Annotated in this window: 43 protein-coding genes; 19 read left to right on the top strand and 24 right to left on the bottom strand. The window is 48.2% G+C overall.

What is annotated here, in order from left to right; all coding sequences use genetic code 11:
- Positions 1-161: 161 nt before the first annotated feature.
- Both HWI92_RS04410 and HWI92_RS04405 read left to right on the top strand, forming a co-directional pair.
- On the top strand, positions 162-530 hold the full coding sequence (locus tag HWI92_RS04410; RefSeq protein ID WP_204660959.1) for a response regulator: 369 nt from the start codon (positions 162-164) through the stop codon (positions 528-530).
- Between the two features lie 276 nt (positions 531-806).
- A complete protein-coding gene (locus HWI92_RS04405) occupies positions 807-1184 on the top strand; it encodes a RidA family protein (RefSeq protein WP_204660958.1) in 378 nt (125 codons plus the stop codon).
- A 90-nt stretch (positions 1185-1274) separates the two neighbouring features.
- On the opposite strand, the gene HWI92_RS04400 is transcribed toward HWI92_RS04405, so the two are convergent.
- Positions 1275-1709, bottom strand: a complete 435-nt coding sequence (locus tag HWI92_RS04400; RefSeq protein ID WP_204660957.1) for a VOC family protein — start codon at positions 1707-1709, stop codon at positions 1275-1277.
- A gap of 227 nt (positions 1710-1936) precedes the next feature.
- Between HWI92_RS04400 and HWI92_RS04395 the strand changes: the two genes are divergently transcribed.
- Entirely contained in the window at positions 1937-2074 is a 138-nt protein-coding gene (locus HWI92_RS04395; RefSeq protein WP_204660956.1) for a hypothetical protein, read from the top strand.
- Positions 2075-2090: 16 nt separating this feature from the next.
- Here the strand turns inward: HWI92_RS04395 and HWI92_RS04390 are convergent, their stop codons facing one another.
- Positions 2091-3461 carry a TlpA family protein disulfide reductase gene (locus tag HWI92_RS04390; RefSeq protein WP_229248877.1) on the bottom strand — a complete coding sequence of 457 codons (1371 nt, stop codon included), beginning with the start codon at positions 3459-3461 and terminating at the stop codon, positions 2091-2093.
- Between the two features lie 746 nt (positions 3462-4207).
- On the opposite strand from HWI92_RS04390, the gene HWI92_RS04385 reads away from it, so the two are divergent.
- On the top strand, positions 4208-8194 hold the full coding sequence (locus HWI92_RS04385) for an Ig-like domain-containing protein (RefSeq protein WP_204660954.1): 3987 nt from the start codon (positions 4208-4210) through the stop codon (positions 8192-8194).
- Between the two features lie 337 nt (positions 8195-8531).
- Positions 8532-11801: a CBM96 family carbohydrate-binding protein gene (locus HWI92_RS04380; RefSeq protein WP_204660953.1), complete on the top strand. Its 3270-nt coding sequence runs from the start codon at positions 8532-8534 to the stop codon at positions 11799-11801.
- Positions 11802-11879: 78 nt separating this feature from the next.
- Here HWI92_RS04380 and HWI92_RS04375 read toward each other — a convergent pair whose 3' ends face one another.
- The 13 genes from HWI92_RS04375 to HWI92_RS04315 all read right to left on the bottom strand — a co-directional run bounded on the left by HWI92_RS04375 (position 11880) and on the right by HWI92_RS04315 (position 30615).
- Positions 11880-14507 (bottom strand): CBM96 family carbohydrate-binding protein, encoded by a 2628-nt coding sequence (locus tag HWI92_RS04375; RefSeq protein ID WP_204660952.1) that lies wholly within the window; start codon positions 14505-14507, stop codon positions 11880-11882.
- A gap of 165 nt (positions 14508-14672) precedes the next feature.
- Entirely contained in the window at positions 14673-17291 is a 2619-nt protein-coding gene (locus HWI92_RS04370) for a CBM96 family carbohydrate-binding protein (RefSeq protein ID WP_204660951.1), read from the bottom strand.
- 430 nt (positions 17292-17721) lie between these two features.
- Complete coding sequence (locus HWI92_RS04365) at positions 17722-18453, bottom strand: 3-keto-disaccharide hydrolase (protein ID WP_204660950.1); 732 nt, start codon at positions 18451-18453, stop codon at positions 17722-17724.
- A 54-nt stretch (positions 18454-18507) separates the two neighbouring features.
- On the bottom strand, positions 18508-19878 hold the full coding sequence (locus tag HWI92_RS04360; protein ID WP_204660949.1) for a Gfo/Idh/MocA family protein: 1371 nt from the start codon (positions 19876-19878) through the stop codon (positions 18508-18510).
- A 46-nt stretch (positions 19879-19924) separates the two neighbouring features.
- Positions 19925-21469, bottom strand: coding sequence for a RagB/SusD family nutrient uptake outer membrane protein (locus HWI92_RS04355; RefSeq protein WP_204660948.1), 1545 nt, complete (start codon positions 21467-21469; stop codon positions 19925-19927).
- A gap of 18 nt (positions 21470-21487) precedes the next feature.
- Positions 21488-24622, bottom strand: a complete 3135-nt coding sequence (locus HWI92_RS04350) for a SusC/RagA family TonB-linked outer membrane protein (protein ID WP_262897701.1) — start codon at positions 24620-24622, stop codon at positions 21488-21490.
- Entirely contained in the window at positions 24613-25023 is a 411-nt protein-coding gene (locus HWI92_RS04345) for a hypothetical protein (RefSeq protein WP_204660946.1), read from the bottom strand. Before HWI92_RS04345 ends, HWI92_RS04350 begins: the two co-directional genes overlap by 10 nt.
- Before the next feature lie 189 nt (positions 25024-25212).
- Complete coding sequence (locus HWI92_RS04340; protein WP_204660945.1) at positions 25213-26250, bottom strand: FecR family protein; 1038 nt, start codon at positions 26248-26250, stop codon at positions 25213-25215.
- On the bottom strand, positions 26243-26860 hold the full coding sequence (locus HWI92_RS04335) for an RNA polymerase sigma-70 factor (protein ID WP_204660944.1): 618 nt from the start codon (positions 26858-26860) through the stop codon (positions 26243-26245). The genes HWI92_RS04340 and HWI92_RS04335 overlap by 8 nt, the downstream gene beginning before the upstream one ends.
- Positions 26861-27103: 243 nt before the next feature.
- The gene (locus tag HWI92_RS04330) at positions 27104-28261 is read right to left on the bottom strand and encodes a hypothetical protein (RefSeq protein WP_204660943.1); all 1158 of its coding nucleotides are present in this window, start codon (positions 28259-28261) and stop codon (positions 27104-27106) included.
- A 65-nt stretch (positions 28262-28326) separates the two neighbouring features.
- Complete coding sequence (locus tag HWI92_RS04325; protein ID WP_204660942.1) at positions 28327-28818, bottom strand: hypothetical protein; 492 nt, start codon at positions 28816-28818, stop codon at positions 28327-28329.
- Between the two features lie 417 nt (positions 28819-29235).
- Positions 29236-29589 (bottom strand): SdpI family protein, encoded by a 354-nt coding sequence (locus HWI92_RS04320; protein ID WP_204660941.1) that lies wholly within the window; start codon positions 29587-29589, stop codon positions 29236-29238.
- Between the two features lie 42 nt (positions 29590-29631).
- On the bottom strand, positions 29632-30615 hold the full coding sequence (locus tag HWI92_RS04315) for an OmpA family protein (protein WP_204660940.1): 984 nt from the start codon (positions 30613-30615) through the stop codon (positions 29632-29634).
- 420 nt (positions 30616-31035) lie between these two features.
- On the opposite strand from HWI92_RS04315, the gene HWI92_RS04310 reads away from it, so the two are divergent.
- The 5 genes from HWI92_RS04310 to HWI92_RS04290 all read left to right on the top strand — a co-directional run bounded on the left by HWI92_RS04310 (position 31036) and on the right by HWI92_RS04290 (position 34963).
- Complete coding sequence (locus tag HWI92_RS04310; RefSeq protein WP_204660939.1) at positions 31036-31824, top strand: SDR family oxidoreductase; 789 nt, start codon at positions 31036-31038, stop codon at positions 31822-31824.
- Between the two features lie 158 nt (positions 31825-31982).
- A complete protein-coding gene (locus HWI92_RS04305) occupies positions 31983-32234 on the top strand; it encodes a hypothetical protein (RefSeq protein WP_374757890.1) in 252 nt (83 codons plus the stop codon).
- A 13-nt stretch (positions 32235-32247) separates the two neighbouring features.
- Positions 32248-33147, top strand: coding sequence for a helix-turn-helix domain-containing protein (locus HWI92_RS04300; protein ID WP_374757883.1), 900 nt, complete (start codon positions 32248-32250; stop codon positions 33145-33147).
- A 94-nt stretch (positions 33148-33241) separates the two neighbouring features.
- Positions 33242-34045 (top strand): SDR family oxidoreductase, encoded by an 804-nt coding sequence (locus HWI92_RS04295; protein WP_204660938.1) that lies wholly within the window; start codon positions 33242-33244, stop codon positions 34043-34045.
- Positions 34046-34051: 6 nt separating this feature from the next.
- Positions 34052-34963 (top strand): helix-turn-helix domain-containing protein, encoded by a 912-nt coding sequence (locus HWI92_RS04290; protein WP_204660937.1) that lies wholly within the window; start codon positions 34052-34054, stop codon positions 34961-34963.
- Between the two features lie 132 nt (positions 34964-35095).
- On the opposite strand, the gene HWI92_RS04285 is transcribed toward HWI92_RS04290, so the two are convergent.
- The gene (locus HWI92_RS04285) at positions 35096-36520 is read right to left on the bottom strand and encodes a TlpA family protein disulfide reductase (protein ID WP_204660936.1); all 1425 of its coding nucleotides are present in this window, start codon (positions 36518-36520) and stop codon (positions 35096-35098) included.
- Positions 36521-36558: 38 nt separating this feature from the next.
- Positions 36559-36684 carry a hypothetical protein gene (locus HWI92_RS25425; protein ID WP_262897692.1) on the bottom strand — a complete coding sequence of 42 codons (126 nt, stop codon included), beginning with the start codon at positions 36682-36684 and terminating at the stop codon, positions 36559-36561.
- 285 nt (positions 36685-36969) lie between these two features.
- Between HWI92_RS25425 and HWI92_RS04280 the strand changes: the two genes are divergently transcribed.
- The 5 genes from HWI92_RS04280 (at position 36970) to HWI92_RS04265 (ending at position 43327) form a co-directional block, all read left to right on the top strand.
- Positions 36970-37596 carry a hypothetical protein gene (locus HWI92_RS04280; RefSeq protein ID WP_204660935.1) on the top strand — a complete coding sequence of 209 codons (627 nt, stop codon included), beginning with the start codon at positions 36970-36972 and terminating at the stop codon, positions 37594-37596.
- Positions 37593-38519 (top strand): alpha/beta hydrolase, encoded by a 927-nt coding sequence (locus HWI92_RS04275; protein WP_204660934.1) that lies wholly within the window; start codon positions 37593-37595, stop codon positions 38517-38519. The genes HWI92_RS04280 and HWI92_RS04275 overlap by 4 nt, the downstream gene beginning before the upstream one ends.
- A 107-nt stretch (positions 38520-38626) precedes the next feature.
- The gene (locus HWI92_RS25420) at positions 38627-38758 is read left to right on the top strand and encodes a hypothetical protein (protein ID WP_262897691.1); all 132 of its coding nucleotides are present in this window, start codon (positions 38627-38629) and stop codon (positions 38756-38758) included.
- Positions 38759-39194: 436 nt separating this feature from the next.
- Positions 39195-40400 carry a glycoside hydrolase family 2 TIM barrel-domain containing protein gene (locus HWI92_RS04270; RefSeq protein WP_229248875.1) on the top strand — a complete coding sequence of 402 codons (1206 nt, stop codon included), beginning with the start codon at positions 39195-39197 and terminating at the stop codon, positions 40398-40400.
- Complete coding sequence (locus tag HWI92_RS04265) at positions 40397-43327, top strand: glycosyltransferase family 2 protein (protein WP_204660933.1); 2931 nt, start codon at positions 40397-40399, stop codon at positions 43325-43327. The genes HWI92_RS04270 and HWI92_RS04265 overlap by 4 nt, the downstream gene beginning before the upstream one ends.
- On the opposite strand, the gene HWI92_RS04260 is transcribed toward HWI92_RS04265, so the two are convergent.
- Positions 43301-45130, bottom strand: a complete 1830-nt coding sequence (locus HWI92_RS04260; protein WP_204660932.1) for a glycoside hydrolase family 26 protein — start codon at positions 45128-45130, stop codon at positions 43301-43303. The genes HWI92_RS04265 and HWI92_RS04260 overlap by 27 nt on opposite strands.
- A gap of 75 nt (positions 45131-45205) precedes the next feature.
- Here HWI92_RS04260 and HWI92_RS04255 point away from each other — a divergent pair, with 75 nt between their 5' ends.
- The 3 genes from HWI92_RS04255 (at position 45206) to HWI92_RS04245 (ending at position 48137) form a co-directional block, all read left to right on the top strand.
- The gene (locus HWI92_RS04255; protein ID WP_204660931.1) at positions 45206-46207 is read left to right on the top strand and encodes a DUF6268 family outer membrane beta-barrel protein; all 1002 of its coding nucleotides are present in this window, start codon (positions 45206-45208) and stop codon (positions 46205-46207) included.
- Positions 46208-46229: 22 nt separating this feature from the next.
- Positions 46230-47456, top strand: coding sequence for a fumarylacetoacetate hydrolase family protein (locus HWI92_RS04250; protein ID WP_204660930.1), 1227 nt, complete (start codon positions 46230-46232; stop codon positions 47454-47456).
- 96 nt (positions 47457-47552) lie between these two features.
- Positions 47553-48137: a Crp/Fnr family transcriptional regulator gene (locus tag HWI92_RS04245; RefSeq protein WP_204660929.1), complete on the top strand. Its 585-nt coding sequence runs from the start codon at positions 47553-47555 to the stop codon at positions 48135-48137.
- A 118-nt stretch (positions 48138-48255) separates the two neighbouring features.
- On the opposite strand, the gene HWI92_RS04240 is transcribed toward HWI92_RS04245, so the two are convergent.
- Both HWI92_RS04240 and HWI92_RS04235 read right to left on the bottom strand, forming a co-directional pair.
- The gene (locus HWI92_RS04240) at positions 48256-49470 is read right to left on the bottom strand and encodes an MFS transporter (protein WP_229248873.1); all 1215 of its coding nucleotides are present in this window, start codon (positions 49468-49470) and stop codon (positions 48256-48258) included.
- Between the two features lie 196 nt (positions 49471-49666).
- Positions 49667-50416, bottom strand: coding sequence for a DeoR/GlpR family DNA-binding transcription regulator (locus HWI92_RS04235; protein WP_204660928.1), 750 nt, complete (start codon positions 50414-50416; stop codon positions 49667-49669).
- A gap of 151 nt (positions 50417-50567) precedes the next feature.
- Between HWI92_RS04235 and HWI92_RS04230 the strand changes: the two genes are divergently transcribed.
- On the top strand, positions 50568-51083 hold the full coding sequence (locus tag HWI92_RS04230) for a cupin (protein ID WP_229248871.1): 516 nt from the start codon (positions 50568-50570) through the stop codon (positions 51081-51083).
- 914 nt (positions 51084-51997) lie between these two features.
- Here the strand turns inward: HWI92_RS04230 and HWI92_RS04225 are convergent.
- The 4 genes from HWI92_RS04225 to HWI92_RS04210 form a co-directional block, all read right to left on the bottom strand.
- The gene (locus HWI92_RS04225) at positions 51998-52585 is read right to left on the bottom strand and encodes a hypothetical protein (RefSeq protein ID WP_204660927.1); all 588 of its coding nucleotides are present in this window, start codon (positions 52583-52585) and stop codon (positions 51998-52000) included.
- Between the two features lie 465 nt (positions 52586-53050).
- Complete coding sequence (locus HWI92_RS04220) at positions 53051-55354, bottom strand: xanthine dehydrogenase family protein molybdopterin-binding subunit (protein ID WP_204660926.1); 2304 nt, start codon at positions 55352-55354, stop codon at positions 53051-53053.
- 4 nt (positions 55355-55358) lie between these two features.
- Positions 55359-56390, bottom strand: a complete 1032-nt coding sequence (locus HWI92_RS04215; RefSeq protein ID WP_204660925.1) for an FAD binding domain-containing protein — start codon at positions 56388-56390, stop codon at positions 55359-55361.
- Between the two features lie 63 nt (positions 56391-56453).
- Positions 56454-57242 (bottom strand): 2Fe-2S iron-sulfur cluster-binding protein, encoded by a 789-nt coding sequence (locus HWI92_RS04210; RefSeq protein WP_204660924.1) that lies wholly within the window; start codon positions 57240-57242, stop codon positions 56454-56456.
- Positions 57243-57671: the final 429 nt, after the last annotated feature.

Genomic DNA, 57671 nt, shown 5'->3' with positions numbered 1-57671 from the left:
CGCATGTTTCCGGGCACGATTGTGAATGATGCAGGAGGGACTGTGAATCTGGCATTCGTGACCGGCTCGGAGTGCTGAGCGGCTGGTCCGACCTGGCATGCATTTTATGCCTGAACGGGCACTGAAAACCGGGAGACATGGGAGATAAACGAATATTTGTTATGATAGATGATGACCTGGATGATCAGGAGATTCTGAGCATTGCCCTGCTGGAACTGGATCCAGACCTGAGCTGCAACTTTTTTCCTGATTGCGAATCCGCGGTTGCCTATTTCGATCAGGCATCTGCCATTACGCCCAGCTATGTTTTCCTGGATTTGAATCTGCCCAGGGTAGATAGCGATCAATGCCTCAAACACCTGGCAAGACTGAAAGAATTTGACAATCCCACGATCATTATTTATTCCAGCTTCCTCCCGGACCATGTGCATATGAAATATGAGCAGATGGGCGTCAATACTTTTATAAAAAAGACGGGGTCGATCCAGGCATTGGTTGATGAAATCAAGCCGCTGCTTGTGAATTCGTGAAGTCGAGCCGGGTTGTATACATGTTGGGTGATCCTGCTTTTCTTCCTGCCCGTCTCTGTTGATCACCTTCGGGTAAGTTGGCGGAGGTCACACAGCTGTTACGCGGTACATATTTTAAAATACAAACGCATTGACCAAACCAGCCTGTACGATTACTTATTTGTAGGGGCATTCCGGTTATCAATCCTCCGGTTTAAGCAATATCCGGTGCAATCTTTCGCATAAAGGGCATAACTTGGCGCGGAGATGCAACCAAATCAATAACAATTTTATCAGATGAGTACAATTGAAAATGCAGCTGCACCGGCAGTACCGATTTCAAAAGCATTGGTCTCCAACGGATTCCTGTTTATTTCGGGTCAGATAGGCTCGGCAGGCGGACAGCTGGTGAGCACATCCTTTCAGGACGAGGTGAGGCAGGTTTTTGCAAACATTGAAGCCATACTGAATGAGCACAGTCTGACTTTTAGTCACATTGTCAGTGTTACCGTATACCTCACCGATATGCGGTATTTCGACGAGCTGAACGCAGTGTACCAGACCTATTTTAGTGATCGTTTTCCGACCCGCACATGCATTGCCGTAGCCGGTTTGCCAAAGCAGGCACGGGTGGAGCTGACCACGATGACCAATCTCGAACTCCCAGCGAGCTAGCATAAAAAAAGCGCCTGAGGCGCTTTTTTTATGCTGTAACAGGTGGCCGGTCAGCGTAGGAGCTGCCGCCGCATTTCAGCGCTGTGAAATTTACGCGCCGAAGTTCGGGTCGAATTCCACGATCCACTCGATGCCATATTTGTCCCGAAACATACCGGCGTACGTGCCCCAGGGACTGTCGCCCATGGGTCCTTCAATGCTTCCGCCAGCCGACAATCCGCTAAAAAGTTGGTCCGCTTCTTCCCGGCTTTCAGCACTGATTGCAATTTTAGATCTGTTTTCATTTTCATTCACGCTTCCCATAAATGCCGGGACATCATTGGCCACCAGCACATTGTGTTTTCCGATAGGCAAAACAATGGTCATGATTTTGTCGGCTTCATCTTCCGGTATCGGAAAATCGTCGCTTGCCAGCTCCCTGAAGCGTACGATTTTCGTAAAATCCCCGCCAAAAACCAATTTGTAGAAAGTAAATGCTTCTTCTGCATTTCCATTGAAGTTGATCCACGGATTGATTGTTCTCATAATTTCCTTTACGTTATTTTAGGTCTTCGGTTTAAACGGATGAGTGCATTTCTGCTGGTGCCGGTGGCAACAGGGATGTCACCATACAAAGGTGAAGTTTAGTCGGGCAAGTGAACCTGTGTGAATGCGACAAATTAGGGGGGAGATATTGCCAAAATGAGTTTGTCGGACAGGCTGCCAACGATCCTTTCACTGCGCCTTACGTTTCCAAAATCATCATCCTTAAAATGCCTGCACCGACCCACCACATCCTCATGGACAATCCCACGACGTACCGGGAAACGTGGAGCTTTTATCTGGTTTTCGACTCACCCAAATTTGGCAATGTATTTTTTACAAAAGGAGATTGGGAGCCACTTCGCTAGCCTTGTGAAAATGACATCACCATGCTGAATTTTTTGCCGTCGCCGGCATTCCCTTAATCCTCCGCATACGAGGCTGGTTTTCGGACCTGGCGACTGCTGCTGCCAACAGGCTTTGCAGTTCTTCCGCGGTATGGCTGGCCGATGGATGCGGCGCATGCGTGGCTACCATGCGGCCAAGATCGTCGATGAGGAGGTAGTGCGGAACGCCCCGGAGGTGGTAAAGATTCCAGACAGACCCAGCCTCATCGGGACCATTGAGCATATGGTGACCAGCAGGCACTTTGCCGCTGACCACCATTTTTTGCCAGGCCAGCGTATCGCGGTCTATCGACACGTACAAAAATGCGATGCGGTTGTTGCCTTTAAACTTTGCCTGTAATTTCCTGGAATCAGGGAAGGCGCCCACACAAGGCCCGCACCATGTTGCCCAAACGTCGACATACACCACTTTCCCACGCAGGTCGGACAGCGCCAGCCGCTTGCTGTCGGGGGTCATACCCGAGAAGTCCGGAGCGGGTTTGCCCGGACCTAGTTTTTCCCAGCGTGCTACATCTTCGCGGATCACACTTTTAGCACCCGCGGAAGAAATTTCCTGTTCGAGTTTTTTGGTGAGTTTGCGAAGTTCGGGTGTAAGACCACTCCATCCAATCTGAATATGCGCACTTTTTACACGAAGAAAATTTTCAATGATTTTCGGATAATGTGCCGCTTTGATCTTTTCTTCTACCAATAATGGAAAGTTTGCCTGCAATGTATCTTCGTCCAATCCATTATTCTCTTCATAAATAGCATTATTGATTTTATTATTGTAATAAAAAGAAGCAATCATACCATAGTCAAATATCCCGGCTTTCAGCGCAATGGTATCCACCGGAAATTGATTGACTACGTGCCATACCGACTGCGGAATTTCTGATGAATCTTTTCCTAGGGCAAAATTATATTGATAAAAGATTATGTGCATAGCAGCATGACGTTTCAGCAGATCCAGCTTTTCGGCAGTCACGTCATTACTGACTTTCAATTTGCCGATTAATTGATCATAACTTTTCTGCAATGAATCTCTTGCCTGCAGAAAAACATTGCCTTCCAGCTGGAAAGAATAAGTCCCATTCCATTTGTCAAACGCAGACCTTAATTGCTGACATTCATTGAGTGCCTGATTGACGGCTGCTCCATCGCCCGCAAAATGCAGGGGAAACCCTGCACCGGGCTCCGCAGCGAGGATCTCACAGTCATCGCCCGGTGCGATCAACAGGCTTGCGGCCATGTTTTTGCCATTGTTAATATAGGTAAAGACAGGCTCGTTCACCTCTACTTCCAGCACTCCTTTTCCTGCACTATCCAACCGCACTTTCGCCAGTTCGGTCCCTTCCAGACTGATCATATTTGTGCTTCCAATGATCACTGTATCTCCGGCTGCCTCCGGAAAATGAATAAATATTCTAGCAGATTTTTCCAGCTTATTTTTACAACTTGTTAATCCGGTAAGCATTGCAGAAAAGAGCAGGAAACAATAAAAACAATCGCGCATCCGGCTTTATTTAAAGTAAAAATTAGCTTATATTTATTTACGCCGCCCGGATCTGTTTTGTGGAGTTAAATGCCTTCTATTTTTTTCGACTGGTACGATTATTATCGGAACAGTTTCAATAAAATACTGCCAATAAGTAGCTGGAAATACCAGGAAAAGTGATGATATATTACGGGTATAATTATAAAAATGGTGAAAATACCTGAAAAACAGTCCGGCACTACGGGCAAGGCCTTGTTCAGCTTCCCACACTTAGCACAAGCCCCAAACTTTTTGCAACAGCAAATTTGGAAAAACAGGCCTGGTTGGTTGTCATAACATCTTTTTTATTACAACAATAACCAAAATTTTACACGATAAGCAACAACGATCTGGAAGGAAAAATCTAAATTACAGCCCTCTCCTACTACACTGCACATCCTGGGCCAGGTATACGAGGCAGGTATCATAATTCGACCGCAAATGAGGTCAGTCCGCTGATTTCAGATATTAAACTAATACGCTACACTGCACTTCCGATCATTTACCCTTGCATAAACTTACATTTGCTTAACGCCAGTTACAGCCTCAAATCTCATACACCTTAAACTGATTGAATCATGAAAAGAATGTTTACTGCCCTGCGAAAACAAGGAAAGCCATCACCTTTTAAATGGTGGGTCATGCTGATCAGCAGTTTGCTCATCAGCAGTCACGGACAAGCTTCCAGTCCGGGTCCGGATGTCAGCAAAGCTGCCAGCGAAAAGCATGTATCCACAACCCGCCTGCGTCATCTTCGTGCCGGCGAGCAGATCACGAGCTTTACTTTAATTAACTCCGCCACAAAGGAAACCATTCAGACACTTACCAACGGCAGCACACTCAATTTAGCTACCTTGCCCACCAAAAATCTTAACATCAGGGCCAATACCAACCCTGGTACTGTCGGAAGTGTCATATTCAATCTGAGCGGTACACTAACCCGGACACAAATTGAGTCGCAGGGTCCCTACGATCTGTTCGGGGATGGCCTTGACTGGACACCGGACGCAGGAAGTTACACCTTAAAAGCCACGCCCTACTCGGAGGCGAAAGGCGCAGGTACAGCCGGAACATCCAGCTCCATCACTTTCAAGGTTGTCAGTCCGCAGACGGTTCAGGTCAATTTTCAGGATCCGGCCACAGTTCCTCCCGCAGGCTGGGTGCGGGATTATGGGCAGGCTTTCGGTTTTAGAACGGAGACTTACCAGGGAAAAAACCTTCGCTACGGCTGGAAAAAGCGCCTGGACGGCAGCTTGCTGAACATGGCTATCGGTGGCGACACGCCCGGCAATGGTCGCAACCGGAACTGGGCGGCCAACGTAGTGCAAGGCACGCTGATACATATGCAGTCTGATGATATTGTGGGCGACTTTAACGGTACCAAAGCAGAAGGTTACTGGGAAATGGAAGTACCTGTCGGCTTCTACGATGTAACGGTTTCAGCAGGCGACGCCAATGTTTATCCTTTTCCCGAAAGCCATAGCCTGAATGTAGAGGGCGCCGAGGCGATCAGTAACTTCGTGCCTACCGGACCGGTAAACACTGCCTCCCGCGTCCAGTCAGCGACTGTGCGGGTTATGGTTTCGGATGGTAACCTGACCATTGATGCGGACGGTGGTTTTAATACGAAAATCAACTCTGTCCGCATTGTACCGGTTGCGAGTGGGCCTTATGCCTACTGGTCTGTGAATGAGCAGCAGCTGACCATTGAGAAAGGCGCATCTACCGTCAACAAGACCTTTTCCCTGGAACTCGGTAATTCGGGCGACAAAAACGTTCAATATACATTATCGGCAGTATACGATGCAGGCGGGAGCGGCTGGCTGAGCTTCAATGCCACCCATGATGGCACGGAGCCCAATGTGACTTTCAATTATGCTGCTGCCGAAAAGTTGCCGGTAGGCACGTATAAAGCCACGGTCAAAGCTGTGGCTCCCGGTTTCAGCGGCGGAAGCTTTGTTGTACAGGTAAAAGTAAGTGCCCCCCACCCCTACGTAGTTTCTTCCACGCCGGTAAATGCCGCTACCAATGTGAGCGTCAACACGGCCAGCATTGCAGCCAATAACATTTATGTGCCGGAAGTAGACGGATATACCGGCGGCGTAGACAACAGCACAATTACAAGCAGCACGGTAAAACTGTTAAAGGTAGTCGGCAACACGACCACCCAGATCCAGGGCGTGGTGCAGGGAACCGGTGGCGGCGATGCGATCAGCTTTTCGCCGACATTTGCGCTGGAAGCTAATACAACGTACAAGTTTGTAGTGACAGATGGGGTGAAATCGTACAGTAAAGCTTCATTTCTACCTTATACGGCTACATTTACTACGGGTGACGCCATTGAATCAACGGATCCTTTATCGGTTGAATTTACCAAAGTGACCATTGCCGAGACCCAGCATAAAGCCTATTCTTCTTTGGTGATTGGTCCGGACGACAAGCTTTATGCCTTACGGCTGGATGGTGTGATTGAAAGGTACACCATTACCCGGCCGGCCGGAACACTCAGCAATCCGCAGTCCATTGCGACCCTGATGACCAAATACGGGGCACGTTCGGCAATCGGATTGGTCTTTGATCCTGCCTCTACTGCCACCAACCTGATCGCCTACGTTTCTCATTGCTCCTCCGGCCTGAAAGGTGCGCCTGAGTTTGACGGTAAGGTATCTAAACTGACGGGAGCAGGTCTGGCTACCGAGCAGCTCCTGGTAACCAATCTGCCCCGCTCGACCAAAGATCACCTCGTGAACAGTTTGGCCTTCGGTCCTGATAAAGCTTTATATTTCAATCTGGGCAGCAACAGTTCCATGGGTGCCTATGATGGTTCCTGGCAGCGTACCGAGAGCCTGCTTTCCAGCTCAGTCCTGCGTCTGGATCTGACAAAACTGAATGGTACCACACTGGATGTGAAAACCACGACGAACCAGGCGCTGATCAATCAGGCCGGTGCCGACCAGCTGCGTCTTTCCGATAATACTTACAACCCGTATGCTACGAATGCCCCGCTTAAAATCTACGCTTCCGGCATCCGGAATGCTTACGACCTGGTATGGCACTCCAATGGTCAGTTGTATGCGCCGGCTAACGGTTCTGCGGCCGGGGGTAACACACCGGCTTCCGTGCCAGGAACCCGTCGGTTGGATGGCACCCTGTACAATGGTCCGGCCATCCCGGCTACTTCCGGGGTGCAGGTCCAGAATGACTGGCTGTTCCGTATCAAGCCGAATGGCTACTATGGCCACCCCAATCCTTTCCGCGGAGAATACGTTTCCAACCGCGGAAGCAAAGACAATATTGAATATCCTGCTACCGTAACCGCTGACGCCAATTACCGGGGTGCAGCCTTTGACTTTGAACTAAACCGGTCGCCCAATGGTGTAATTGAGTACAAGAGCAATGCATTCAACGGCGCATTGAAGGGCAAATTACTGGTGTGCCGTTTCAGCGGCGGGGGTGATATCATTGTTTTGGAACCAGGGTCGCTGGTAAAAGGCAGTGCCGATAACCTTTACGATATTAAAAAATCCTACACCGGTGCCGGCACCAACGGATTGGTGGGTATGTCCGGTTTCATTAATCCGCTGGATATTGTGGAAGATGTGAAAACAGGAAACTTGTACGTGATTGAGTTCAACTGGAATAACATACCCGATAAAACTTCCCAGATTACCTTGCTGCAGGTGAGCAGCTTATCGGATACCGAAGGATTTGCTACTGCTTTTCCAAGTAAAATCTCGGCAGTGGAAGTAGTTGGAGTCACAGCGACTGCCGGTACGCTCACCACCACCGGTTCTACGGTTAACTTCGCCGGCGGTACGTCTCAGAGTGCCGGCCTGGGTAAAGCGGAAGATGATAGTCGTGGCAAAGGTAAGGGTAAGGGTAAAAAAGATGATCAATATGATGACGGCGTACGTGATTACTCTGAAGTAGCGCTGCACACCGTGACGATCTCCAACACCGGCCGGGGTAACTTGGTTTTAAAGGGACTCGGTATCACCGGGGCAGATGCCGGCGAATTCAAAATGTTTGGTGACCCGGGTGTTAACCCCAACAAACCCGTGAAAATCCGGAAGAACAGTTCGGTGACTTTTAACATTGCTTTTTTCCCCACATCCAAGGGGGAGAAAAAGGCAAAGCTGGAAGCTGTCGGCAAGAAAAAGAAAAATGATCAGGTGGTATCCGTCGAGCTGTCCGGCATAGGTATTTCCTACGAAGACGATTCTTCCGCGATCAGCGGACCGCCTGCAGATACCGAAGAGCAGGTTAATACGAGGATAGCCGGTCAGACAACAGCGAAAGTACCCGGGCTTAAAATTTATCCCAATCCAATCCAGAACCGCGAAAAGATCTCCATCGACCTGAGTGACTTTGCTGGCCGTGAGCCCGTAACGATCACCATGCATGATCGCTACGGACAGCTGTATCAGGCGAAAACAGTGAACACTGACGCGCAGGGAGGCACTTCTGTGGAGCTGCCGATTACCAGGGCTATGAAACCGGGTATTTACATTATCAAAGCGCATACTGCCACCGGTATCGAGCAATCCAAATTCATCATGGAGTGATGTACTGAATTGCAGTATCTGTAAAAAAGGAACGTGTACTACGTTCCTTTTTTGCGTTTTATCCCGGACTGGCGCAGGTTTACATTTGAAAATGATCTGTTAAAAAGCAATATATCATGGCCGGTATCAGTGACCAGCATTGCTTACTTGTGGGTTGATGTATTTGGTCAGTGCACAATTCCTTGGTCATTTTTCCATTCACTTTGGCCGCAACGCAGGATCAAGTCTGCCAGGATTAAAAATTATTCTTGCTGCCGGCAGTATCTGCCCTTCCATTATGTCTAATACTTACCAGTGAAACAATCAAAAATCTACCTGATATCTTTATTTCCCGTTTATGAAAATACATGCTCTACAAGCGTTTCAAAGTACTGTGCTGTACTTTTTTCTGTTGTTTTTAGGCCCCGGCGCCCTGCTGCATGCCCAGCCGGGCATTGAATGGGACCAATGTTATGGTTCAGGTAGTATTCGGGCAGCGCAAGCCACACCCGACGGTGGGTATATTCTGGCTGGCTCTACCACCGGATCCGTAGATCAAACCGAACCAGCAATAGGACAAGGCGATTATTGGATCGTCAAAATTGCGGCTGACGGCACCAAACAATGGGACCGGACCCTTGGCAGCAACAGAACAGATGATGTTGCCAGTGTAATCGCTACTTCTGACGGAGGATACCTGGTAGGTGGAAAATCGAAGTCCAATGCAGGCGGCAATAAAACTACCAATGACTTCGCTACCGAACTAAGTAAAAGAGGCGACTACTGGATCGTTAAACTAAGTGCCGACGGAACTATACAGTGGGACAAGAGTTACGGGGGAACGGTAAACGATGAACTTACTTCCATGGCCCAGACCGCTGACGGAGGCTACATACTGGGCGGCAACTCCCCATCCAGTATCGGTGGCAACAAGTCGCAGCGGAACAAAGGCGGTAACGACTACTGGGTTGTCAAAATTACCGCCGACGGAACCATCCAGTGGGACAACGCTTATGGAGGTCCGCAGACAGAAAACCTGGCCTCGGTAAAACAAACCAGTGACGGCGGGTACATACTCGCCGGGTCGTCGGCCTCGATCGTCGGTGGGGACAAAACCGAACCTGCCAGAGGGAATCTTGACTACTGGCTCGTCAAAATTTCTGCTTCCGGAGCAAGGGAATGGGATAAAACGTTTGGAGGAAACCGCAATGATGAATGCACCTCCCTGGTGATCGCCCCGGATGGCGGCTACCTGCTGGGCGGCTCGTCCAACTCAGACCAATCTGGTGAAAAATCTGAAAATACCGTTGGTCGTGAATATAACGGTACTGGCGATTATTGGGTTGTAAAAGTTTCGGCTAACGGTACCCAGGAATGGGATCAAACCATTGGTGGCAGCGGAAATGATAAGATGACATCCCTCTTGGCCACGCCTGATGGTGGCTACATCCTCGGCGGAACTTCGATATCGGGCAGGAGCGGAGACAAAACCACAGCCAACAAAGGAAGCAACGATTTCTGGCTGGTCAAACTATCCGCCTCTGGTGCAAAGATATGGGATAAGACGATCGGCACATCGGAAGACGATGGTCTGGCCGGCATTTGTACGGCTGCCGATGGCGGGTACCTGCTTGCCGGCTATACGACTCATGGATTATATGACGGGGACAAACTGACGAGTAACCTGGGTGAAAGATCAAAATCAGGTTACTGGGTTGTAAAATGCACTTCGGAAAATGGTAATAAGCTCGCATTTTCAGCTGATTCGCTCTACTTCGAAACAATCCAGGGCGCTCCGATTGCTCCTCCGCAAACCGTTACACTCTCGCCCAGTGCAGGCACTCCGAATGTTCGCTTCTCAACAGGTCGCTCCGGGCAGTGGCTTGCCTTGCCGCCTCCCGCAGCTGGTCAGCTTTCATTCGGACTGAACGAGGCTGAAATCGACTGGGGATATGAGCAACAAACATTTGTTGTCGCTGTGGCTCCCGGGTATGCGCGGGCTGTTTTGAACGTAAACCTGAATGCACGGCCGGCAACTGCCAGATTGGAAATTAGAAATATTGGAAATCGGATGGTTAAAACTGGCCAGGATGGGGGATTCCAGGTTTTCGCAAGCGCGGATCCCGGCCAAACTGTGACCTACTCGCTCGTCAATGCCCCTTTCGGTGCCTTCATCGATCCTGTAACCGGAATTGTCGAATGGATTCCGAACCTGCCGGGCGTATACAATTTTTCTGTAAAAGCCACGACCAATGGTCCTCCTGCGTTATCCAAAGAAGCGTCTGTTTCCATCACGGTCACTGAAAGTATTGCTTCCGGGACATTCAGGATCAATGCGGGCGGACCTTATTTCAGCGCTTCCAACGGACGCAACTTCAAGGCTGATGCTTATTTCAGCGGCGTTGATCGTGTCAGTACCGAACCGCAGGGTGATATTGCCAATACCACGGACGACGACCTTTACCGCACAGGCCGCTGCTCGCCCCGGTTCAATTATAACATACCTGTCCGGAATGGTCATTACAATGTCGTGCTGCATTTTGCAGAAACATGGTTCGGAGCGCCTGGAAGAGGGCCGGCGGGCGTCGGCAAGCGGCGTTTTCATGTCGATATCGAAGGTGAGCGCAAGCTGACCAACTATGATATTTTTGCCGAAGCGGGCGGCGCCATGCGCGCCATTCAGGATACGATTCCCGTGGCCGTCACTGATAATTTTATGAACATCGAATTCCTAACCGGGGCAGCTGATATGCCCAGGATTGCAGCGATTGAGGTGATCATGGTCGAGCGGCTGGCTACCGTATTACAGCAGCTGATTGCCGATGCTTATGTGAACGATGGTATCTTTGCCGATACCAATTTCGGAAGTGATCCGACTTTGATTGTCAAAACGGGAACTGGTAATGAAATTTCGAGAAATGCGTATCTCAAATTTGGTCTGGCGGAATTGACTGAGATTACCAAAGCCATCATCGTCATCAATGGTGAAAATGTGGAACCCGGAAAGGTGGATTTCGTCCCGCTCACTGTTTTCGGCTTATCCAATGATGACTGGACGGAAAAAGGAATTACCTGGAATAATGCCCCAGCCCAATCAGGCGTGCCGGTTGGTTCCACTAAAATCTTATCGGATATTGGTCCCAGCAATTATTACCAAATCGACGTTACTGACTTTGTGCGTGCTGAACTGGCCGGTGATAGAGTAGCCACTTTCCTGCTCAGGGATGTAAAAGGTACAAACCAAAAGCTTTCATTTAGCAGCAGAGAAGGCAGCCCACGCCCCGCATTGCTGATCTATACCAGTACCGTTTATGCATCGGCTGCCCGCACCGGTCAGGAGGTTTTTACGCCATCCCCTGAATCTGACGTACAAAAAACTCTGGTATACCCTAACCCGGCCCGGCAGAGCTTCATGCTGGAAGTTTCCGGCAGGCACGATGCCAATATATGGGCCGAGCTCACAGACCTGGCCGGTAACAGTGTGAAGCTTAATCTTCCGAAGGATACCAAACCCGGATCCAAAACCGAGATCGAGCTGACAACACTTCCGGTAAAGCCCGGCATTTACCTGATCCATGTATGGTCGAATGCTTTCACAGAATCGCACAAGCTGGTAATCGTCCCGTAAGCGTTGCAGAGGATGCAGCCGCCTGTCTAAACCCGACAGGCGGCTTTTTTGCATTGATTGTTCTACATACCTAGCCTGTCACTCGGCTACAACCATTTTGAGCACCTCAGTACATGCATCCGATTTTATTTTCAATAAATAAATGCCTGTCCTGAACGATTGTCCGGCAATGTTCAGGGGCACCTTTTCGCCTGGCCTGACATTTTCCGGCGCCAGAAGGATGTGACCTTTTCCTGCTGCATTGATCATTTCAAAGGTAACTGTTCCGGCATGTTCCGGCGAAAGTGAAACAGTGAACCCGTCTTTTACCGGATTGGGAAAAACAGTTGATGGCTGCTTTTCCGCTACTTCCGGGAATACAGCTCCCCCGCCCAATCGTGCACCGGGGTTGACAGCCTGAATCACCAGCTGAGCGGGATTGCTGCCTGTTTCTCTGCTGTTGAAGGTCAGCCTGGTATTACGGTTGTAGGGATCTTTCAGAACGAAACTTATAATTGGTTTACCGGATTGCTGCGCCGCACTAACATAGCTGGTTACATCAATTTCATAATACTTGTAATCAGCATTGACAGCCACAAATCCCAGCGATGGCGTAGATGCGGCCGGGGCGTTCAGTTTCGTAATGCTACGTTCCTCCCAACTAACATTGTCGACACCATAGGCATGCAGTGAAATGTTATTATTGTTTTCATGATTGTGCCCGTAAACGCGCAGCTTTGCAGAACCCACGGGCACACCTGCCGGTAACTTGAATTTCAGGTACGAAGCGCGGCTGTTATTGGCGTCATTAAGGCCGTCTTTGACATTCAGCGTAGCGTCTGCTCCATACATCACCGGACTATACACCCCTCCCCGTACGGATGCATCTTCCAGCAGCGTTGCTACTCCCATATTGTTATCCGATTCGATTTCAATGGCGGAAACCCTGGGCTGGTCAGCCGCTCCTGTGAGGAAGTCGATGTTGAGCACGCCGTCTGTGACGATCACCGGAAAAGTAATCTGATTGGCACGCAGGGCTCCTCCTGCCTGAGCGAAGATGTCGTAGTTGGTCAGCTTGCGGCTGCCTTCCATGTTGACGTGGAACTGGCGGCTGCCCGCACCTCCCTTTTTGCCCGGCGCACCAAAGTACGTCTCGGCAAAGTGCAGGGTGACATTTACCAGTCCAATCTGTACCGGAATATTGTAGCTGAAAGAAGGTGAACTCCGGCCCGAGCGATAAAGTACATCATTGCTCGTGTTCAAAATATCACCCGAGGCGATGGAGCTGGTGCGGTCGATGCCGGCGTAATATTTATCCGCAATGAAAAGCTTCTTGGTAGCGGTGGTAAAGTCCGGCCCGCCGGCATTGATGCGGAGGGTGGCTTGCGGAACCGGCGGCTTTTCGGGGGCTAATTTAACGATCCAGTAGTCACCCTCACCTCGCGAAGGTTCGGTCTGATCAATGCTGTTAAAAACTTCCCCAACGAAGGCGAGTGTTCCGTCGGCGGCCTCTACCAGGTTGCCATAGGTGAATCCATCCCAAACTTTGTCCCATATTTTAGTACCGGCTGCATTGAACTTGATCAGCCAGATCCCCTCATTTTCTTCCGATTTGTCACCTCCGGCTGACGATCGCGTGATCCCAAATGCGATGTAATTACCATCACGGGTTTGAATCACATTCGTGCACCAGCTCAGATCACTTTCGCCTCCCCTTGCCCTGTCCCATTCCTTTGCTCCATCTGCTGAAAGTTTTACAATCCAGTAATCGTCAGCAGGACGGTCTTCGGTTTTATCCCCGCTTATTGCAGAAGAAGAATAACCTCCAACAACATAACCGCCGTCTGAGGTTTGTTCAACGGATCCAAAATGCTCTTCCCAATTGCCACCTAACACCCGATCCCATTGTTTGTTTCCGGCATTGTCAAGCTTTACAATCCAGTAATCAAAGTCGCCATTCCCGGCACTGGTTTTGTCGCCGGTGGGTTTAGTGTAGGTTTCAGAGTTACCGCCCAGTATGTATCCACCATCCGCCGTTTGTCTGACCGAAAACAACCGGTCTGTAAAAATGCTCCCGATGGTTTTGTCCCATTGAATCGCTCCATTCGCCGTTATTTTTACAATCCAGTAATCAATCCCCCGGCTCGGCTGAGACTTGTTAAAGCTCGCATCGGAATCCGAAAATCCGCCAAGTATGTATCCGCCGTCAGACGTATTGTCCATGCTGGTGATTACGTCAGTATACTGACCGCCTATTGCCTTGTCCCATTGTTTGTTTCCGTTTTTATCCAACTTCACAATCCAGAAATCTCCGGTATCCTCGGTATTTCCCAGAACTCCGGATGTTTTTTCACCACTGATGTCTGAGGATGAACCTCCTCCAAGAAGGTATCCCCCATCGTTCGTAACCAGGAGAGCCCTCAGATCGTCCAAACCATTGCCGCCAATCGTTTTGTCCCATTCTTTCTGACCGTCTTTCTTTAGCTTGACAATCCAAAAGTCATAATAACCTCTTGAAGCTTCCGACTTGTCTCCGCCTATGCCTGCTCTTGCAGAAGCTGCAAGGATATAGCCGCCATCAGGTGTTGGGGTAATCTTATAAATGGGAAATTCGTCAAGCGTGGTACCAATGGTTTTCTCCCACTGGATAGCAGGCTGAGCACAGAGACTTGCAGACAAGCCAAGGCAAAGCAGTAAACATTGTAAGTGAAGCAAAAATCGTTTCATAGGTGAATTGTTTGTGAGTAACATTTTATGACTACTAGTCAATCCATCATACCGGATACTGCCTGGACAGGAATTATATTTTACCGCAGCATACAATGGTCGACTGATAACCAGGAAAGCCGCTGGATAAGCGGCTTTCCTATTCACGATATTCATATAAAATGATTATTCTGCTACAAGCACCCTGACCACCTCTGTAAATGCATCCGACTTTATTTTCAGCAAATAAATGCCTGCATCGAATGATTGTCCTGCCGTGTTCATTTCTGTGTTTTCACCCGTTTTAGCATTTTGAACTGCCGAAATCGTGCGGCTTTTACCAGCTGCGTTGATCATTTCAAATGTTATGATCCCCACATGTTCCGGCGAAAGTGAAACGGTAAAGTGCTCTTTGATTGGATTTGGGAAAACGGTGGAAGGCTGCTTTTCTGTTGCTGCTGACAAAACTGCTTCCTCTCCCAGACGTGCACTACTGTTCGTAGTCTGGATCACCAGCTGCGGCGGGTTTGAGCCTGCTTCCTTGCTGTTGAAAATAAGCCGGGTATTCCGGTTATTGGGATCGTGCAGAAGCAGGCTGACCAAAGTTTCACCGGCTTGCTGCTGGGCTTTGACGTAGCTGGTCACATCAATTTCATAGTATGCGTAAACATCAGTGACTGTTGCAAAGCCAAGCGATCCGGTCGATGCGGCAGGGGCATTGGATTGGGTAATGCCGCTTTCAGACCAGGTATCCATATTGACCCCGTAAGCGTGGAGGAAAATAGGTTTTGTATTTTCATGGTTATGGCCGTACACGCGCAGTTTGGCCGAAATGACAGGCGTTTGTGCAGGAAGCTGAAATTTGAGGTAAGACGCCCTTCTTTTTGTAACGTCGCTGGACGAGTATTTGACCTCGAAAGTTGAGTTTGTTCCAAAATTGGTGTTGAGAAACTGTCCGGCCTGTATATAAGTGTCTGCAATCGGCGCCAGGGTCAGGCTCGTCGCCACCACTTCGATCGCCGAAACCCTGGGTAGATCTGCTGCTCCACTCAGAAAATCAATATTGAGCACGCCATCGGTGACCATTACCGGGATAGTCAGCTGCACGGCACGCAATGCGCCGCCTGCCTGAGCAAAGATGTCGTAGTTGGTCAGCTTGCGGCTTCCTTCCATGTTGACGTGGAACTGGCGGCTGCCCGCGCCTCCCTTTTTGCCCGGCGCTCCGAAGTACGTTTCGGCAAAGTGCAAAGTCACATTCACCTGTCCGTTTTGCACCGGAATATTGTAGCTGAAAGCAGGCGAACACCGGCCGGAGCGGTATAGTACATCATTGGTGGTATTCAAAATATCACCCGACGCGATGGAGCTGGTGCGGTCGATGCCGGCGTAATACTTGTCGGCGATGAAGAGCTTTTTGGTGGCCGTCGTAAAATCCGGTCCGCCGGCATTGATGCGAATGGTGGTTTGTGGGAGAGGCGGGTTTTCGGGGGCGAGTTTGACAATCCAGTAGTCGTTTCCGCCGCGGGAGGGTTCGGTTTTGTCAGCTGCCGCCGGAGAACCTGAATATCCGGCAAGGAGGAAACCACCGTCACTCGTCGCTATGATATCCCTGGCTTCGTCCAATGAATAATTTGAATAAATGCCCCCAATAACTTTATCCCAAAGCAGCGTTCCATTTGCAGATAACTTTACAAGCCACCAATTTTGCACCCCAGAATTGGCATCCGTTTTATCAAGATCTACCAAGGACTGCGTGTCGCCAAAAATGAGATAGCCGCCATCATTTGTAGACTGCATACCTGCCAGTTTTTCGAAATCATTTGCCTGAATAGTATTCTCCCATTCGATGACCCCAGTTGCAGACAGCTTAACGATCCAAAAATCATCATAAAAACTATCTTCCGATTTATCTCCGATCGCAGGGTTATCTGAAACTCCGCCAATCAAAAACCCTCCGTCTGGTGTATCAATAACAGATCGGAGAGCGCTGTTGCGAGAACTCTCACTACTTGCCCCCCTTATCTCTTTGGTCCAAAGCGTAGTGCCATCGGCGGATACCCTGATTACATAATATGCGCCGCCCCTTGCTTCTCCACCGCTCGTATCCGCACCAAGCAGGTAGCCACCACCGGGGACAAGCGTAATAGATGCCAGGCGCATGGTGTTAAAATTAGTATAGTAGTCTCTGCTCCATTGCAGTTCTCCGGAGGCGCTCAGTTTCACAAACCAGCCGTGGTTATTGCCGGAGCCCGTAGAGCTGATTGGAGAAGAACTTCCGGCGATTGCCAGCCCTCCGTCGGGAGCAACCTCCATGTCATTCAAAAATTCATTATTTGCCGTCCCGATCGTTTTCTGCCAGTTGATTGTTCCATCAGCCGCCAGATTCAAGACCCAGAGATCATCGTATTCGCCATGAACGGCATCCGTCTTGTCTCCACTGACCCCGGAGCTCGAAGACCCGGCGACAAAATAACTCCCGTCTTTCGCTTGGCGGATCGTGGAAAAAGTTTCGTGTCCGGTTCCACCCAGTGTCCGGTCCCACTGTTTGGTCCCGTCGGCAGCTAGCTTAACAATCCAATAGTCTCCATTTCCGCGTGCTGAATCCGACTTTTCACCTGAAACGCCGCTATAAGAAGTTCCTCCAAGAATGTATCCGCCGTCAAGGGTTTGCTGGACTGAATTCAGGCGGTCTTCATTGTTTCCACCAATGGTTTTGTCCCATTGAATAGCCGGCTGTGCAAGCAGGCTAGCTGACAAGCCAAGACAAAGCATTAAAAATTGTAAGCGAAGCAGAGATTGTCTCATCGGTAGAAAGTTGTTGAATATTAAAATGAACGTCAGTTTACCTTAGACAAAAGGTTGGCCCCGATACTGCCTCGCAGGAAAATAATGTCGGCAATTCGTGCATTAATATGTTGCAGTTAAATCGGAGATTAGGAGATTATTCGAATAATGCAGCTTAGTACACTAATGACCAGTTGATTGCAGAACGGGCATTTTACATCATTAATTTACCGCTTCATACGGGCATTCACTTGCTGAAAATCAGATTGAATACATGTAACGGGGTAGTCAGAATGCTTGTAACAGCATAATCTTTTTACAAAAGTCACACATGAAGAAGCTGCCTGTCAATTCAAACGGGCAGCTTTTTCAACGCATTTAAGATCCGACAATAAAGGATGATCAGAAAATCGCTTTGGTTGATGGCTGATAGATCACGTACCTCCGACCATTACATTTCTTTCAACAAAGTATACCTGATATTCCGGAGCGCCACAGGCCCGTGATCACCCTGAAACATCAGGGGACCCGAGGCACGCTCGTCTTCAAATGCGGCGGAGCGCGTGGGTCCGGTTACTTCGATATTTTCGTGAACCAGCACACCGTTGAGCTCCACCTTGAGGAATTTAGCATTAACGGTTTTTTTGCCATTGCGGTCAAAGCGGGGAGCCTGGAACACGATCCTGAAATGCTGCCACTCCCCTGCCGCTTTGCAGGCATTTTGAGCAGGCGGCGTGCCTTCAAATCCTTTTTTGGGAGTCCTGCCTTCATCCCAGCGCTGGTAAATTCCCCCGCAATCATAAAAATCAGGCTTTTTGACTCCCCAGCTATCGAAAATCTGCGCCTCGTAGCGGCCCTGCAGGTACACACCCGAGTTGGACTTGCTGGCTACGGCGAAGTCAAATTCCAGCTCAATGTCGCCATGCTGCATTTTGGTAAATAAATGTCCGGTATCGGGCTTGACAGGCAGCGCGAGAACGATCCCCGTACCCGGCTCAAAGCTTTTCTCGTCGGTAGTGGGACTGAAACTCACACTTTTGACCAGTTTCCAGTTGCTGGTGGTGGGCTCGAATTCGCTCAGGTTATCCAGGGAAACTGCATGCGGCGCCGCCTTTTTCTGCGCCGCACTTTCCAGCGAGCAGAAAAGTCCCATGCAAAACAGACCAATGATAGCAATCTTCATTTGTGCGGGAAAATGGGTTCAGGTTGATTTTTTAGTATGCTGCTGGTGAGAAACTTACACCTTATATTTTCTGTAAAGCTCTCCCCAGGGCTCGCGCATCACGCGTGCACGCAGCTGATTGGCTGCAAAGTTTTCGACGAATTCCTCTTTCTCCGGATTCCATTTCAAGTTCTGGTTAAGCAGCAGAGCAATGTTCCCCAGATGTGCCACAGTCACCGAGCGGTGGCCGATTTCCGCGGGTGCAGCGGTCAGTTTTTTCGAGATTACGCAGTCTATAAAGTTGCGGTAGTGGTTTTCACTTTTGTACAGACGCGTTTCCTGGTCACCGATAACGGTCGTGTCGATTTTTTCAGGAGTTACTTTATAGCTGCCTCTCGATACCCAGATCTGTCCCTCCGAACCATGAAACGTAATGCCGCGCGGTGCCACGGATGCATCCGAGCCGACGATCAGTTTTACGCCATTTTCATAAATACCCTCAAAGTAGAATTCCACCGCGGTGTTCCAGACCGGATCGTTCGACCACTTTGCTTTGGGATTCCGGATCTCCACCGGCCCGGTATGGTCCGTGCCGATCCCCCACTGCGCAATGTCGAGGTGGTGCGCGCCCCAGTCGGTCACCATACCACCCGAATAATCCAGGTTCCAACGAAAATTGACATGCGTGCGCGCCGGGCAGTACGGAGCCTCGGGAGCAGGACCCAGCCAGGTTTGGTAGTCAAAATCTTTGGGCACCGGAGTCGGAGCTGTTAATTGTCCCGTTTTTCCAAAATCCGGCGTACCACCGGGCAATCCGCAAACGACCTTTTCCAGCTTGCCGATCCGGCCGTTTCTGACCAGCTCGCACACCCGCAGGAATTCCGGCGCGGATCTTTGCTGGCTGCCTGTCTGAAATACTACGCCGGATTTCTTCACTGCATTGCTCATCGCCCGCCCCTCCGAAATGGTCAGCGACAGGGGTTTCTGGCAGTACATATGTTTACCGGCCTTGGCAGCCATCAGCACGGGTATCGAATGCCAGTGGTCGGGCGTCAGCACTGCCACGGCATCAATATCCTTGCGGTCGATCACTTCCCTGAAATCAACCGATCCTTTGGTCGCTTTGTACGTTTTGCCGTTTTCCTTGGTGTAAAAATTATCGACGAGCTCCGTGAGGTACTCTCTGCCGCCCATCTTTCCGTCCCAGTACCCGGTACTTTTCTTATTGACGTCACAAATGGTAGTCACCTGCACACGCTTGTCGGGCAGGAAGCCATTCACGTCGTTTTCGGCCTGGTTACCTGCGCCGATGAAGGCCAGGTTGATGCGGTCCGACGGACTGACAAACCCGTTTTTCCCAAGTGCCGACGCCGGGATTAAAGTAGGAAATGCGATTGCGGAGGCAGTAGCGCCAGCCGTATTTCTGATAAAAGCTCTTCTTTTCATATTCATGTATTAGTCGGATCAGGGTATTGCAATGTGGTGAAAACGGCTAGTATCCTGGATTCTGACCGCTTTTCAGCATTTCAGGGTTACTGTCCATTTCAGTGATCGGGATCGGCATCAGCAAGTGTGCGGTTACATCAAACCCCCAAAGCATTTCGTCGTATTGCGGTCCCATGCCGAAATCCGTTTTTTTCCAGGTTCCCAGATTAATGAATCCTGCCTTGTGCCAGCGTTTCAGATCGTCCCACCGGATACCTTCTTCACCCACCAGCTCGCGCATGCGTTCATCCATGATATGCTGCATGCTCACGGTAGTCAGATTCGCCGGAACCGCGGCCGGAGTACCCGTGGAGGTCGACCTTCTTGCCCGCAGCCGGATGTCGTTCACCTGTTCAAGCGCCTTCGCCGGCTGGTTTGTTTGTAGATAAGCCTCGGCCGCGAGTAATTTAACATCGGCCAGGCGAAGAATCCGTGTATTATTAATGGAATTGATATTGGCGATCCCTGCATACTTACCTCTTTTTCCATTGATGTACTTCACCATCTGATAGCCTCCATTGAATGCAAAGGCTCCGCTGGATTCTTTTACAAAGGTTTCTGCAATCCTGGGGTCGCCCACCTCGAATGCATTGACCATTTTAAAAGTAGGTCCTACGATTGTACCCTGATTGGTAAAGTTGTTTTCAAAATGTTTGTAAAAAGCACCCATCGTACCCACGGCATCGGTAAAATCATTGTCCAGCCACGGGTTCTCCGCCGTTTTCAGGCTGGCCTGGAATTCGAACAAAGACTCCTCATTGTTTTCAAAACGGTAATCAAAATTCTCCCCGAAATGATTGGTGAGTTTGCGCGTGGCCGAAATGCGGGTGAAAGCCGTGATCGCCTTCTGGTAGTCCTGCGCATTTTTTCCATTAAAACACGCCCGGGTAACATAGCATTTGACGAGTAATCCATTGGCCGCATCCTTCGTCACCCGACCCGATTCGCTGAGCGGCCATGTTGCCGGGAGCAACTCAGCCGCAGCTTCCAGGTCTTCAATTGCTTTGTCCAGCATCTCAGTACTTTGGGAAGGGCCGTGATAAATATCGGACAAGCTTCGGATCCGCTCTGTGACCACGGGCGCTTTGCCCCACCAGCTCCATAGCTTATAAAAACTCCATGACCGGAGAAACAGCATTTCGCCCTTATTCTGATCGGCCAGGGTTTTGTTGTTGTAAACACCCATATTCCCGTCGATGACTTCCAGCATGGTATTGGCGCGACTGTTCAGCTGGTAAAGACGATTCCAGATGAAGTTTATATCCGGATCCGAACCATTCAAACCTTTGAAATTGTCGATCTGCCGGGGATTGTTCGCCATCAGGTCGTCGCCGGGCAGCAGCCAGAGCTTGTGGCTGGGCGCATTGGCATTGTACCCGTAGAGGTCCGTAATTTTCGCATACACACCCAGCACGCCCCGCTGCATACGTTCCTCGTCGGAGAAGTACTCCGATTCCAGTTCTCTTGTAGGTTTCACATCTAAATTCCGGTCGCAGGCGCTGCATACCACAAGCACCATCAGCACAGACCATATCAATCCAAAGGGTTTCATATACCGGTCGATTTGAGATTAAAATTTTGCACTCAGGCCGAAGTTGAACACACGCGGCTCGGGGTTGTCGTCATTCTCGGGATCCAGCCCGCTCCATTTGGTCAGGATAAAACCATTGTTGACGCTCACATACAGCCGCAATGCGCTCACGCTTTTCAATGGAGCCAGCAATGTTTTCGGGAAAGAATAACCCAGCTGGGCATTGCCGAGCTTGAAATACGCGGCGCTCTCGACATAGTACGATGAAGCGCGCAGGCTGCCGTTCGGATCGTTGACAACCGCCCGGGCGATGTCCGTGTTCGGATTTTCCGGCGTCCAGGCATGGAGTACGGCCACGCTCCGGTTGTTGCCGCGGGTTGCGGTACTTTCCATGGTCGCTCTCGCATAGTTATACTTTTTCACATCCCCCACGCCCAGGAAAAACACCGAAAGATCAAATCCCTTGTAATTCAACCCCACATTGAAGCCGTAATAGTAGCCCGGGATCGTTTTGCCCAGATTGGTGCGGTCGTATTGATTCACCGTCCCGTCTGCACCCGGTGTGTAAAATTCGTAGCCCCTGGCAACATCCGGCGCGCCATTCAGGTCTGTGAAATACCGGTCGCCGGGCTGAAAGGTCTGCGTAATGGTAATGTCTTTGGTGTTTCCGGTATACCGGTCAATTTCACCCTGGTTCTGGAAAATGCCCGCTGCCTGATAACCATACAGGTAGTTCATCGAGTAGCCCGGCTCAATCCTCATGTCGCCACTGTTCAGAGGAATGCCCCTGAATGTACTGAGTACCCGGTTTTTGACAGTAGTCAGGTTCGCGCCAATACTATAACCCAGATTGCCCACCGACCCGCCATAATTGGCCGAGATTTCAAAACCGGAGTTTTTGACCGAAGCAATGTTATCAACCGGGTTTTCCTTGCTTCCCACGCTGGGCGGGATCTTTGTTTCCTGCAAAATACCGTCTGTCCGCTTGTGGTAATATTCGGCTGAAAAGGAAAGGTTGCCCAGCAGCTGTCCGTCAAATCCGATGTTGGTGGTGGTGATTTTCTCCCATCCGAGTTCTGCATTCGGGAAAGAAAACATGGCCGCGCCTACCCCATAGTTACCGAGTCCGTTACCTCCCGGATTGGAGCCGAATGCGTACGTTGGTCTTTTTTCCACCGGTGACAGATAAGCCAGTGGACGTACTTCCTGGTTACCCAGCTTGCCCCACCCCGCGCGGAATTTCAGGTCGGTGAGCCATTTGTTATTCTGAAGAAACGGCTCGGAGGTCAGGCGCCAGGCCACGGAGGCTGACGGGAAGGTACCCCAGCGGTTCTGCGGTGCAAACCGGTTGCTCCCGTCCCTGCGCATGGTAGCATCCACATAATATTTGTTCTTGAAATTATAGCTCAGCCTGCCCAGCAAACCCTGCAGCGCCCACCGGAACAGCTCCGATTCCACCATTGTGTACTGGTTTTCACCTCCCAGCTTGAACAGATGCTTTTCAATGGTAGACATGGATTCGGTGGAGGCGGTCACGTATTTGGCCGAGTACCGCTGGTCCATGCCATTCAGCAGCAGGTCAAAATTGTGCAACCCGAATGCTCTGTGGTAGTTGATCGTCAGTTCTTTGATCAGGTTAAAATTGGTCGTGTACCGCTCTTCGTACGACCCGAGCGACTTGCCGCCGCCCTTGTCGGTCGGACTGCCGGAGTAGGTAAAGTACTGACCTGTGTAGTTGTTAAAAGAAAACCGGTCGTGTTTGTACCAGTCGATGCTGACCGAACCTTTAACTGACAGGCCCTCGATCGGGGTGATTTCCACGAATGTATTGCCGAGATTCCGGATCGAATTGTAGTCCTGGGTGTTGAACTGCGTTTGCGCGATGGTATTGGCGCGGGTGCCTTCCCCATATAATTTATCCGTAGACCAGACTCCCTGCGTATTATAACCTTTCACCACCGGCGCAAAACCTCTCAGAATAGGCAGACCATTGGGATCATAAACGGGCTGCCAGGGCGGGGTCTCGGCGGCGCTGGTCAGGCCGGCCTGCATATTGTCATACCCGTCAACATAGGCCAGCCGGTAGTTGATACCCGTCTTCAGCCAATCATTGATCCGCGTGTCGAGCTTGATGTTAAAAGAATAACGGTCTAGTTTTTCAGCAATGAGGGTACCTTCTGCTGAGGTGTACCCGGCGGACGCATAATAGTTGGTCGACTGCGTTTTACCCGAAATCCTGACGGAGTAATCCTGATTGACCGCATTTCTGTTGATGGTCGGCGTCTGCCAGTCGTAGGTGTTCCGGGTATTGCCCAGGTAACCGGGATTCGCGGGATCAAACACGGGGTCGAGCGCAAAGCTGGGGTTTGCGGCGTAGGATTTTCGGTAAAAGTCTGTGTACGACTGTGTATCCATCACATCCCATTTCTTCACCACGTTCTGGATCCCGTACCGGGTGTTGAGCTCGATGACGGGCTTTTCTGTCTGGCCGCGTTTGGTGGTAATAAGGATAACACCATTGGCTGCGCGCACACCATAGATCGCAGCGGCGGATGCATCTTTCAGTACTGAAATTGATTCAATATCATTGGGATCAATCATGGTCATGATGTTGATCGGACCACGCACATCGCCGACGCGCGCATCCTGGCCCTCAATTCCGCCTCCAAGCTCCGTAATGGGGATGCCGTCGACTACATAGAGCGGATCGGCCACTCCCCAGGTACCCACGCCCCGGATCCTTACTTTGGGCCTGGTCATGGGGCTGCCCGAGTTACCGGAAATATGCACGCCCGTCATGCGGCCCTGCATGGCGAGTTCAGGCGACATTGAAACACTTTTGGTAATTTCCTCGGATGCAATCGTGGAAATGGAGGTAGTAACGTCCTTTTTCTGGCGGCTACCGTAACCTACCACGACCACTTCCTGCAAGCTCTTTTCATCCACTGCAAGCACCACGTCTATGGCACTCCGGTTTCCAATTACAACTTCCTGGCTTATATAGCCGACAAACGAAAAGATCAGCGTAGTTTCATCATCCGCGACGTCGATCGAAAACGCACCTTTTGCATCTGTGGACATTCCTTGCTGGGTGCCCTTGACAATGATGTTCACACCCGGCAAACCCTCCCCGCTTTTGTCGGTCACTTTCCCGGTTACATTCCTTACCTTAATCTGTGGCGCCTCCGGCTTCGGGGTTTCGGTTTGGATCGGTGGTGAATTTTCCCGGACAGGATGATGTAGTTGTTCTTTTTCTTTGCGTAGCGAAGACCGAGTGGCGTTAACAGTTCGGTCAGGCTGGCTTCAATGGTCTTTTGAGGCCGCAAAGCACTGGCGGGTACCATCAGGCTTTCCAGGTTTTTCTCTTCAAAAAGAATATCCGTATGAAACTGTTCTTTCAGCCTGTCCAGCGCATTGATCAGGCTCAGCATCGGGACTTGAACAGGTCGCGGCGGCCGCACTTCCGATTGCGCCATCATTTGTGCAGTGACAGGCAGTTGCATGACCAGCAGCAAAAGCATCAGGCATGCGGCCCGGCACTGACTACGGGATTTTTCAGGTAAAATATGCGTCATCGTAAACAGGTTTAGGTTGGGTCATGAAAGCGGAACAGGGTACTTATCTGCGTATCTTTAATTCAACAGATACAAAAACCCGGAGATACCCTAACTGAATTGAGCTAATTTTTCACAAAAAAATGCAAGTAGTGCCGACTAAAAGAGGCGTACTCATCAAACTGCCTCAACGCCTACTCACTATAAACGTCACTCGCTACGCTGTTGAAGCGTATAGCCGTCGGTAGTCTGCTTCAAATCCAGCGTCATCATCTCAGACAAAGCTTCCAGCAAATCTGCCGCGGTTTCGGCCTGAAAAGTGCCGGACACCGTGCGGGTCAACAAGGCAGGTTCGGCAATGCGAACGTTCACTCCGTATACGTCGTTAAGCTGGTCTGCTATTTCCTTCAGAGAGGTATTTTTAAAAAGGAATTTCCTGACCTCTCCTTTCTGCTCAGCCGCTTGCACGACGCGGTGCTCTTTCTGTATCTTTTTTTCGTCAGAAACGGTCACCAGATCCCCCGGTTTCAGCAGCAGCGGTTGTGCGGCCATCGGATTGGTCAGCCTGATACTGCCCGTGCGGAGCAGCACTTTGGTGGATTTCAGCCGGCAGTTTACCAGGAACTCGGTTCCGAGTACCTCGATCGCAGTCTGATCGGGCGTATAAACAATGAAGCGCTGCGCGTCCGGAAGGTGAGCGACTTTGAACTCCGCATCTCCCTCTAGCCACACGTAGCGTGTATTTTTACCAAACCAAAACCGGGGGTACTTCAAAGAAGAATGCGCCCCAAGCTGTACCTCCGAACCGTCATGCAAGCGAATGGACAGGGTTTGTCCATGGCGGCTGGTCATTCGTTGATAGTACCAAAGGTCTTTCGACAGCCACATCCCGGCCACCAATACTGCGGACGCTGCCACCGCCGAGAGGAAAATGCCTGCCCGCTGCCAAACCGGACGCCGGATTTCAGAAACCGGAATGACCATCGGCAATGGTTCATCCGCTGCATCAGAAGAAACAGCAGAACCGTCCCCCCGCATAAACAGGTTGAAACTGGCACGGGCATCTTCCAGGTTGGGCTGAAACTGAGGAAATTGCCGCTCCCACTCGTCCAGGTAGGTATAGTAGGTTTCGGAACCTTCCCTGGTTTTAAGCCAGCTTTCAATTTGTTGTCGCTCGATAGGTGTCGCCAGATGCGCGAAGTATGCAAAGACAATTTCTCTGGTGATCTGAGGCTTAGATTCATTCATGACTTAATGCATTGCGAAAAACGTGGAGGGCTTTTGTCAGGTGCGCCTCTACGGTTTTTAGTGAAATGTGTAGTTCGTTTGCTATTTCCTGATTCTTGCGTCCTTCAAACCGGCTTAACAGAAAGACCCGGCGCACTGACGGACTCAGCGCGCGGATTACCCGATCAATGCGCTCGGCAAGTTCATCAAACTGGATCTGGTCAGCAGGAGGCGACGCGTGGGCGAGCATTTCTTCGGATCGGTATTGGTCTACCGAAATGGTTATTTTGGCCTCTCGTTGCAGATACAGCAGGCAATTGTGGCGAACTGCCCGGTACAGGTATGCGCGGTAGGAACAGGTAATGCGCTCAAAAATCCTTTTTTGCCAGAAGGTTTTGAACAAATCGGCGACGATATCTTCCGCAATCGCTTTGTCATACACGAACCGCGCAGCCTGACTGCAAAGTGGCTGATAGTACCGGCGAAAGAGCAGATCGCACCCTTGGTACGCATCCGCGGCAAAAGCCCTGCGGATCAGGATTTCATCATCCGGTCGCAGCACGCCGTCATGATCCAGCGAAACGGATGGATGTGCTTGTTTGTCATCTTCGTCAGAACTCGGGGAAATCATAGCCAGATCAAGTTGCGTCAAGGTACAGATACCTAAAAGCCGCTTTACCCTAATGCACAAAGGAAATTCCTGAAGTTTTTTTTGCGGGATGATTATTTACCACATTCCCGTCACCAGTTCTTATAATTTATAAACCGGAACGAAGAGAGCTAAGTCCGGATGAGTACCGGTCTGCCGATCACCCCAAAACCGCTTTCATATATGTTGATTGTGCGAGAATAGCCGACCAATAATCCTGTCTGATCAGTCCAGCGTTTTCCGGATCAGCCTGTATTCATCTGCCGCCAGCACATCGATCTTTCCATTTGTTGCCATATGCACCTGGTCACGAAAACGTTTCACCCGGGAAAGCATGGGCTCAATGATCGTGTTGCTGTGACTGACAAAATCATACAGGTCCTGCTCACTAGCCGGCAACTTGTAACCTCGCGAGCTGCTGGCGATCAGCACGCCCGCATCCCGGAGCGGGGCGATCACTTTGGTTTGAAAATAGTGCAAGTTAACAGCAGCACCCCGCCTGGCACGGATCTGCTCCATGAGCTCAAAGCTGGTAATGTATCGCGCGGCATTGATGTGTTGAAAATGGAAGAGCAAGTAGCCCAGGCAGGTCACCTGGTCTATGACCTGCGGGGTGGGGTTTGAAGATTTTCTTTGCAGAAAGTCATTGGATAATTTAACGCTAAGTTCACCCAACGTATGGTCGTATACGGCACCGGTCTGCTGGGGCACGACCTGGCTTTCGCCAAAGGGCTCGGGCCAGAAGCGGATCGAGAGCAGCTTCTTTTGCAGCACTTCCACAAAAGTGCCACGCTGGTCGGTGATCAGGTTCTGATCGTAGCAGTACGCCAGCGTACCGGCCATAAAACTTGCGGCTTGTACTTCCAGACTGTCTTTTGCGCCTACAAAGCCGAAGGCAGCCTCATTGAACAGGTTGGAGATGTGGTTCTGGCTTACATAGCTTACAAAACCTTTCATGAACGTATCGTCGCCTACCTGGCCGGCCACGAGCTGCAAGTTGGGATAAATCCGGAAAAGCTCGCGATCTGCCAGCCCGTGCATAAACTTATAAAAGGAGCCTTTGTAGCGCAGCCCCTCCCCGATCACTTGTCTTTTGTCCACTACCACCGCAAACACCTTGAACGGTGCTTCATCCAGGTCTTCCAGGATCTCCTTTCTTTTGGCGTGATCATTGCCGATCACCTCAGAATTGATTGCGCCACCATTAAAGTGCCTCCGGCTGACGGCTTCCAAGATTTGGGTCACTTCGGCCAGCTGTCCCTGCTGCATGATCAGCGCTGTTACAATGAAATGGGTAGATGCAAACGGTTTGCCGGGCAGCTTTTTAGAAAAGTCCAGCGCATTGTCGCCCCACTCGCTCAGGAAAGCAATCTGATCATGCATATTTATCAGGTTCAGCTAGTCAGTAGTTTGTTTAGTTGATGTCAAAAACCGAAGGTGCCCGCGCTCTACTCCCCTGCTTGTTTATCCACGGCTGATTGCTGGTTTTTGGGCTTTCTTCCACGCGGCTTACCTGTATAAGGCTGCTTTTCTACCGGTGTTTCCGTTGCCAGGGCGAGCTGGTATGCAGGGGTACCGTCATGGTCAAAGATGGAAGCTTCAAAAACGTAGCTCTGCTTCTTATAATCAATGCCGCCTTTGGAAAGGATCAGCTCCAATGGAAGCGAATAAGCCCTGCCCGTACGGACGAGCTGAAATCCCTGCTGCTGGTCATTGGGAACCAGGTACAGGTTCTTGATTTTGCGTTTACCCTGGTCGGTGCCCACCTGGAACCATGCATTCTCTGCTTCAATGCCCAGCTCCTCCAAGGTGGCTGCTGGAAATAGTACCTTTCCTGCAGGTGAAATGCGGCCGGTTGGGAGTGACTTCGTTTTAGCGGGTGATTCTTGTTGTGCCTGATTTTCCTGGGGTGAGAAAAACCGGATGCTCTTTGCTTTCATGATGCAGGTTATTTAAACTGGTGAATTGCCGCAAGATAATGCCCAAGCCTGAAAGTACGATCACAAGTTTTTAACAGCCTGGTGTAACCGTGGTCCGGAACAGTTGCAGGAAACGCGCGTGAGTGTTGCAGAACCAGGTAACTTTGAGCCATTCACAATAGGATGATCATCACCCGGTTTGAAAGATTGGCGACCACATATCCGAATAATACGAAACAGATTCCAATTAAAATCAGATAGCTGCCGCCGAGACGAGCCGCCTCGTCTTTATCAAAAGATACGTGCCCCGCCAGGGATATTGTTTAACAAGCGGATATTTTTCCATATATAACTTCCAAACCCGATGATCAATATGCCGATTGAGAATAAGAGCCAGTCCATGATGCTATTTCATTATAATTGATACAAAGCCAAAATTTAGCTTAGGCGCTTACCATTTGAATCGAATTCTTGCCGAAGATGATACTCGGTGATCGGGATGACTGAAATAGAGGTAACAGCAAGTAAGAAACTGCACAGATAAAATGAAGTGATGCCGCCAATCAATAAATAAGAAGCGGCAGCGAGCATGCAAAAACTGAGGGATAACCAAACCTGAATTCTGGTACTATAACGGTTTGCTTCCCTCCATGCTTCTTCACTTTTCATCGCCAAAGGTGTGCGATATCCCAGCAATGGATTAATCTTACCCGGTTTAAAAAACCGCACAGCCATAGCCACGACAAAGCTGCAAAGCATAAATCCTGCATGACCTAACAATATAATATCCATATTGAAGTCAAACGTTAATGATTTGTCGATGGTAAAGAAACTTTACTGCTTTTGTACCAGTTGGATTTCCACCCTGCGATTTCTGCTTTTATTTTCTTCTGTATCATTTGCAGCAACCGGATCACCAGAACCTTTCCAGCTGATTTTGGTTTGTCCGGGATGCACGCCGTGTTGGTTCATGTAAGTCTGCACCACACGCGCACGGTATTCGGAAAGAATAAGATTCAAATTCGCTTTGCCGACATTATCCGTGTGGCCTTTCACCAATGCAATTAAACTATGCCGCCGAACCAAAACTGCACAAACTGAATCTAATACAAGCTTGCTGTCCTTTCTGAGATTATAGCTACTCTGATCAAAATACAGCGTTCTGGGCGTTAGTAAAACGACATCAGGTGATTTCTTCGCATTCGAATATTTAACATAAAGAAAATTGAATCCTTCATTTAAAACCACTGATTCCTGTGAGGTGATATTAACCCTGTTTTTCTCATTTAAATCGAATAAACCTACCGAAAGAGAATAAGGTCCGGGCAGGATATAGTTAATTGTTAGAATTCTGTTTTGCGGTGAACTGATGATTGGCCTGTTCTCCTGAATTTTGCGCTTGGAATGATCCGTCAAGACCATATGCATGCTCAGACTATCAGGTGCGTCTACCTTGATGAAAAGCTGGCTTTTGGGAAACATGGTTTCGTCTTCCTTAATTGCCGGATCCATGCCATTTTTGAGCATCGGCACTTTGATTGCAAACGTGGCATTTCCACGGTTACTTCCAACTTGATTTACGCTAATTATCCTCTCTTCAAAGCCGGCCGACTGGAAAGTCAGATGGTGGGTGGAATCCGGGATTGTAAAAGCAAAATTTCCCGACCTGTCTGCACTGATCACCTGTGAAGTTGAGCCATAAACCAATGTGGTACTGCAACTTAACCTGGTTTGGTCAGCCACATTATAACAATTTCCCGTGATCCGGATTGAATCTGAGGCAAGTGAAAGGAGCGAAACAAATAGTGCTGCAAGCATAGTATTACCTGATTTTAGTCAATCAATATTCTTATACACCGAACACGAAAATATCAGAGTAAAGATTTCTTTAAGGAAGCAATAAATATTATTAATACCTATTCAGTTCCTAATCTTCATTAATGCCATTGATCTTATTACTCTTGTACATACCAATGGATCGTTGTCCTTTGTGAAACCCCGGCAACGCATTGAGTTCCGGAATCTTGAGGTGATAAGTAAACAGAACGATAGCTAATCGCGTGAAGCTTGCAAATAACGGGTAACAAATTTGCTGCTGCTCGCCCACCCGCTACTATGTTCCTTAACTTTCAGCGTGAGGCCCACCCGCACCTTCCCTTTTGGCTACGGAATCGGGACTTACGGCTAAGTCCGTCTTGTTATGTCTGCTGAACTTTGTGCTAACAAAACAAGAAAAAAATGGACCTGAAAAATAGCACAATCTTAATTACAGGCGGCACCAGCGGAATCGGGTTGGAGCTTGTCAAACAGCTGACCGAACAAGGCGCTAACATCATCGTGACCGGCCGCAGCCTCAATGCCCTGGAGGAAACGAAGATGAAATTTCCGGGAGTTCACATTTTTCAAAGCGATGTGAGTGATCCCCAGGATATTGCGCAGCTTTATAACGATGTGATTGCCCGATTTCCGCAGCTCAACATCCTTATCAATAATGCAGGCCTGATGCGGCTCATCGATTTGCAGGATGCGTCCCCGGACCTCATCGATATAAATAGCGAAATCGCGACCAATCTTACCGGAACTGTTCAGATGGTGCATCAGTTTTTACCGCATTTGCTGACGAGGCCGTCGGCTGCGATCGTCAATGTGTCCTCGGGCATTGCATTCATGCCCTACTCCTCCGCCCCGGTTTACAGCGCCACCAAAGCGGGCGTCAGAGCTTACACCCAGGCCCTGCGGCTGCAACTGGAAGATACGAATGTGAAGGTTTTCGAGCTGATACCACCGGGCGTCAATACCAACCTGCAGAACGACTGGGTTATCAAGCCAAACCCGGCCATGATGATGAATGCGGACAAGATGGTGGAAGTGGTCATCAGTGGACTCAGGAAGGACAAACCGGAGCTCAGACCTGCGATGATCGGCGTGATTCAATTTGCCGCGAGACTGGTTCCTGGTCTGCTGATCAATTTCGGACACCGGGAATTCAAAAGATTTAAGGAGGCCAAGAAACAATTGATAAATTAAAAAGGTAAACCTGCGGCCAACATAACATTTGCCCGATCCATTAAACCTTAATTTTTATGATCAAGAATATCATTTCACTCGCCTTGCTGCTCATCTCAGTGGCGCTTAATTTTAAACAGGGCTAGGATACTTTCAATTACAAAGACAATCCTGCATCCATCAAAATGATGAATGACCTGGGCTTCAGTCAGCCCGCGATTCCATTTGTCGCTGCATTGACAATCATAGTAGGTATATTATTAATAATACCCCGCACTTTTTTCCTCGGTAATTTGCTGAATGCTATGATTATACTTCTTATTATGGCATTTTCGCTGCGAGCCGGAAACTATAAAATGGCACTTATGGAAATCCCGTTCCTGGCAATGCCACTGGTGATGATCTGGCTGAAATATCCTTTCAAAAATTGACAAACTGACCGTCATGAAGCCATATAAAATACAATCTATCACTGAGATACACCGGTTAATGGACCTTCCCAAACCCCACCATCCGCTTATTGGTCTGGTCAACTTATCCGGACTTAAAAATCATCCCGATATCAATGCAGTTGTGTTCGATTTGTATGTAATTTCCCTGAAACGAGGCTGTGACAAGCTGATCTACGGCCAGCAAAAGTATGACTTTGACGAAGGATTAATGGCGTTTATGTCGCCCGGACAAATTCTGCGGGGCGAAGGCGGCGGCGTACCTTCCCGGCTGGAAGGCTGGATGCTTTTTATTCATCCTGATTTTTTATGGAATACTTCTCTTGCTAGAAAAATCAAACAATACGATTATTTCAGCTATTCCAATAATGAAGCACTATTCCTTTCCGGCGATGAAGAAATTCTGATCAATAGCATTATCGAAAACATTCAAAGAGAATATAAATCGAATATCGATAAGTTTAGTCAGGATGTGATTATCGCCCAGCTGGAATTAATGTTTACCTATGCACAGCGTTTTTACGAGCGACAATTTATTACCAGAAAAATCACAAACAGTAAGATCCTGGAACGTATGGAAGTGGTACTTTCAACGTATTTCAAGGAAGCAGATTTAATTGAAAAAGGGTTGCCTACGGTCAGGTTTGTTGCCGATTCACTGAATATTTCACCTAAATACCTGGGCAGTTTACTAAAACAACTGACCGGACAAACTACCCAGCAACACATTCATGAAAAGCTAATCGAAAAAGCGAAGGAAAAGCTATCCACTTCGGAGTTGTCGGTCAGTGAAATTGCGTATGCGTTGGCATTCGAACATCCGCAATCGTTTAGCAAGCTGTTTAAAATGAAGACAAGACAGAGCCCCCTGGATTTCAGGCAATCTTTCAACTGAGCATCTGCATTTTGGACACATCTTCAAACGATTTGGAAACATTTTCCCGCTGCTGCACCCCGACTTTTGCATCGGACTAAAGAAATCAGATACAATGCAAAAGACCATTTTTATCACCGGAGCCTCTTCCGGACTTGGAAAAGCAACCGCAAAATTATTTCAGAGTGAAGGCTGGCATGTGATCGCAACAATGCGGAACCCGGACAGAGAAACGGAATTATCGGCACTCAAAAATGTGACCCTCCTTCCGCTGGATGTGACTGATCCTCAGCAGATACAATCCACGGTGGCAGAAGCTACGGCACTCCGGAAGATCGATGTTGTGTTCAATAATGCAGGTTATGGCTTGATGGGCGCACTGGAAGCATTGACGGACGAGCAGATTTTGAAAGAAATCAATACCAATCTGCTGGGTGTCATCCGCGTGACACAGGCCTTTATCCCGCATTTCAGGGAAAATAAAGGCGGGCTGTTCATCAATACCACGTCGATGGGCGGGCTTTTCGGTTTTCCGCTGCATTCGATTTACCATGCTACCAAATTCGGCGTCGAAGGCTGGGCGGAAAGTATGTCGTTTGAACTCGGGCCACATCATATTGGTATTAAGACCATCGCGCCGGGGGGGTTTACGACGGAATTTCTGGGCCGGTCGCTGGATAAGGCCTCGCATCCTGCGTACATTGAACTGGAAAATAAATTGTTCGCTAATATTGACAATATGATGGAGGCAGCCTCCACACCGGATCAGATCGCCGCCATCGTTTTCGAGGCCGCCACCGACGGTAAAGACCAGGTGCGGTATGTGGCGGGCGCAGATGCCAATGCATTGTATGCCAGGCGCCTGCAAATCGGAAGCGAAACTTTCAGACAGGAAATCCGCGACCAGTTCTTTGGTTAATTACATATGAGAACGATTCACTCGATTACCGAATTTCATCGCCTGCACCGGCTCCCCGAGCCGCAGCATCCGCTGATCAGCGTGATCAATGTGGCGGATATGCGGTTTGCGGATCGGGAACTTTGGCGGCAGTTTGTACTCCAATTTTACTGCGTGTCGCTGAAAAAGGGCATTACCGGCAAAATCCGGTACGGTCAGCAGTACTTTGATTTTGACAAAGGTCTGATGACTTTCGTGGCTGCCGGACAGGTGCAAGCGCTGGAAACGGCCGAGGACGCGATCCTGGATCCGGATTTCGGAAGCGGGCAGGCGCTGCTTTTTCATCCCGATTTTTTGTACAAACATCCGCTCGCGACGTCAATCAGGAATCTTGGCTTTTTCTCCTACTCCCTGACCGAAGCGCTGCATTTGTCCGGGAAAGAGGAGGAGAATATCAATGCCATTTTCCAGAAAATAACCGAGGAACTGGTTCACATTGACCGGCATACGCAGGAAATTGTGCTCTCTCAGATTGATCTGCTTTTGAATTACAGCACCCGGTTTTACGAGCGGCAGTTTATCACCAGAAAAATCGCAAACCACGACCTGCTGACTAAACTGGAAAATGTGCTGAATGCCTATTTTCAGGACCTGGCCCCGTCAAAGAATGCACTTCCGACGGTAGAATACCTGGCCGACCAGCTGCATTTGTCGCCGCATTACCTGAGCGACATGCTGCGCTCGCTCACCGGCCAGAGCGCGCAGCAGCACATCCACGAAAAGCTCATCGAAAAAGCCAAACAATACCTGAGTACCACCAATCTATCCGTCGCCGAAATTGCTTACCAATTGGGCTTCGAGTATGCACAGTCTTTTAACAAACTGTTTAAGCGGAAAATGAATGTGTCGCCGCTGGAATTCAGGCGGTCATTTAATTAGTGATAATGATGGCTTTTCGTCACCTTTTCCGGCTTCTTCGCTAATTGAGAAATGGCTAATGCATGATGGTGTCTTTCACAAAAGGCACCATCATTTTTTTCAATGAGAACATGCAGGTAAATGCTCTCGTTTTTAACGATTATTTAAAAGTGCTTTCGCTATTTTTTCAGAAGCTCCATTACTCGGACGGGCAGTGAAATTTTCTATCACGGATCCGTCCCGTCCTATTAGTACATACTGAGGATATACATGAATTGCAAACTGCTCTTCCAGCGTGTTTCCCCATGTAGCATTTGCATAAAGGTTTATCGTATTTAAACCAAATTGATTGATTTTTTCTAGCCACTTTTCCCGGGTAGTTCGCGTGCAGATGCTGATAATTTTCACGGGTTCATTCTTGAATTGAGCAACCAGTTCTTTTTCGAACGGAAATTCTTGAATGCAACCTTTGCAACCGGCAAACCAAAAGCTGAGGTAAACAATCTGGCCTCTAAAATCTTTCAGGGAAACCAGTGAATCCTGCTCATCAGTCAATACAAAATTGGGGCTGGGCTTTCCTGAGCGCAGCACACCGATCCGTTGTGAAGCACTTTCTTTTAAATACGGGACAAGCGCAGGATAGAAATGCGGAACTGGTATTTCTGCCAGGCTTTTTTCGACCTGCCGGGGGTTATCATTCAGTGATTCACTGATCGTAAATAATGTAAAGAATTCGCCTGTTTGTTGGCCCAATAAACCTACATTTTGTTTGTAAACAGAATTGTTCTTCTTGCCGGGCGCGCTACTTTGTGTGTTGGCGGCTGACTTGTAGCTCACATATTCCCGAAGGAAGAATAAATAAGCATAATTATATAGCGCTGACAAATTTCGAATCTCCAACTTTTTCAGGAAATCAAAGTAATTAGCCGGGGTATTGGCAGCTGCATGCTTGACTGCTTTTCGATACTGATAAATGTACAGCCGCAGGTACGCGTCAGAATATCTGATTGCGTCTTTTTCGTAGCGTAAGAACCATTGCGGAAGCGCCTGAGAATTGCTGTTTAAGAATGCACTTTCTGACATAAAAAGACTATCGGCAAGGTGCATAAATGCATCGAGGCTTAGATCGCCTACTCCTGCATTCATGACCTGCTGACCCACCGAAACCGGATATTGTTTGGCTTTTGCCAGGTAATAGTCTTGTATCGCTTTATTTTTCCCATCAATTTCAAAGGCAACGTCATTAATTGAACCTTTCATTCTGACAAACACAGTATCTGAGGGTTCCAGGATCACAGATAGTTTTTTATCTGCAATCGTAACAGATACCTGCTGGATTGTGTACACCGGGCATGTAAACTGCACCGTATGATGCATTGTTGATATCGTATCCTGCTGCTCAAATGAGCCATAAGCCGGAAATGAATGCAGAACTTCCACCGAGACAGGTATAGATGTATCGGATTCTATACCTTCAATTTTGATAATGCCTTGTCCTTTTAGATTTAAGACCTGGGAAAAGACCGTATTACCTATAAAAAAAAGGGCCAGTATTAAGGATGCACAGCGATAATTCATGGCTAAGAACATTGATGATCACTTGAATATTCCCTGACTCAGATGTTTCTCGAATTGACATAACCCAGCTTCCACACCCCGTTTTTCGTTTCCATAACGCGTACTTCCCGCGACATCTGTCTCATCAGAAATGACCTTTTTGATAGCTGCAATGTCGTCAGCATCTCCTGGCGCGGTTTGCGCCGAGGCAGCGATGGTAGCCTCGCCGTATCAATGTCCATCAACATGACATCGGGCATCTTCCGGCAACATCATCCGGTACTTTCACCACATGCCCATGCATTCCGGCAACCCCCAGCTTAAACGTAGATTCCAGGACCAGCGCAAGCCATTTTGCGGAGTGAGTGATTGTCTTCATAAATGCTTACCCGTACCATGCTGCCAGATATTTGATGGTGTAATATTGCAAAAATACCATCACCGGTTATACTACTGTACCGGATAAATATATGAGTAGAAATGTGGTATTTGACAGCTACATTTACTTCCGTCAACTAAAAGGCCGGCTGATGAAACACATCCTGATTGCTAATTACTTAAACATTATTCTCATACTTTACGGGCTGTTTTCCGGAGGGAATGTTCATGCGCAAAACGCTTCCCTGAATGTGGGCCTGCGCTTTCAGCAAACGTTTGATTTGTATAATGAGAATGGAATCACCGTGCAATATGCAAATCCGAAATGGATGAAAAACCACCTTCAGACCGGAATCAGCTACATCAGCACCAGGCTGGGATCGGCCGTCGGGAGAAATGCTATCAAGCAGGATCATCTGTTTTTAACCGGGAGCTACCTTTTCCGGCCTGAAAAGGTACTCAGACCCATGTTGAGCGTAAATGCAGGCTGGTTTCATGCCGACTACGAATCACCGATCTTTCAGGATCTCCCCCAGTCATCGGCAACTGTTGCTTTGGAGGCGGGGGTTTCTGTTAAAACCAATTCACCGCTCAGATTTGGAGCAGCCCTGGGGTACAACCTCATTACAGGAGACGGTGCAAGCGGACCGGGGACTTTGTACCCGGTGTATGTTCAGTTGAATATTACCTATAACATCTTCAAAACCCGTGCAAAATGAGAGTTACAATCATGCTGGCGTGTTTCTTTTTTCTGGCTGGCTGTAAAAAGGATCCTGTATTGACAGATGCCATGCTGGGAGGGGAAACCATCTTTGATCCGTCCGTGTATGATCCCGGCAAGTACCTGGTTTCACTCGCAAAGCCCAATCCCACGCCATCAGAGGCGAGCACACCTGTCATCATTACGGTTCACGGTTACAGCGCCTCCACGTTCGAGTGGGACGAATTCCGAAGCTTTGCTTCCGGCCGGTCCAACGTATTGATTTCCCAGGTTTTGATGGGCGGACATGGTGTCAGCTATGCAGATTTCAAGAATGCATCGTGGCAGGACTGGAAGCAGCCCGTACTTGAAGAATACATGCGCCTGGAAAAAGCAGGCTATACCAACATCAGCCTGGCGGGTTCTTCCACCGGTTCGGCGGTGATCCTGAATATGCTGGCAGACGGTTTTTTTATCGAACACACAAAACCCCGGCAAATCTTCCTCATTGACCCGATTGTTATTCCGGCCGACAAATCCCTGAGCCTGATAGGCATTGCTGGTCCGATCATCGGCTATACAGAGGCTGATAATACCGCCGAAGAAGACAAACACTGGTATCATTACCGGCCATATGAAACGCTCAAAGAGTTAAAAGAACTGACCGGGCTGGTCCGTCATGATCTGCAAAAAGGGTTCAGATTACCCGCGGGAACCCAGCTGAAAGTTTACAAGTCCAAAAAAGATACCACAGCCGATCCGGTCAGCGCGGTACTGATTTACAAAGGTCTGAAATCGGCAGATGCACAGCCCGTTGAAGTAGAGATGATCGATTCGGAACTGCACGTTTTTACCCGCCTTGACTTACGGCCCAATCTGATGCCGAAAGACCGTGACAACCAGAAAAATGCCTTTGAAGATATACTCAGCCGCCTTAATTGATTGCCACAATCTGAGTACAATGGGTAAATTCGGTTTCCGGTGTGCTTCCGGTTGTGCGCCGTCGTCTTCAAATCTTTTAACGTCGACTATCCAAAAAGATCAGATCTATGCAAGAGCCTTCCGGTACAAACAAAAATGAAAAATCAGGACAGAATTACAACTGGCTTCTCTGGCTTTGGATGGCGCTGGTTGCTGCTTTTTCTGTTGGTCAGCTCATTTGGGTGACGTTAGGATTTTGACAGGTCTGTTGAGTCTGTGCACTCCGAAGCGGCAAAAGTACATGACCGCTACTGAACAGATCATCAGATTTCTTAACGGGTAAACCGCCGGGCAGCGATTACTGTGTGGTGCTGACAGTCATATTTCAAAAAACCGGTAGCTTTCAAGCTACCGGTTTTTTGTTGGAGCATCGTGCAATGCGCAATAAAGATCGGTGCCTACTCAATGCTTGTTAAATAAAGCTCCTGCGCTTAGCCGCATACTAATTCGTTGTAAATAAGAGTTTTAAAACTCCCATATTTTTGTTATTTATGGAGTGTGAGGCTTCATAGTTCCGCCATATTGTTCAGAAATCACACTGCATATTTAACGATTTGCACCACTTGCCTCTATGTTTTCGTCACCCTGCTTGCTTGTAACAAGAGAGAATTAAATGCAGGGGCGAAAGTCCGCATTGTGAAGTCCGACAGCGGATATGTTGTACTGCGCGATGGAAAAGCATTCGGGATAAACGGTGCCGGTGGAACATCCAATTTCAAGGCGCTGCGTGAGGCGGGAGGAACATGTCTGCGCATATGGGACACTACGCAATTGCAACAGGTACTGGACAGTGCACAGCAAAATGGCCTTGCCATCATCGCCGGTCTTCCGATCCGGAACAGTGATCAAAAGGACTTTTACAACGATCCAATCAAAGCTTCAAAACAGTTAGCTCAATTCCAGTCAATTGTTGACAGGCACAAAGATCATCCCGCACTTTTGATGTGGTGTGTGGGCAACGAGCTGGATTTTCCTTACAGCCCATCGTACAACCATTTTTATAGTGCCTTCAATGCAATTACAAAAATGATCCGCCGGGTTGATCCCGATCATCCAATCACGACCACTGTCCTGAATTTCAATAGAAAATACATCGCCAATATTCAGCTGCGATGCCACATTGATCTTATATCGTTTAATGTTTTCAACAATTTACGATTGCTGAAAGAAGATCTGAAAAGCTTTTCATGGTTTTGGAACGGACCCTATATGTTATTGGAATGGGGAACAGACGGCCCATGGACCGGAACACAGTGTACAGCCTGGGGTGCTTTCATTGAAAATCCGAGCAAAAAAAAGGCTGATGTTATATTGAAGCGATACCAGCAGGAAATACCTGTGAAAGACCCACGCTTTTTAGGGAGCTTTATATTTTTTTGGGGAAGCAAGCAAGAAACTACCTCTACCTGGTTTAGCCTGTTCGACGAATCCGGCAGAAAGTCCGAGCTGGTTGCAATAATGCAATACATATGGACCGGACAACTTCCGAAAGATCAATTTCCGCAGATACGTTATATGCTCCTCAACAACAAAGGGGCTGCCGATGATATTTTGCTAAACCCGGAAGAAGCGATGCACCCTGAACTTGTTCTGCATCAGAGAGACAGCATCAGGTCCGTGCATTGGGAAATTGTGCCGGAGGATTGGTATAAAGAAAACGGGCAGAACAGCTCGCAGCAACCGCGCCCGCTTGCTGCGAGCGTTGAATCCGGCGGCAGGCTTACCGCTCAGTTTAAGTCACCTGCGGAAGAAGGACCTTACCGTATTTTTGCGAAAATATACCATCACAACGGAACCTTCGCCAGCTGTAACACGCCCTTTTACGTGATCAGTGACCGATGAAGCGGATAACGATCACACCCCCAACAAAGCGCGAGCTTGTCACACTTTGGGTGATGATCTTCATTGGATGTGTTGCAATCGTATTTTTCCTCTGCCATGTGCTGAACCCTGCGGTGCGCGGCCATGTGCCACTGTACTGGATGCTGATGGTAACATTCGTATTCACTTGCCTGAAACTCCTTTACGAGTGGTACCATTATCTTTTTATTACCGTCCCAAAAACGCCGCCGCTTACCACGCACTTCACGGTCGATATCTTCACAACATTCTGTGCGGGTGAACCTTACGAAATGATCGTTGAAACGCTTGAAGCTGTAAAAGCAATTACCTACCCCCATGAAACATACCTGTGTGACGAAGCAAATGATCCTTTTTTAAAGGAAGTCTGCCAGGAACTGGGCGTGCATCATATCACCCGGACAAACAGAACAGATGCAAAAGCCGGTAACATTAACAATGCTTTGAAACAGTCAGCAGGTGAGCTGTGTGTCGTCCTGGATCCTGACCATGTTCCGGCCCCTGATTTTCTGGACCCCATTGTGCCGCACTTCGCCAATCCGGAGATCGGATATGTGCAGATTGTCCAGGCCTATAAAAACGGGAATGAAAGTCTGATCGCCAAAGGTGCTGCCCAGCAGACCTACCAGTTTTATGGACCCATCATGATGACCATGAACAAGTATGGGACCGTGCTGGCGATAGGCGCCAACTGCACGTTCCGGCGAACTGCGCTGGACTCCATCGGTGGGCATGCCGCCGGACTTGCGGAGGATTTGCACACGGCTATGCAGCTGCACGCCCAGGGATGGAAATCGGTGTATGTGCCTGAAATTATGGCACGCGGGCTTGTGCCGTCAACCCTTTCTGCCTACTACAGGCAGCAGCTGAAATGGTCAAGAGGTGTTTTTGATCTGCTGGTTACGGCTTATCCGAAATTGTTCAGCCGCTTCACCTGGCGCCAAAAGCTGCATTATGCGCTGCTCCCGATGCATTATCTGTCGGGCGTTATTTTCCTGATCAATTTCCTGATCCCGGTCATCGCACTTTGTTTTGGGGCCAGTCCCATGCAGATGGACATTTCGGAGTTTGGGCTGGCTGTTTTTCCCCTGATTGCATCCATCGTGCTGATCCGGCATTTTGTCCAATGGTGGGTCATGGAAGACGAAGAGCGCGGTTTCCACATGGTCGGGGGACTGCTCCTGATCGGTACCTGGTGGGTATTTATCCTTGGTCTGGTTTATACGATTGCGGGAAAAAAGGTGCCCTACGTTCCAACGCCCAAGGATGGCAATGAAGCCAATAACTGGCCACTCAACATTCCCAACCTCTTCATATTCGCTATTTCTGCGTTTGCAATAGGCTACGGATTGCTTACTGACTGGAACCCGTACAACCTGGTCATGGCAGGTTTTGCAGGATTGAACTGTCTTTTTATGTGCTTTACCATTGCGGCAAGCCGGCAACAGCAGTTCCGGTTCCTGCGCGCACAAAATCCCAGGCTGAATGCGCTGATGGGCCGCCTGAAAATAGTGAAGGACGTTTTATGGATATTGAGGCACCGGGTTTATACCGGCCTGCGCAGCACAGCCATGCTGGTTATGTTCCTGTTAGTCGGTGTCTGGATCTACAATGCAAAATTTAAGTTCCTGGAAAATGAGTCTGATTATCACAGACATGAAAGGCATGGCATGCGCAGGCCGCTTGGGCCGGGAAATGTTCTGATCACATCAGAAACATCGGGTCGGGAAGCAGCAATGCCCGATCTGTTGCCTCCCAATCCATCCGGAGCTGTAATTTCATTTAAAGGAATGCGCGGCGTCAATTATTTAAAAGGCTCCGACTGGAAAAACGAGTATGAGGCTTTTACGAAAAAAGAGCTTGTTTCTGATTTTAAAGAAATGAAAAGGATTGGGATTAACACCGTCAAGTTTTATGGACCAGGCATTTACGATCGAAATATACTGAGTGTCGCGGGAGCGCAAGGCATGAACCTTCATTATGGATTCTGGGTGCCGTCCGGCCTGGATTTCAAAAAAGATAAACAAACTCTGGAAGCGCTTTCACAAAAGATATTGCTGGCGGTAGGCAGCCATAAAGCAAACCGGAAAATCTTTTCCTGGAACATTGGAAATGCTGTATTCCAGAATCTGCGGTTCTATTATTTGCCCCGAGATTTAGCCGATCAACAGGATGCGTATTTGGTTTGGCTGAAAAAGCTGGTTTCGCAAATGAAAAAAGTGGATCCCAGCCGCCCCATCACGCTGGACATCCAAGCTTCTGAAACAATGCATGCTGCTGTTGCCAGAATAAGGGCTGCCATTCCGGGAATTGCGTCTTATGGATTGGTCTACTACAGTAATGCTGCTCAACATAAAATGCCGGAAAACTTTCCGCATTTTACCAGTTACGCTGAATATGACACCTATACCAGACATTCAGGTGATTCGGCGGGTGTTTTTATTTCAAACTGGCAGGATGTGCATGCTTACGAAAAGGTAACTTTTGACGGTTTAAAAGACGGGACTGGCCGCAGGAAAATTTCAATGCTGCAACTTGCCGCCAAATGGCATGGGCATGCAAAAACATGGGAACCACCCAAAACCAGAATTTTAAGACCTGCCGCAGCCACAGTTGCCGGATTGATGCTCGACTACCACGCAGTCATCCGGAAGGACGGGAATTGGTCACTGGCAAAAGACCTGAAAACGAGCTTCAAATTTGAATGGAAGCTGGTGCAGATGGATGACTATTTCAACCTCATTTCTTCAAAGGACGTGGGCACCGGCACCGACCTGAGCCTGCAAATACCCCCTGATCCCGAAACTTACAGGCTTTACCTGTTTGTGCTCGAAGGCAATGTGGTAATCGACATCATTGATTCCAGCCTGAACACACCACTACTACCGGAACCCCACTCGGGCCATTGATAAGGTATTTACAAAATGCTGAAAGGTTGGCTTGCTCACACTCCAGTCGGGAGGTGGAATGTTGCCCCACACTTTGGGATTATCGGCTAAATTGAAATAGCTCACACCTCTGATCTCCGGACGATTACCGATGACCTCGGCTGCTTTTTCCAACCATTTTTTCTTGAAATTTTCAGGGCCTTTCACACCAAACTCAGTGATGAAGATGGGCTTGTTTACCAGCCGCATCCGGTAGTGTTTGCGATTGTAAATGGTTTCGAAAGACTCCTGCTGCTCAGGATCTGTAATGTTCTTGTCGGGCAACCCGTATATGGCTATGCTGATGTAATCCACCACATCATCGCCCGGCCACCATTCGATCGAACCCCGGTCGCCGGCCGGTCCCCATACCTTTTTAATCCTTTTGTTTTTTGAACCGTCAAAGTTCATAAAGTACCGGAAGGCTTTGATATAAAGTACAGGATCCTGGCTTTGCCACGCATACCGGTGGATAGGGATTTCCATTTCGTGTGCAAAGCGCAGGTAAACGGTTTGCTTACTGGTTGCAAGTACACGGTAGATTTCAGCAAACTCCGCATCATAAATGCCATTAATTACATTGCCCAGTGCATTTGAATCTTTTTTGACCCCTGCATTATGCCACGGCTCGATACTCACAATGGCATCGTGGCGGCGAGAAACGATTGCATTGAAATCCCTCTCGAACTGACCGTTCTGCACAGCGATCAGATCGACAAAAATATGCTCCGCATCAATCAGTCCCGAGTTAACCAGCAATGCTTTGGGATCATATACACCAATCAGCGGTGTTCTCTTTTCGGTAACATTTGGAGCGCCTTCCGTGTCTTGTGTCTGATACAGAATGCCGGCATTGAGCCGCGTACTTGCAGCGGCTTTTACCAGCGCGGCTTTGAGATCAGCCTCACTGACGCTTCCCGCTTTCATAACCAGCACCGGCTTTCCGAACATTCGCATACGCTGTATTTTCCGCCTGACATTTTCCTCAGGGTCTTTCACAGCCGGGAAGGCAGTCGCTGCCAGTTCAGATTTACCATCAATCGTCACACTGATATAGTCCACAAAAACAGGCCCGGGCCAATATTCATCTGAACCAGGATAGCCCGCCGGTCCCCACACTATTTTCACTGCGGGAAAAACAGACCTAGCCAGTTTGCAAAAATGATTGAATGCTTCAATGTAGTCGACTGGCGCCTGGTATTGCCAGGGATACAGCTGCACAGGAACTTCCATCTCGGGGTTCCAGCGCAAATAGGTAGTGCCCGATTTCCTGGCCAGTGCCAGGCAAAATGCCTTGATTTTGGCATCATAAGCTCCTTCACGCACTTCTTTGAGCACATTGGGTGCCGATGCATAGTCGGTTCCCGGCATGGAGATGGTAATAATCAGATGCGCTGCATCAGGGATTTTTGCAATCAATTTGTTGATAGACGCATTGTCGGGGTGCTTGTCCAGTTTCAGCGCGTAGTGCGAGAACGAATGTGCTGTCTGCTGCGCGTTGAGTTCGAAAGTACCAATCACAGGTTCATGGAAGGTGGAATCCAGAGCATCATAGGATCTTACAGACGGCGATGTCAGTTTTTGAATGACAAACACCAGCAACAAGGTTGAAATGAGCCCGGCTGCAATCACTATAACCCTGGAAATTTTCATACGGTGACCAAGTGTTTGTTGCAAAAACCCAAGGTAGCGTTTTTCGATTATGACAGACCGTACCTCCGGAAAGTTAAAGTCGATAAACAGGCTGAGCTGATCAGATACGCCATTTACGATCTTGATAAACATCAATGAGTTGCCGGATCAGGGTAGATAGTTTTGTCCCATTCCATGGAAGGACAATGCAAATCAAACCTGTATCACATGAAATCCAACAACCTAAATTTGAGAAGTTTCCCGCTCGAAGGAGTAATTCTGCTACTTTCCCGACTGATCCCTCTGACCGCCCGTATACCCGCCTACCCTATTGCCCGGGTTTTTATGCTGTCGCTTCTTTTGCCGTATTCCAGCTTTGGGCAGGGATACGTGGAAGGTGTAAATGTGAGCTACGAAAACCTGCCCATGAAGATCAGAACCGAAGGACAGTATCAGAAATTTACAGGTAGCAACCTCAAAATAGCCACCACGATCCCCGTTTTTCTTACACCAAACAAGTCCAAATACCTGCTGGTCGGCGGCAATCTGGAAGCATTTCACTTTTCTGGTTCGCACCCGGGCTTTGAAGTGAAAAACGTTTACAGCATATCGCCCACACTAGGTTACAGCACGATGGTTAATAAGAAAATTAACCTTACCGCATTGTTTATGCCATTTCTAAACAGCGATTACAAGAACGTCAAAGCTTCGGACATGAAGTTCGGTGCGGTTGTCAGAGGAACCTGGAAAGTGAATGACAAGCTAACCTGGAAAGGCATTGTTGGCTACCGCAGGCAGTTTTACGGCCCGCAGTACATCGTACTGGTAGGTATGGACTGGAAGGTAAATGATAAGCTCTGGATATTCGGTGATCTGCCACATAGTGCTACGGTGAGTTATGCGGTAAACCAGAAGGTCAATGCGGGTTTCAACCTGTTTGTACAAAATTCAACTTACCGCTTAAACAACCAAAAACGCTATTTTGAATACAACACGGTCAATCCCGGCCTGTTTGCCGAATACTACATTTCGCCCGACTGGGCTGTCCGCGCAACTGCTGCGTATACACTGATCCGTAACATGGAGGTATATAACCAAAATGATAAAGCAAGTGGCTTTATTGACTTCTATGAACTGGGTAACCGCAAGGACCCGCTCAACCCGGAAGTAGCGGGCGGCCTAAGCTTTAAAGTGGGCCTGAGTTACAGAATCATTCCCGGAAAGCATTAATTCTTCCCTAACATTGACTATCATGAACAAAACATTAATCGGCTTAGCGGTAGGCGGCCTCCTTAGCTTGTTGCACATTTTCCCCGCGCATTCCAGTGTTCTTTCTGCGCCAGACACAAAGGATTACAGCCACTTAGCTGAAATTATGATTGATACAGCTGCTGAAATAAGCATTTTTGAAAAAACGGGCAAAATCTTGAAGGCCCCGGAAGATGCACTCACGCTGGCCAGGTTTGATGCCGGCGGCCAAGTACATACCCTTGCCGTGCTGCAAGACAATGGGGAAATGATTCGCGGGATTGATTTAAGTGCTGAGTTGGGAAAATATGAGCAAAACGCTTTTGAGGTGATCAAAGGGCTGGAATTTGATGAAATTGTAAAGCTTACCCACACCAGTGCCAAACATATTTCATTAAAGTATGCAGACCTGCTTCCCAGTGTTGGTGGTGAAACACACCTGGCGATTGGGATCAATTATGCAGAACACGGCAAGGAAACCGGGCAGGTAAGACCATTCATGTTTCCAAAATTTGTGCGCACCGACCCGGCCGTCCACCAGTTACAGTATACAAAAGGCTGGCTCCTGGACCACGAGGCTGAACTTGGTATTGTTTTCCCGAAGGCGGTTTGTTCCGCTGCTGACTTGAACAGCATGATGATCGGGTTTCTGGTTGTCAATGACTTTACCGACCGGGCAACATTGATGCGTAAAATGGATAGCCAGAACGTAATTGGCGGCAAAGGTTTCCCGGATGCCAAAAGTAACGAAGGATTTTTACCAACGGGTCCTTACATGGTAGTTCCAAGAAATTGGCGCGCATTTGTGAATGATTTAGAACTTTCGCTTTCGGTCAACGGTGAGCAGCGCCAGCATGGGAGTGCAAAAGATATGGTCTGGGATATCAGCCGGATCATCGAACAGTCACTGTCTGTGAAGGGCGAGAAAAAAAGTTATTATCAAGGTCAGATGGTCAAACTGTTTGAAGGAAGCTGCATTCCGGCCAATACCATTATCATGACGGGAACACCTTCCGGGGTTGTGTTCAATGCACCGGGCAAAGGTTTTATCATTGGGACAGTCTTCAAATACATTTTTACCGGTGCATTTTTCACGTCAAAAATGCACCCCTATATCTTGGAGCAGTATTTGAAAAACCAAATGAAAAATACCCGTTACCTGAAACCGGGAGACAAGGTAGAAACGTCCATCAGCTACTTAGGGACGATCCATACCAGCATTAACGAATAAATCCTGATTGTGTATCTTAGCCTGCGTGGGGGTTTTTCAGGAAACGAGTTGATACTTCCACGCACCTAAACTTGTCCGGCAAAAACAGACCAATGTATGGTAAGTCCAGAATCCATGACGAAAATAGAATCCTTTATCAGAAGGATCATTGACCCGAATGCGGATGAATGGGATGCCTTTGCCCGGATCGTTAAAACCAGATCATTGAAAAAGAAAGACCTCTTGTTGCAGGAAGGGCAGGTCTGCAATTTCATAGCATTCATTAATTCAGGTGTACTTCGGGAATACAGCTTCGAAAATGACAAGGAGAGTACCGTGGATTTTGTCAGTGAAAATCAATTTACCAGCGATTACCAAAGCTTTATTCTGGGATCGCCTTCCATGCAATACCTGGAAGCACTGACCGATGTGGAGCTGCTGATCCTGAAAAAGAGTGATATAAATGCCTTATACGATCAGTACAAGATCTGGGAACGGTTTGGCAGGTTGATTATCGAGCATGTGTTTTGCAGCTCCGAAGCGAAGCGGAAAAAGATTATTTCCACCTCGCATGAGGAGCAATACCGGAATTTTGCCGCGACCTACCCGCAGATAGTCCAGCAAGTCCCGCAATACTACATCGCTTCCTACCTGGGCCTGACGCCCGAACATCTGAGCAGGTTAAGAAAAAAGGGATCCTAGGAGTGTAACATGAAGTCAGCTAAGTCCTGCGATTTTTAGTACGATATCATTTATCCGATTTTGAGCTTTCTTAACCTGTTTTTGTTCAACTATTCAACATCAACCTCCTTCTCGCATTTCAGCGTCGTGACTTGCGATGGAAAACGTAAGTGACAGCAACGAGCAGTAGCAGACCTGCCGTGAAACCGAATGCAGCGGGAAGGCTGGTTGATTTGGCTAGGAAACCCAGAATCGCCGGACCCGCTAATTGTCCTGCGTAACCCATGGTGGTAATGGCAGGAATCGCAATTGTACTTGGAACGTCTTTAAGGCGCCCGCCTTCACTGAAAAACACGGGAACGGTGTTGGCTGCACCAACGCCTACTAGGATGAAGCCTAGTAAAGTGATGGGTATCCAGGGAGAAAATATGATCACCAAAAATCCTGTGGCAGCTACTAAACTGCCGCCAATGACGACGGTAGACGGCAGGATCCTTGTGACAATCCTATCACCCAGCAACCGCATTACTGCCATGGCAATCGAAAAGGATGCGTATCCTATGCCTGAGAAGGATTCTTCAATGTGCTTAAAATCCCGAAGCAGGATTGCGCTCCAGTCCAGCATTGCTCCTTCTGCAAGAAAAACCGAAAAGCAGAGAAAGCCCAGAAAAAGCACACGCTTATTGAACCAGGACTGCCCCGATGCATTGCTTTGATGATGGCCTTCACTATACCTGACAACAAGTGCATCTTCTAAGACTTTGTCCAGCAATGCATTGTATTTTACAAGAACGAGGATGAGAAGGATGATCGAAATACAACCTGCGGCCCAGATTGGATTCAGCCCAGAACTAATCAGAAAACCAATCCCCAATGAACCCAGAAGTCCGCCAACACTGAACAGTCCATGCAGGGAAGACATGATTGGCCTGCCGGATAAATTTTGCACCTGAACACCATGTGCATTCATCGCAACATCCACACTTCCCACCCCCGATCCAAATACAAACAGCATCAGTGCCAGGGAAAAAGAAGTATTCATCATGAGTAGAAGCGGTAAAGCTCCGGCCGTGACAAAGGTTGCGTAAAGGATTACCCTTCGGGAACCAAGCCGGGATATCAGCCATCCGGTTACAGGCATCATCATGAGTGCTCCGGCTCCCAGAAATAGCAGCAGGAAGCCCATACCGGCTTCATCCAGTTTAAGTTGATCTTTAACGTACGGCACCATGGGTGCCCAGCTTGAAATACCCAGTCCACAAATCAAGAAAATGACTTGTGTTGATGTTTGCAGCTGTGCGATGTTGTGTTTTGCAGACAAATCCATAAACGATCTTTTTGCAAACTTCTGCAATATTGCAGAAGTTTGCAAAAAGAATAGCTGTAATTTTTATAATATTTGAACATTCAGGCATACCGATCTGCCACCCAAAGCATACGCAGCTTTCTGCATGAAGCATGCTGATGTTGAATGCAGGTAACTACTATGCAGGTTGCAACCAGGTCTGATGCTACCGAAAAGCAGCTGAATGCGTTTTGTCTGTGCAGGTTTAAAAGATTTGCAGATCAGAGAAGCGATAACTTGCAAGCTGCTCGCTGTCACTTGGAAGATCTGTGATGATACCATCGATTTCATCCAGCCGAGCGACCTTGAAGTAGTCAGTTTTATTCAGCTTTTCCTGAGTGATCAATGCTACTGTTTTCCTGGCAGATTTAAGAAGGGCTTTTTTTACTTCACCATCTTCGGCAAACTGTGCCGTTATGCCGGTGTTGGAATCGAGTGCGCAAGTACCCATCAAATATAAATCTGCCACATATTTCGCTGCTTCGGTACAGGTTTGCACGCCTACGGTGGTTTGGGTACCTGGGATGTAGTTACCTCCCATGATGATGATTTCCACGTCTTTATGATTTACCAGGACTTGCGGCAGTGCCAGATTGTTGGTAATGATCCTTAGCCTGGTATTAAGCGGCAATGCAGATGCAACGGCAAGAATGGTCGTCCCGCCATCCAGAAATACGGTCTTTACGTCCGAGAGATGCTGCTGTGCTTTCAAGGCGATCCGCTGTTTACCCTCGGTAAACAATCCTTTTCGCTGCTGAAAGGTTAGTGGACTCTGTGCTGGCGAAATTGCACCTCCCCGCACTTTAACCATCAAGCCACTCTTGGCAAGTATGTCAATATCCCTGCGAATGGTGTCTTCCGACACGGCAAGTTCAAGGGCAAGTTCTTCAAAAAAGACCTGGTTGTTTGACTTCAGCTTGCTCAGAATATGTTCAAATCGGGTTTCTTTCAGCATGGTATAACTTCTTGCAAACTGGGCATTTTAATTTTTAAAGCTCTGGTGAATCCAAGACTTCTGTTCTTACAAGAAAAATGATCACCATAGACAAAGTTTGCCAAATTATACATATTTGCATTATTTCGCATCAACTAGCCAGGATTTAGAAATGAGAGAGCCAACAATGCAGTTCGAGATTGAAACCTATCGGTTTGATGATGACGGGATCATCCCTAATAGTAACCTTCCGGTGATTTTATACAGGAAAGTGTATTTAGAAAATGACAAATCGGATTGGTTTGAGTCCACTTTCATCAAAAACGGATGGACCAATAACTGGCGTGATACCATCCTGTCTTATGACCATTTTCATAGTACCACGCATGAAGTGCTGGGCGTCGGTGACGGGACGGTTACATTGCAGGTGGGAGGACCATCCGGGGTACACCTCACAGTACATGCCGGCGACGTGCTTATTTTGCCTGCTGGTGTCGGGCATGCTTCACTGCCGGGACAAAGTTACTATGAAATCGTCGGTGGGTATCCCGATGGCAAATCCTGGGATCTGATGACAGGTACAGAAGAAAACCGACATGATGCCTTAACCAACATCAAAGCGGTTGATTTACCCTTAACCGATCCGATTTATGGCTTGCAGGGTATGTTACTGAAATACTGGAATTAACGTTTTTCAGCATACAAACCTGTTTCAGCAAACCCACGTCTGAGCACCATGCAAAATAAAGCGTGCAAAGATGAGGTGAGGATTTGGGGCAATTCGCTTGGTTTATAGTAAAAAAAGCTGGCAGCAGCTTGCTTACAAGAGGGGCGTCAGCGAGACAATCATAATAGCAAAATAGGTTTCTATATACGTCCCCATCCTTTGTTACTACTATCAAAATCAATTACAATGGAGAAACGAAAAAGTGTTCAGTTAAATCAGGAACACCAAAAATCGAGGTTCCCCGTCCGAGGCATTTTGATCAATTAGAAGCTGCAATTCTAAAAATCCTTTTTTCAGAAGATCAGGTGAAAAATTTGAAGCGATCAGATTTTCTCTTTTTGTAGCTCGCTTATATAATCTATTTCCCCAGCAAAAGCTGATTAAAAGATTTCGTATTACTTACATTTAACAAAGTACTGTCTGTCAAGGCCACTATTTTCCAGCACAAGTACACTGTCTGAAAAAGTAGCAATTTGATACCGAATATCAGGGATTATTACCAGGCCATTAGAAATCCCTATATAGCGCGCATAGAAGGTATTACCTGTCACCCGGTATGCCCAGGGTTGTCCTTGGGCCGGCCGACAGGTTTCGGAAGAATCGGATGCGATGTAAAGGTAATCTGGATCGAATGTCCACCGGGTTTTCAACCCGCTAGTTGATGAGCGTAAGTTCCACGTTCCATTCAACATATTTTCATCGATTGATTCGTCCGAGTTTTTGCAACAACAAACCAGTACCATTAAAGTTAGGTAGGAAAAAGTCTTCATCATTTATAAGAATTTATAATTGAAGATGAAATCTGAGATTGACTAAATTGATAATTACCAACGGATATTAGCTTTACCCATCATTGAATAAGTACTTCTCTCCCATTAAAGCCTACCGAAATTCCATAATATACCTACTCCCGGGATTACAAACTGGATATTCCGGTCATAGCTTGTACTTGGTACCTCAGGTCTCAGCTTACCTATTCTATTCATTTCGTATGCCAGGGATAAGTAATAGTTAATTTTTCTTGCACTTTTAAGAATTGCTTTTGCAGATACCCTAGCTGCCAGACCATCAACACTTTCCTTATAGTTATATTTTGATCCCTTAAAGCCAAAATGCACATACCCTAATGCTAATTGGGGCTGAATTACAATTTTTCTAAGCTGCATTGTATAGCCCAACTTAACTTTTGGGCTAATTACATTTAATAAAACATCGGCAGGTGTGAATTTAAGAAAGGAAGAATTTATTAGCATACCGACATCCACTTTACTGGCTTTGAAAATTGTATAGTCAAGCCCAATATCCGCGATACCTTTGTAGCCAACACTAAATCCTTCATTCACAAAATTGGAGCCCACCGGAATGGGATAACCCAAATTAAGGGAAAAATCAGAACCTTTAAACTGAGCAAATGACTGCGTGCAAGTCAGTAACAAGATAGCAAATAAGAAGGCTCTTTTCATAGGAATTGCTATTTACGGTGAGATACATTGTATACGTGACAGATAAACGATTGTGCACATAGATTGTTATTTAGGAACGTATCTCAATTTACCTGCAATGCAAACAAACTTTCCTTTCGAATATCATAAACAGAAAGGAATTCTATACTGTTTATCCATCTGACAACCCACTGATTTCAAAAAGTTATTGTCTTATTATCGAAAATGCTTCACTCCTGTCCTGCTTAAATAAAAAGGCGCCGAGGGGCTTACCCAATTGTGAAAGATTTAAGTATTGAAATTATTATGCACTATGGAAAGAAAGGTAACTATCAAACAGGAAATTATATAAACTTTAAAGACGGGCGTTAATTGATGCTCAAAGGCTATCAAAGAGCAGCATTGGACCTGACACGTACGTACCGATCTCGCCGGACCCGGGCCTGGCAAAACTCAATTTACACTTGCTGCCCGAATAACCTACGGCTATACTTTGACAGGTTCTTCATTCATAAATTTCTCTGGTGTCAATGGCAGATCTCTTAATCTTTTACCGGTTGCATTAAATACAGCATTCGCAATAGCCGCTGATACACCTGTAATACCGATTTCACCAATGCCCCGCGCACCGATCGGCGATATATGCGGGTCAGGTTTACCGATAAAATGAACATCGATGGGCGGAACGTCCAGGTGAACAGGAACATGGTAATCTGCCAGTGTACGTGTCACCGGGTTACCCCAACGTTTATCATACTCTGTGGCTTCCATCAGTGCTGCGCCAATACCAAAGATCACACCACCGATAATCTGCGACCGCGCAGTTTTTTCATTCATAATCCGGCCCACGTCCTGAACACTCGTAAAGCGTTTCACGCGGATGGTACCAAAGTCTTCATCAACCCATACCTCGGCGAACTGAGCACCGAACGAATGAAAAGCATATTGCTTGATATCGCTGTTTTGTTCCGGGGGAGTTTGGCTCGGTGTACAAAGCGCACTTGGAACCGTCAGGCCCGCACCTGAAACCGGCAAAGTAGTCGCACAAGCCTCGATTTCACTTCGCTTTGCGCGGCTTAGGATATTTAGATACGAATCGGTTTTTTTATCATCTCCTGTCACAAAAAGTTTGCCATCTCCGTAACCGATTTCTTCCGGTTTGCGGCCGTTTAGCTTGGAGTCCGGGTCAGCAATGGCCAGGGCGGCAAGTTCTTTTCTCAATAACACGCAGGCTTCCATCGCAGCCGGATGAATACTCGCAGTGGTTTGCGAACCACCAGCAAGAGGCGCCGGAGGAAGACTGGAGTCGCCGATTTTTACATCAATGCGATCGACCGGCACGCCAAGTGCATCAGCCGCCGTCTGTGCCAATACCGTGTAAGTTCCTGTGCCAATATCGATGGATGCAGTCATGACCGTTACATCACCTTTTGCATTCATAGCCACCTTTACAGAAGCAGCACTCCGTCCGCCGGGGTAAGTCGCCGTAGCCATTCCATAGCCCACAAGGTATTTCCCGTTCCGGTTCTGCCTCGGTTCCATATTGCGGGCAGACCATCCGAATTTCTCTGCGCCAATGCGGTAACAGTCAATGAGGAATTCGCTGGAAAAGTCATGCCCCTTCATCGGGTCTTTGGTCGTATGATTCGTGATCCGGAATTCAATGGGATCCACTTTTAATTTGTAAGCCATCTCATCCATAGCACATTCCAGTGCAAAAGTGCCCGGGGATTCGCCGGGGGCACGCATGAACGTCGGGGTGCTGCGGTCCAGATGTGCTATATTATAGGTAACCTCACGAACCGGAGCCTGGTACAAAACAAGTGATTGTTTGCCACTGGGTTCAAAGAACTGTGTAAGATTGTTATAGGTAGCTGTATGATGGCGTATCATACTTAATTTTCCGGCAGCATCTGTACCAAGCGCCACTTTCTGGATGGTTGCTGCCCGGTGGCCAACATTGGTCTGCATCATTTGCCGTGTAAGGGCAAGCTTAACCGGCCGCCCGACTGCCTTAGCTGCCATTGCAACCATTAAAGTGTGCAGCCAGAGTCCTTTTGAGCCAAAACCGCCGCCCACAAAAGGTGCAATAACATGTACGTTTTCAGGTTTCAAGCCCAGGAAATAGGCTGCAATAGTACCCGTAAGTCCCACCCCCTGAGTGGCATCATATAAAGTAAGTTTATCCGTACCATCCCAAACCGCAATTGTAGCATGTGGTTCCATGGGATGATGATGTTCAGCAGGGGTCGAATAAGTATGATCCACTTTTTGCGACGCAGCAGCAAACGGGGCAGCGGTTTTTCCTTCATTGACCTGGGCCTCTTCACCCATGAACATCTTTGGCTTTTTGCTGTTGGGAATTTCGGTTTTCAGATCAACCGCGGCTTTCTCAGCCGTATACCGCACTTTCAATTTATAGGCTGCTGCACGGGCCTGCTCGTATGTTTCGGCCACAACCACTGCAATAAACTGTCCGGGATATTGCACGACATTCGTTTGCAAAGGCGGAAGGTTTTCTCCCAGAAAGGCCGCGCCTGCTTTCATCTGCGCCTGCATGTCCAGCGGCTTCAATTTCAGTGCATTTTTATAACTGATCACAGCAAGTACGCCGGGTTCTTTTTTAGCAGCAACATCATCGATCGATGCAATTTTCCCCTTTGCGATCGTCGCACGAACAGGAAAGGCATAGACCATGTTGGGCTGGTTGAATTCAGCGGAATAAGTTGCCTTGCCACTTACCTTCATGCGCCCATCAATGCGGTTTATCGGTTTACCGGTTTCGCTCATGATCTTAATTTTTGTTAGTGGTTGTTGACTCAGCTTCCATAGTTCCGTAAGTGCCGCCTTGCATAGCGCCATCAAGGGCACGCGCAATGGCTTTCGTGGCTAGTTCCACTTTGTATCTATTATGCTGCAATGGTTTTGCATTTTTAAGTTCGGCTGCGGCCGCTGCTTCAAAGTTTGCTTCCGTAGCTTCTTTTCCAACGAGCCATTTTTCAGCAACAGATGCGCGCCAGGGTTTATGCGCCACACCGCCCAGAGCAATTCTGACTTCTTTGATCATCGCGCCGTCTGTCACTAAAGCAGCAGCAACAGAAACGAGTGCAAAGGCATAGGAAGACCGTTCACGGATTTTCAAATAATATGATTTTTCGGAAAGCTCGTTTGCAGGCAGATCAATAGAGGTAATGAACTCGCCGCGCTTAAGATTATTATCCAGCTCTGGGTGATCTCCGGGAAGCCTGTGGAAATCTGCAAATGGAATACTTCGCTTTGTATGATTGATGCCTTCCACTTGTACAATCGCATCCAGCGCGGCCAGTGCTACTGCCATGTCTGAGGGGTACGTGGCTACGCATTTTTCTGACCAGCCAAAGATTGCATGGTTTTTATTGATGCCATGCAGCGCCCCGCAGCCTGAGCCTGGCTCGCGTTTATTGCAAGGCATACTTACGTCATAGAAATAAGTGCACCGGGTACGCTGATTCAGGTTACCCGCATTCGTGGCCATATTCCTTATCTGTGCGCTGGCACCTGCCAGTATAGCCATGGAAAGCAATGGATATTTTTCACGAATGATTTCGTTGTTTGCCGTGACTGTATTGGTAGCAGTAGCACCGATGGATACACCATCTCCTTTCTTTTCAATGTTCGAATATTGCAACCTGGTCACGTCCACAAGCTGTGTAGGACGCATCACGTCTTCTTTCATCAGGTCAACAAGGTTGGTTCCTCCACCCAGGTACTTAGCCGTCGGATCAGCCGAAACGATCCCGATTGCCGTAGCGGCATCAGATGCATTTGAATATTTAAATGGTCTCATAGGACGCTCTGCTTATTGATTAATGGAGTTGTTAGAAATGGGTAGGTAATAACTGGGAACATGTTACAATGTCCCGTCGGCAAACTGCCAGACCTGCGCCACCGCTTTATCGCCGTGCACTTCCCGGATGGCATCGACAATGTTGGGATAGGCGCCGCAGCGACAGATATTTCCCGACATGCGTTCACGGATCTCTTCATCGGAGAGGTCGACAGACTTGCTCTTTTTCCGGATATTGCCGGTCACATAACTGGCCTCTCCTCTTTTTGCCTCATCCATTAAAGCAACCGCTGAGCAAATTTGTCCGGGGGTGCAGTAGCCGCATTGAAATCCATCGTGTTTGATGAAGGAGGTTTGCATAGGGTGCAGTTCATTGCCGGATGCCAATCCCTCGATCGTAGTGACCTCTTTGTCCTCACATGTTGCGGCGAGCGTAAGACAGGATAGTACACGTCTGCCATCCACCAGCACGGTACATGCGCCGCATTGTCCATGATCGCAGCCTTTCTTTGAACCGGTAAGATCAAGCCGCTCCCGGAGGGTATCAAGCAAAGTCATTCTGGCATCAACCATCAGCTTCTGTGCACTCCCATTGACTTTAAACGAAATGTCGACCCCGTTCTCGATCAATATAGGCACCTGATGTTCGATCGGGGCACTCCGGGCCATCAACTGTTCAACACCCAACAAATTTGCGGCCAACAAACCGGTCCCCGTCATGGAGATGAGTTGGAGAAAGTGCCGGCGTTTGATACCAGATGTGATGATCTCGCCCATTTCATCGGGCATAAGTTCTTCCAATGCCTTTCGCTCCGCATCTGTGAGGTCAGGAAACTTTGATTTTTCGTCCATAAAGCGTTTGTGAGTGTAATCTAATGTATGACTTAGATCCCGGATTTTAGCAATATCTGCTAACAGTTTTTTGGACAAGCTAAATGCCGGCAAATTTTCACACTGCGCATCGTTCCAAACACTTTGAGTTTGTATCGCAGGAACACGATGTTCACGGTATCAGTAGAAAGAGCAGAAGTGTTAGCTTTTCCGCTTTGTATGCCATAAGTGCCTTAGCGTGGAGGCGTTTTACCATCTATTAAAAATTACCTGACAGGCCATTATAGGGTAACGCAGATGGCCATACGAGCGTGCTGTATTTATTCACGCAATTCACTAGCCAACTTTCAGGTCATTTGCATCGTGGCCAATTGCAATGATTCGGCCAAGCCTTCCAATTTAAGCGCCAGATTCAGAGATTTCGGCTTGTTGGATAATCAGTTGTTCCGG

Source organism: Dyadobacter sandarakinus (genome assembly GCF_016894445.1).
Taxonomy (GTDB): Bacteria; Bacteroidota; Bacteroidia; order Cytophagales; family Spirosomataceae; genus Dyadobacter; species Dyadobacter sandarakinus.
Note: the sequence above shows the minus strand (reverse complement) of the source record. Positions and strands in the feature narration are given on the sequence as shown.

Coding starts and splice junctions, on each gene's coding strand:
- HWI92_RS04410 (WP_204660959.1), top strand. CDS start 162: ATGATAGATGATGACCTGGATGATCAGGAGATTCTGAGCATTGCCCTG.
- HWI92_RS04405 (WP_204660958.1), top strand. CDS start 807: ATGAGTACAATTGAAAATGCAGCTGCACCGGCAGTACCGATTTCAAAA.
- HWI92_RS04400 (WP_204660957.1), bottom strand. CDS start 1,709: ATGAGAACAATCAATCCGTGGATCAACTTCAATGGAAATGCAGAAGAA.
- HWI92_RS04395 (WP_204660956.1), top strand. CDS start 1,937: ATGCCTGCACCGACCCACCACATCCTCATGGACAATCCCACGACGTAC.
- HWI92_RS04390 (WP_229248877.1), bottom strand. CDS start 3,461: ATGATCAGTCTGGAAGGGACCGAACTGGCGAAAGTGCGGTTGGATAGT.
- HWI92_RS04385 (WP_204660954.1), top strand. CDS start 4,208: ATGAAAAGAATGTTTACTGCCCTGCGAAAACAAGGAAAGCCATCACCT.
- HWI92_RS04380 (WP_204660953.1), top strand. CDS start 8,532: ATGAAAATACATGCTCTACAAGCGTTTCAAAGTACTGTGCTGTACTTT.
- HWI92_RS04375 (WP_204660952.1), bottom strand. CDS start 14,507: ATGAAACGATTTTTGCTTCACTTACAATGTTTACTGCTTTGCCTTGGC.
- HWI92_RS04370 (WP_204660951.1), bottom strand. CDS start 17,291: ATGAGACAATCTCTGCTTCGCTTACAATTTTTAATGCTTTGTCTTGGC.
- HWI92_RS04365 (WP_204660950.1), bottom strand. CDS start 18,453: ATGAAGATTGCTATCATTGGTCTGTTTTGCATGGGACTTTTCTGCTCG.
- HWI92_RS04360 (WP_204660949.1), bottom strand. CDS start 19,878: ATGAAAAGAAGAGCTTTTATCAGAAATACGGCTGGCGCTACTGCCTCC.
- HWI92_RS04355 (WP_204660948.1), bottom strand. CDS start 21,469: ATGAAACCCTTTGGATTGATATGGTCTGTGCTGATGGTGCTTGTGGTA.
- HWI92_RS04345 (WP_204660946.1), bottom strand. CDS start 25,023: ATGACGCATATTTTACCTGAAAAATCCCGTAGTCAGTGCCGGGCCGCA.
- HWI92_RS04340 (WP_204660945.1), bottom strand. CDS start 26,250: ATGAATGAATCTAAGCCTCAGATCACCAGAGAAATTGTCTTTGCATAC.
- HWI92_RS04335 (WP_204660944.1), bottom strand. CDS start 26,860: ATGATTTCCCCGAGTTCTGACGAAGATGACAAACAAGCACATCCATCC.
- HWI92_RS04330 (WP_204660943.1), bottom strand. CDS start 28,261: ATGCATGATCAGATTGCTTTCCTGAGCGAGTGGGGCGACAATGCGCTG.
- HWI92_RS04325 (WP_204660942.1), bottom strand. CDS start 28,818: ATGAAAGCAAAGAGCATCCGGTTTTTCTCACCCCAGGAAAATCAGGCA.
- HWI92_RS04320 (WP_204660941.1), bottom strand. CDS start 29,589: ATGGATATTATATTGTTAGGTCATGCAGGATTTATGCTTTGCAGCTTT.
- HWI92_RS04315 (WP_204660940.1), bottom strand. CDS start 30,615: ATGCTTGCAGCACTATTTGTTTCGCTCCTTTCACTTGCCTCAGATTCA.
- HWI92_RS04310 (WP_204660939.1), top strand. CDS start 31,036: ATGGACCTGAAAAATAGCACAATCTTAATTACAGGCGGCACCAGCGGA.
- HWI92_RS04300 (WP_374757883.1), top strand. CDS start 32,248: ATGAAGCCATATAAAATACAATCTATCACTGAGATACACCGGTTAATG.
- HWI92_RS04295 (WP_204660938.1), top strand. CDS start 33,242: ATGCAAAAGACCATTTTTATCACCGGAGCCTCTTCCGGACTTGGAAAA.
- HWI92_RS04290 (WP_204660937.1), top strand. CDS start 34,052: ATGAGAACGATTCACTCGATTACCGAATTTCATCGCCTGCACCGGCTC.
- HWI92_RS04285 (WP_204660936.1), bottom strand. CDS start 36,520: ATGAATTATCGCTGTGCATCCTTAATACTGGCCCTTTTTTTTATAGGT.
- HWI92_RS25425 (WP_262897692.1), bottom strand. CDS start 36,684: ATGCTGACGACATTGCAGCTATCAAAAAGGTCATTTCTGATGAGACAG.
- HWI92_RS04280 (WP_204660935.1), top strand. CDS start 36,970: ATGAGTAGAAATGTGGTATTTGACAGCTACATTTACTTCCGTCAACTA.
- HWI92_RS04275 (WP_204660934.1), top strand. CDS start 37,593: ATGAGAGTTACAATCATGCTGGCGTGTTTCTTTTTTCTGGCTGGCTGT.
- HWI92_RS25420 (WP_262897691.1), top strand. CDS start 38,627: ATGCAAGAGCCTTCCGGTACAAACAAAAATGAAAAATCAGGACAGAAT.
- HWI92_RS04265 (WP_204660933.1), top strand. CDS start 40,397: ATGAAGCGGATAACGATCACACCCCCAACAAAGCGCGAGCTTGTCACA.
- HWI92_RS04260 (WP_204660932.1), bottom strand. CDS start 45,130: ATGTTTATCAAGATCGTAAATGGCGTATCTGATCAGCTCAGCCTGTTT.
- HWI92_RS04255 (WP_204660931.1), top strand. CDS start 45,206: ATGAAATCCAACAACCTAAATTTGAGAAGTTTCCCGCTCGAAGGAGTA.
- HWI92_RS04250 (WP_204660930.1), top strand. CDS start 46,230: ATGAACAAAACATTAATCGGCTTAGCGGTAGGCGGCCTCCTTAGCTTG.
- HWI92_RS04245 (WP_204660929.1), top strand. CDS start 47,553: ATGGTAAGTCCAGAATCCATGACGAAAATAGAATCCTTTATCAGAAGG.
- HWI92_RS04235 (WP_204660928.1), bottom strand. CDS start 50,416: ATGCTGAAAGAAACCCGATTTGAACATATTCTGAGCAAGCTGAAGTCA.
- HWI92_RS04230 (WP_229248871.1), top strand. CDS start 50,568: ATGAGAGAGCCAACAATGCAGTTCGAGATTGAAACCTATCGGTTTGAT.
- HWI92_RS04225 (WP_204660927.1), bottom strand. CDS start 52,585: ATGAAAAGAGCCTTCTTATTTGCTATCTTGTTACTGACTTGCACGCAG.
- HWI92_RS04220 (WP_204660926.1), bottom strand. CDS start 55,354: ATGAGCGAAACCGGTAAACCGATAAACCGCATTGATGGGCGCATGAAG.
- HWI92_RS04215 (WP_204660925.1), bottom strand. CDS start 56,390: ATGAGACCATTTAAATATTCAAATGCATCTGATGCCGCTACGGCAATC.
- HWI92_RS04210 (WP_204660924.1), bottom strand. CDS start 57,242: ATGGACGAAAAATCAAAGTTTCCTGACCTCACAGATGCGGAGCGAAAG.